The 57,303-nt window shown below is 64.7% G+C and carries 53 protein-coding genes and 1 pseudogene (1 of these 54 only partly in view); 18 read left to right on the plus strand and 36 right to left on the minus strand.

Annotated features, from left to right (window positions below; translation table 11 throughout):
- The 5 genes and pseudogenes from QTH97_RS29990 to QTH97_RS30015 all read right to left on the minus strand — a co-directional run.
- A partial coding sequence (locus QTH97_RS29990) for a sodium:solute symporter family transporter (RefSeq protein ID WP_444813492.1) occupies positions 1-543 on the minus strand: 543 nt, incomplete at its 3' end.
- Positions 540-848, minus strand: a complete 309-nt coding sequence (locus QTH97_RS29995) for a DUF485 domain-containing protein (RefSeq protein WP_286572237.1) — start codon at positions 846-848, stop codon at positions 540-542. The genes QTH97_RS29990 and QTH97_RS29995, both read right to left, overlap by 4 nt.
- A gap of 2 nt (positions 849-850) precedes the next feature.
- The gene (gene acs, locus QTH97_RS30000) at positions 851-2,815 is read right to left on the minus strand and encodes an acetate--CoA ligase (RefSeq protein WP_286572238.1); all 1,965 of its coding nucleotides are present in this window, start codon (positions 2,813-2,815) and stop codon (positions 851-853) included.
- A gap of 337 nt (positions 2,816-3,152) precedes the next feature.
- Positions 3,153-5,305: pseudogene (locus QTH97_RS30005) on the minus strand (amylo-alpha-1,6-glucosidase).
- Positions 5,302-6,360, minus strand: a complete 1,059-nt coding sequence (locus QTH97_RS30015; protein ID WP_286572240.1) for a glycosyltransferase family 4 protein — start codon at positions 6,358-6,360, stop codon at positions 5,302-5,304. Before QTH97_RS30015 ends, QTH97_RS30005 begins: the two are co-directional and overlap by 4 nt.
- A 777-nt stretch (positions 6,361-7,137) precedes the next feature.
- Between QTH97_RS30015 and QTH97_RS30020 the strand changes: the two genes are divergently transcribed.
- A complete protein-coding gene (locus QTH97_RS30020; protein ID WP_286572241.1) occupies positions 7,138-7,452 on the plus strand; it encodes a hypothetical protein in 315 nt (104 codons plus the stop codon).
- A gap of 187 nt (positions 7,453-7,639) precedes the next feature.
- Here the strand turns inward: QTH97_RS30020 and QTH97_RS30025 are convergent, their stop codons facing one another.
- Complete coding sequence (locus QTH97_RS30025) at positions 7,640-8,056, minus strand: hypothetical protein (RefSeq protein ID WP_286572243.1); 417 nt, start codon at positions 8,054-8,056, stop codon at positions 7,640-7,642.
- Between the two features lie 472 nt (positions 8,057-8,528).
- Here QTH97_RS30025 and QTH97_RS30030 point away from each other — a divergent pair, with 472 nt between their 5' ends.
- Positions 8,529-8,813 (plus strand): hypothetical protein, encoded by a 285-nt coding sequence (locus tag QTH97_RS30030; RefSeq protein WP_286572244.1) that lies wholly within the window; start codon positions 8,529-8,531, stop codon positions 8,811-8,813.
- Between the two features lie 577 nt (positions 8,814-9,390).
- Here the strand turns inward: QTH97_RS30030 and QTH97_RS30035 are convergent.
- The 6 genes from QTH97_RS30035 to QTH97_RS30060 form a co-directional block, all read right to left on the minus strand.
- Positions 9,391-11,331, minus strand: coding sequence for an acyl CoA:acetate/3-ketoacid CoA transferase (locus QTH97_RS30035; RefSeq protein ID WP_286572245.1), 1,941 nt, complete (start codon positions 11,329-11,331; stop codon positions 9,391-9,393).
- Positions 11,332-11,340: 9 nt separating this feature from the next.
- Positions 11,341-12,468: a zinc-dependent alcohol dehydrogenase family protein gene (locus QTH97_RS30040; protein ID WP_286572246.1), complete on the minus strand. Its 1,128-nt coding sequence runs from the start codon at positions 12,466-12,468 to the stop codon at positions 11,341-11,343.
- Positions 12,465-14,150, minus strand: a complete 1,686-nt coding sequence (locus QTH97_RS30045; protein WP_286572247.1) for an acetolactate synthase large subunit — start codon at positions 14,148-14,150, stop codon at positions 12,465-12,467. The genes QTH97_RS30040 and QTH97_RS30045 overlap by 4 nt, the downstream gene beginning before the upstream one ends.
- Before the next feature lie 64 nt (positions 14,151-14,214).
- Positions 14,215-14,799, minus strand: a complete 585-nt coding sequence (gene phaP / locus QTH97_RS30050; protein WP_286572248.1) for a TIGR01841 family phasin — start codon at positions 14,797-14,799, stop codon at positions 14,215-14,217.
- A gap of 176 nt (positions 14,800-14,975) precedes the next feature.
- Positions 14,976-15,308: a DUF892 family protein gene (locus tag QTH97_RS30055; protein WP_286572249.1), complete on the minus strand. Its 333-nt coding sequence runs from the start codon at positions 15,306-15,308 to the stop codon at positions 14,976-14,978.
- Between the two features lie 734 nt (positions 15,309-16,042).
- Positions 16,043-16,354 carry a polyhydroxyalkanoic acid system family protein gene (locus QTH97_RS30060; protein ID WP_286572250.1) on the minus strand — a complete coding sequence of 104 codons (312 nt, stop codon included), beginning with the start codon at positions 16,352-16,354 and terminating at the stop codon, positions 16,043-16,045.
- Positions 16,355-17,031: 677 nt separating this feature from the next.
- Here QTH97_RS30060 and QTH97_RS30065 point away from each other — a divergent pair.
- Positions 17,032-18,030 (plus strand): serine hydrolase domain-containing protein, encoded by a 999-nt coding sequence (locus QTH97_RS30065; protein WP_286572251.1) that lies wholly within the window; start codon positions 17,032-17,034, stop codon positions 18,028-18,030.
- 248 nt (positions 18,031-18,278) lie between these two features.
- Here QTH97_RS30065 and QTH97_RS30070 read toward each other — a convergent pair whose 3' ends face one another.
- From QTH97_RS30070 to QTH97_RS30090, 5 genes are all read right to left on the minus strand, one after another.
- Complete coding sequence (locus QTH97_RS30070; RefSeq protein WP_286572252.1) at positions 18,279-18,743, minus strand: hypothetical protein; 465 nt, start codon at positions 18,741-18,743, stop codon at positions 18,279-18,281.
- 338 nt (positions 18,744-19,081) lie between these two features.
- Positions 19,082-19,534, minus strand: a complete 453-nt coding sequence (locus QTH97_RS30075; protein WP_286572253.1) for a hypothetical protein — start codon at positions 19,532-19,534, stop codon at positions 19,082-19,084.
- Entirely contained in the window at positions 19,534-19,755 is a 222-nt protein-coding gene (locus QTH97_RS30080) for a hypothetical protein (RefSeq protein ID WP_286572255.1), read from the minus strand. Before QTH97_RS30080 ends, QTH97_RS30075 begins: the two co-directional genes overlap by 1 nt.
- Before the next feature lie 22 nt (positions 19,756-19,777).
- Positions 19,778-20,350, minus strand: coding sequence for a chemotaxis protein CheB (locus tag QTH97_RS30085; protein WP_286572257.1), 573 nt, complete (start codon positions 20,348-20,350; stop codon positions 19,778-19,780).
- A gap of 371 nt (positions 20,351-20,721) precedes the next feature.
- A complete protein-coding gene (locus tag QTH97_RS30090) occupies positions 20,722-21,021 on the minus strand; it encodes a LexA family protein (protein ID WP_353655675.1) in 300 nt (99 codons plus the stop codon).
- Positions 21,022-21,107: 86 nt separating this feature from the next.
- On the opposite strand from QTH97_RS30090, the gene QTH97_RS30095 reads away from it, so the two are divergent.
- A complete protein-coding gene (locus tag QTH97_RS30095) occupies positions 21,108-21,707 on the plus strand; it encodes a LexA family protein (RefSeq protein WP_286572258.1) in 600 nt (199 codons plus the stop codon).
- A 548-nt stretch (positions 21,708-22,255) separates the two neighbouring features.
- Complete coding sequence (locus tag QTH97_RS30100) at positions 22,256-23,410, plus strand: epoxide hydrolase family protein (protein ID WP_286572259.1); 1,155 nt, start codon at positions 22,256-22,258, stop codon at positions 23,408-23,410.
- Positions 23,411-23,871: 461 nt separating this feature from the next.
- Here the strand turns inward: QTH97_RS30100 and QTH97_RS30105 are convergent, their stop codons facing one another.
- Both QTH97_RS30105 and QTH97_RS30110 read right to left on the minus strand, forming a co-directional pair.
- Positions 23,872-24,219, minus strand: coding sequence for a hypothetical protein (locus tag QTH97_RS30105; RefSeq protein ID WP_286572260.1), 348 nt, complete (start codon positions 24,217-24,219; stop codon positions 23,872-23,874).
- 339 nt (positions 24,220-24,558) lie between these two features.
- The gene (locus tag QTH97_RS30110) at positions 24,559-24,729 is read right to left on the minus strand and encodes a hypothetical protein (RefSeq protein ID WP_286572262.1); all 171 of its coding nucleotides are present in this window, start codon (positions 24,727-24,729) and stop codon (positions 24,559-24,561) included.
- A gap of 746 nt (positions 24,730-25,475) precedes the next feature.
- On the opposite strand from QTH97_RS30110, the gene QTH97_RS30115 reads away from it, so the two are divergent.
- Complete coding sequence (locus QTH97_RS30115; RefSeq protein WP_286572263.1) at positions 25,476-25,676, plus strand: hypothetical protein; 201 nt, start codon at positions 25,476-25,478, stop codon at positions 25,674-25,676.
- Positions 25,677-26,891: 1,215 nt separating this feature from the next.
- Here QTH97_RS30115 and QTH97_RS30120 read toward each other — a convergent pair.
- Together QTH97_RS30120 and QTH97_RS30125 are read right to left on the minus strand one after the other, a co-directional pair.
- Positions 26,892-28,535, minus strand: a complete 1,644-nt coding sequence (locus tag QTH97_RS30120; protein ID WP_286572264.1) for a hybrid sensor histidine kinase/response regulator — start codon at positions 28,533-28,535, stop codon at positions 26,892-26,894.
- Between the two features lie 6 nt (positions 28,536-28,541).
- The gene (locus QTH97_RS30125; RefSeq protein WP_286572265.1) at positions 28,542-29,090 is read right to left on the minus strand and encodes a carboxymuconolactone decarboxylase family protein; all 549 of its coding nucleotides are present in this window, start codon (positions 29,088-29,090) and stop codon (positions 28,542-28,544) included.
- A 642-nt stretch (positions 29,091-29,732) separates the two neighbouring features.
- Between QTH97_RS30125 and QTH97_RS30130 the strand changes: the two genes are divergently transcribed.
- Complete coding sequence (locus tag QTH97_RS30130; protein WP_286572266.1) at positions 29,733-30,230, plus strand: PHB depolymerase family esterase; 498 nt, start codon at positions 29,733-29,735, stop codon at positions 30,228-30,230.
- Positions 30,231-30,468: 238 nt separating this feature from the next.
- Positions 30,469-31,569: a YihY/virulence factor BrkB family protein gene (locus QTH97_RS30135; protein WP_286572267.1), complete on the plus strand. Its 1,101-nt coding sequence runs from the start codon at positions 30,469-30,471 to the stop codon at positions 31,567-31,569.
- Between the two features lie 240 nt (positions 31,570-31,809).
- On the opposite strand, the gene QTH97_RS30140 is transcribed toward QTH97_RS30135, so the two are convergent.
- Entirely contained in the window at positions 31,810-32,124 is a 315-nt protein-coding gene (locus tag QTH97_RS30140) for a hypothetical protein (protein WP_286572268.1), read from the minus strand.
- Positions 32,125-33,528: 1,404 nt separating this feature from the next.
- Positions 33,529-34,770: a D-alanyl-D-alanine carboxypeptidase family protein gene (locus tag QTH97_RS30145; RefSeq protein WP_286572269.1), complete on the minus strand. Its 1,242-nt coding sequence runs from the start codon at positions 34,768-34,770 to the stop codon at positions 33,529-33,531.
- Positions 34,771-35,362: 592 nt separating this feature from the next.
- On the opposite strand from QTH97_RS30145, the gene QTH97_RS30150 reads away from it, so the two are divergent.
- The 4 genes from QTH97_RS30150 to QTH97_RS30165 all read left to right on the plus strand — a co-directional run bounded on the left by QTH97_RS30150 (position 35,363) and on the right by QTH97_RS30165 (position 37,968).
- Positions 35,363-35,779 carry a type II toxin-antitoxin system HicB family antitoxin gene (locus QTH97_RS30150; protein ID WP_286572270.1) on the plus strand — a complete coding sequence of 139 codons (417 nt, stop codon included), beginning with the start codon at positions 35,363-35,365 and terminating at the stop codon, positions 35,777-35,779.
- Between the two features lie 26 nt (positions 35,780-35,805).
- Positions 35,806-36,477 carry an FxLYD domain-containing protein gene (locus tag QTH97_RS30155; protein WP_286572271.1) on the plus strand — a complete coding sequence of 224 codons (672 nt, stop codon included), beginning with the start codon at positions 35,806-35,808 and terminating at the stop codon, positions 36,475-36,477.
- 323 nt (positions 36,478-36,800) lie between these two features.
- On the plus strand, positions 36,801-37,370 hold the full coding sequence (locus tag QTH97_RS30160) for a DinB family protein (RefSeq protein ID WP_286572272.1): 570 nt from the start codon (positions 36,801-36,803) through the stop codon (positions 37,368-37,370).
- Positions 37,371-37,485: 115 nt separating this feature from the next.
- Positions 37,486-37,968, plus strand: a complete 483-nt coding sequence (locus QTH97_RS30165; RefSeq protein ID WP_444813493.1) for a nuclear transport factor 2 family protein — start codon at positions 37,486-37,488, stop codon at positions 37,966-37,968.
- A gap of 209 nt (positions 37,969-38,177) precedes the next feature.
- Here the strand turns inward: QTH97_RS30165 and QTH97_RS30170 are convergent, their stop codons facing one another.
- The 4 genes from QTH97_RS30170 to hmpA all read right to left on the minus strand — a co-directional run bounded on the left by QTH97_RS30170 (position 38,178) and on the right by hmpA (position 40,677).
- Positions 38,178-38,612, minus strand: a complete 435-nt coding sequence (locus QTH97_RS30170; protein WP_286572273.1) for a VOC family protein — start codon at positions 38,610-38,612, stop codon at positions 38,178-38,180.
- 162 nt (positions 38,613-38,774) lie between these two features.
- Positions 38,775-39,311, minus strand: coding sequence for a PAN domain-containing protein (locus tag QTH97_RS30175; RefSeq protein WP_286572274.1), 537 nt, complete (start codon positions 39,309-39,311; stop codon positions 38,775-38,777).
- 2 nt (positions 39,312-39,313) lie between these two features.
- Entirely contained in the window at positions 39,314-39,460 is a 147-nt protein-coding gene (locus QTH97_RS30180; RefSeq protein ID WP_286572275.1) for a hypothetical protein, read from the minus strand.
- A gap of 2 nt (positions 39,461-39,462) precedes the next feature.
- A complete protein-coding gene (gene hmpA / locus QTH97_RS30185; protein WP_286572276.1) occupies positions 39,463-40,677 on the minus strand; it encodes an NO-inducible flavohemoprotein in 1,215 nt (404 codons plus the stop codon).
- A 343-nt stretch (positions 40,678-41,020) separates the two neighbouring features.
- Between hmpA and QTH97_RS30190 the strand changes: the two genes are divergently transcribed.
- The 3 genes from QTH97_RS30190 to QTH97_RS30200 all read left to right on the plus strand — a co-directional run bounded on the left by QTH97_RS30190 (position 41,021) and on the right by QTH97_RS30200 (position 44,986).
- Entirely contained in the window at positions 41,021-41,986 is a 966-nt protein-coding gene (locus QTH97_RS30190; protein WP_286572277.1) for a tripartite tricarboxylate transporter substrate-binding protein, read from the plus strand.
- Between the two features lie 74 nt (positions 41,987-42,060).
- Positions 42,061-43,956 (plus strand): GAF domain-containing sensor histidine kinase, encoded by a 1,896-nt coding sequence (locus QTH97_RS30195; protein WP_286572278.1) that lies wholly within the window; start codon positions 42,061-42,063, stop codon positions 43,954-43,956.
- Positions 43,957-44,653: 697 nt separating this feature from the next.
- Positions 44,654-44,986, plus strand: coding sequence for a cell envelope biogenesis protein TolA (locus QTH97_RS30200; RefSeq protein ID WP_286572279.1), 333 nt, complete (start codon positions 44,654-44,656; stop codon positions 44,984-44,986).
- Between the two features lie 404 nt (positions 44,987-45,390).
- Here QTH97_RS30200 and QTH97_RS30205 read toward each other — a convergent pair whose 3' ends face one another.
- A complete protein-coding gene (locus QTH97_RS30205) occupies positions 45,391-45,930 on the minus strand; it encodes a cytochrome b/b6 domain-containing protein (protein WP_286572280.1) in 540 nt (179 codons plus the stop codon).
- Positions 45,931-45,932: 2 nt separating this feature from the next.
- Positions 45,933-46,208, minus strand: a complete 276-nt coding sequence (locus QTH97_RS30210) for a PepSY domain-containing protein (protein WP_286572281.1) — start codon at positions 46,206-46,208, stop codon at positions 45,933-45,935.
- Positions 46,209-47,066: 858 nt separating this feature from the next.
- On the opposite strand from QTH97_RS30210, the gene QTH97_RS30215 reads away from it, so the two are divergent.
- The 3 genes from QTH97_RS30215 to panD all read left to right on the plus strand — a co-directional run bounded on the left by QTH97_RS30215 (position 47,067) and on the right by panD (position 48,752).
- Positions 47,067-47,996, plus strand: a complete 930-nt coding sequence (locus QTH97_RS30215) for a LysR family transcriptional regulator (protein ID WP_286572308.1) — start codon at positions 47,067-47,069, stop codon at positions 47,994-47,996.
- Between the two features lie 156 nt (positions 47,997-48,152).
- On the plus strand, positions 48,153-48,290 hold the full coding sequence (locus QTH97_RS30220; RefSeq protein WP_286572282.1) for a hypothetical protein: 138 nt from the start codon (positions 48,153-48,155) through the stop codon (positions 48,288-48,290).
- Positions 48,291-48,335: 45 nt separating this feature from the next.
- Positions 48,336-48,752 carry an aspartate 1-decarboxylase gene (panD, locus tag QTH97_RS30225; protein ID WP_286572283.1) on the plus strand — a complete coding sequence of 139 codons (417 nt, stop codon included), beginning with the start codon at positions 48,336-48,338 and terminating at the stop codon, positions 48,750-48,752.
- Positions 48,753-48,880: 128 nt separating this feature from the next.
- On the opposite strand, the gene QTH97_RS30230 is transcribed toward panD, so the two are convergent.
- From QTH97_RS30230 to QTH97_RS30260, 7 genes are all read right to left on the minus strand, one after another.
- The gene (locus tag QTH97_RS30230; protein WP_286572284.1) at positions 48,881-50,581 is read right to left on the minus strand and encodes a tannase/feruloyl esterase family alpha/beta hydrolase; all 1,701 of its coding nucleotides are present in this window, start codon (positions 50,579-50,581) and stop codon (positions 48,881-48,883) included.
- 29 nt (positions 50,582-50,610) lie between these two features.
- On the minus strand, positions 50,611-51,798 hold the full coding sequence (locus QTH97_RS30235; protein ID WP_286572285.1) for a thiolase family protein: 1,188 nt from the start codon (positions 51,796-51,798) through the stop codon (positions 50,611-50,613).
- A gap of 15 nt (positions 51,799-51,813) precedes the next feature.
- On the minus strand, positions 51,814-52,683 hold the full coding sequence (locus QTH97_RS30240) for a Bug family tripartite tricarboxylate transporter substrate binding protein (RefSeq protein ID WP_286572286.1): 870 nt from the start codon (positions 52,681-52,683) through the stop codon (positions 51,814-51,816).
- A 157-nt stretch (positions 52,684-52,840) separates the two neighbouring features.
- Complete coding sequence (locus QTH97_RS30245; RefSeq protein ID WP_286572287.1) at positions 52,841-53,740, minus strand: SDR family NAD(P)-dependent oxidoreductase; 900 nt, start codon at positions 53,738-53,740, stop codon at positions 52,841-52,843.
- Between the two features lie 12 nt (positions 53,741-53,752).
- Complete coding sequence (locus tag QTH97_RS30250) at positions 53,753-54,526, minus strand: enoyl-CoA hydratase-related protein (RefSeq protein WP_286572288.1); 774 nt, start codon at positions 54,524-54,526, stop codon at positions 53,753-53,755.
- Between the two features lie 32 nt (positions 54,527-54,558).
- The gene (locus QTH97_RS30255; protein ID WP_286572289.1) at positions 54,559-56,400 is read right to left on the minus strand and encodes an AMP-binding protein; all 1,842 of its coding nucleotides are present in this window, start codon (positions 56,398-56,400) and stop codon (positions 54,559-54,561) included.
- A gap of 115 nt (positions 56,401-56,515) precedes the next feature.
- A protein-coding gene (locus QTH97_RS30260; protein WP_286572290.1) for a helix-turn-helix transcriptional regulator crosses the window boundary here: on the minus strand, positions 56,516-57,303 show its 3' portion. It continues 40 nt past the right edge of the window; the window shows 788 of its 828 coding nt (coding positions 41-828); its start codon lies off the right edge, out of view; the stop codon is at positions 56,516-56,518.

Consider the following 57,303-nt stretch of genomic DNA (forward strand, 5'->3'; position numbering starts at 1 on the left):
CTGCCCTGCGCCCACCATCTGCGCGATCAGGTAGAAGGCCACGACCACCAGCGTGCCCGACGCCGCGAACACGCGCACCGGTGTCTGCTCGAAGCGGAAGGCCGCGACATCGGCAAAAGTGAACTTGCCCAGATTGCGCAGCCGCTCCGCCAGCAAGAAGGTCACCACCGGCCAGCCGACCAGGAAGCCGATCGAGTAGATCAGCCCGTCGAAGCCGCCCACCATCACTGCGGCAGAAATGCCGAGAAACGAGGCGGCGGACATGTAGTCGCCCGCGATCGCCATGCCGTTCTGGAAGCCGGTGATGCCGCCGCCGGCGGTGTAGAAGTCGGCCGCGCTCTTGGTCTTGGCAGCGGCCCACTTGGTGATGAAGAGCGTGCCGACGACAAAGGCGGCGAACATGCCGATGGCCGTCCAGTTGGTGGCCTGCTTTTCCAGCTGGCCGAGATCGGCACCGGCAGCCTGCACGCCGCCGGCTGCCGCCAGCAGGACCATCAGGCCCAGCGCCTTTGCAGAGAGTGAGCAAGAGAGAGAGCGGTTCATTTCAGCGCCGCCTTCGCGACCTCGTCGGTCAGCCGGTCGTACTCGCCGTTGGCCCGGTGGACGTAGATGCCGGTGATGACGATGGTGAACACGATGACCGCGAGCCCGATCGGCATGCCGATCGTCGTGACGCCGCTGCCCAGCCGCGTGGCAAGGAATGGCTTGTCGAAGGCAACCAGCAGGATGAAGCCGTAGTACACGACCATCATCGCCGCGGCCAGCCACCAGCCGAAGCGCGAGCGCTTCGACTTCAAGGCCTGGTAGTTCGGGTCGCGCAGGATCCTGGACGTCAGATCGTTGTCCATCGTCAGTTCCTTTCCATGAGCTGCTCGAGCACGGCTGGGTTCTCCAGCGTCGAGGTGTCCTGCGTGATCGCCTCGTCCTTGGCGATCGAGCGCAGCAGGCGCCGCATGATCTTTCCGCTGCGCGTCTTGGGCAGGTTGTCGCCGAAGCGGATGTCCTTCGGCTTGGCGATGGGGCCGATTTCCTTGGCCACCCAGTTGCGCAACTCCGTCGCGATCTTCCTGGCTTCGTCGCCGGTCGGCCGCGGGCCTTTCAGCACGATGAAGGCGCAGATCGTCTCGCCCGTCGTTTCGTCCGGCCGCCCCACGACAGCGGCCTCGGCCACCAGCGCCGTGCAGGACACGAGCGCCGATTCGATTTCCATCGTGCCCATGCGGTGGCCCGAGACGTTCAGCACGTCGTCGATGCGGCCGGTGATGGTGAAGTAGCCGGTCTTGGCGTCACGAATCGATCCGTCGCCCGCCAGGTAGTAGCCCTTGAGTTCCGGCGGGAAGTAGCTGACCTTGAACCGCTCGGGATCGCCCCAGATGTTGCGGATCATGCCCGGCCACGGCTTCTTCACCACCAGGAGTCCGCCTTGACCGTGGGGCACGTCGTTGCCGGTCTCGTCGACGACGGCCGCCGCGATGCCCGGGAAAGGCAGCGTGCATGATCCGGGCACCAGCGGTGTCGCGCCGGGCAAGGGCGTGATCATGTGGCCGCCGGTCTCGGTCTGCCAGAAGGTATCGACGATCGGGCAGCGGCCACCGCCGACGTGCTGGTGGTACCACTCCCAGGCTGCCGGATTGATCGGCTCGCCGACCGAGCCGAGGATGCGCAGGCTGGTCAGGTCGTAGCTCCTGGGATGCACCGCCTCGCTGGCCTCGGCCGCCTTGATCAGCGAGCGGATGGCGGTAGGCGCGGTGTAGAACACGCTGACCTTGTGGTCCTGGATCATCTTCCAGAATCGGCCCGCGTCCGGGTAGGTGGGCACGCCTTCGAACACCACCTGCGTCGCGCCGATCGCCAGCGGGCCATAGGTGATGTAGGTGTGGCCCGTGACCCAGCCGATGTCGGCGGTGCACCAGAACACATCCTCGTCCCTCAGGTCGAAGGTCCAGGTCGTGCTCACTGCCGCCTGCACCAGGTAACCACCGGTCGAATGCTGAACGCCCTTGGGCTTGCCGGTCGACCCGGAGGTGTACAACAGGAACAGCGGGTGTTCCGCACCCACCCATTCGGGCTCGCAGGTGTCGCCCTGCTTTTCCGTCTCCTCGTGCATCCAGCGGTCGCGCGAAGCGTCCCACGCGATCTGGCCGCCGGTGCGCCGGTAGACGATCACGTCCTTGATCGACTCGCAGCCACCGAGCGTCATCGCTTCCTCGACGATGGCTTTAAGTGGCAGCTGCTTGCCCCCCCGCAATTGCTCGTCGGCCGTGATCACCATCACCGCGCCGGCGCCTGCGATGCGATCGCGAAGGCTTTGCGCCGAGAAGCCGCCGAAGACCACCGAGTGCGTGGCACCGATGCGCGCGCAGGCCTGCATGGCGACCACGCCCTCGACGCTCATCGACATGTAGATGACGACACGGTCGCCCTTCTTCACGCCCCGGGCCTTCAGCGCATTGGCCAGGCGGCAGGTGCGCGCCAGCAGGTCGCTGTAGGTGACGCGGCTGACCTGGCCGTCGTCGGCCTCGAAGAGGATCGCCACCTTGTCGCCCCGACCGCGCTCGACATGGCGGTCCAGGCAGTTGTAGGACGCATTCAGCGTGCCGTCCTCGAACCATTTGAAGAATGGCGCGCCGCTTTCATCGAGCGACTGCGTGAACGGCGTCTTCCAGCTCACGAACTCGCGAGCCAGACGTGCCCAGTAAGCACCGAGATCGACGTCTGCCTCGGCCACCAGTTTCAGGTAGGCCGGCATGCCGGATACGTGCGCGCCCTTCATGGCGGCGTCTGGTACCGGATAGTTAATCGCTTCTTCGCTCATTGCATCTCCTTGCGCGGGACCGGCGTGGGTCAATCAGTCAAACGCTGAAGGCCGCACGCCGACAGTCCTACCCTGCGCTCACCCTGTGCTCGAGTCTGTGCGCTAGCACACCAACGGGGGCGCCTGCCGAGAGCTGCTTGCGATTGGTTCTGTGCTCAAGGGCGTCGGTCTCATCGCTTTCTGTATCGTCGCAATCGCCTTGGATTCGAAGCCGACCCTTCGGAGCGCGACAGAACCTCGGCGCCGCTGCACGCTTGGCAGATTCGCAGTTGAACCGGTTCGGCAGCGCCCGGTGCCAACTGGTGGCGACGATGGGGGAACGTAGCGGTACGTCGTTTCACAAGCGCAAATCAATCTGCAGGAGATCCGCCCCTGACTGCCGCGAGACCGCCGCCTGCACATTGCCGCCCCTGCGGGACAAAGTGAGGTCGACAGCGCCTTGAGGCAAGCGCAGGTCGCGCAGCACGAGCGCATCGATCTCGCCGGGCAGAACCGGTTGCTCCACCACAATGCGTCCGTGCATGGCGTCAATGTCGATGCCCAGGCAGCCCTGCAGCAGCATGAACACCGAGCCGGCGGCCCAAGCATGGGGCAGGCATGCCGCCGGATAGGAGACCGGCGCCTCACTAGTCACCCTTGCGAAACCGCAAAACAGTTCGGGCAGGCGCATGCCCACCTGGCTGGCACATTCGAACATCTCGCTCGTCAATCGCGCCGTGCTGTCCCGCTCGCCGTAGCGCGCCATGCCGGCAGCGCACAATGCCACGTCGTGGGGCCAGACGGACCCGTTGTGGTACGACATGGGGTTGTAGCGAATGGCCTTGGACGACAGCGTGCGCAGGCCCCAGCCCGACTCGAGGCCGGCAGCGAGCAGTTGGCGCGCTACGGCTCGGCCGCGCTCGGCGCCTGGCAGTCCCATGTACAGCAAATGCCCTGGGTTGGAGGCATAGACGCGACACGGCGCACCGGCACCGTCCAGCGCCAGGGCGTAGAACTGCATGTCTTCCTGCCAGAAGCGTGCCTCTACCCGCTCCCGCCAGGCCTCGGCCGCCTCCGCGTACGGTGCAACTGCCGTGTCGTGCCCCAGCCACTCCGCCAGCAGCGCCATTCCCTGCAATGCAGCGACCGCGTAGCCTTGAACTTCGACCAGCGCAATTGGCCCTTCGGGCGTGCGCCCATCCTCGTGGAAGATGGCGTCGTGGCTGTCCTTCCACCCCTGGTTGGCCAGACCGGAAGCCTGCGCACGTGCGTAAGTCAGAAATCCGCCATGCCGATTCGCATTGCCCAGAATCCAGGCGGTCGCTGCCACCAAGGCAGGCCACAGCTCCACGATGAAGGAACGATCCGCCGTGCGCCGGGCATAGGCAGCCGCCAGCGCAACGAACAGCGGCGTTGTGTCCACGCCGCCGTAGTAGCGGCCGAAGGGCAGTTCACCCATCGCCGTCATTTCGCCCTTGCGCAGTTCATGCATGATCTTGCCGGGCTCCGCATCGTGAAAGGCCGACGACTCGCGAGCCTGATGACTGGCCAGGTAGGCCAGCACGCCACGCGCCAGGGATGGCTTGAGCCACAGGGTCTGTAGCGCGGTAATGATTGCGTCGCGTCCGAAGGGGGTGGAGAACCACGGAATGCCAGCATAGGGATAGGGCCCGGTCGGAAGTGCAGTGGTCAGCAACGCAAGGTCGGCTTCCGAGCGATCCAGCCAGGCCTGGAACTGGCGGGCGGAAGTCCGCACGCGCGCACCGGCGCGCTGACGAGTGCGCATGCTGCGCCGTGCAGCAGCGCTCGCGGCCCGAAACTGCGCGCGCGTCGGTGCCAGCGCAGCCGGGCCGATGTCGACATACAGGACAACATCCTCGCGACTGTTCAGGACAAGGTCGAAGCGGCAGCACTTCTCGTCGATGGCTGTGGGCTGGATCGAGAACACCACGCGCGTTCGCCGCTCGACGCCATCCAGCCCTCGGTATCCCAATTCGACCTCCTTGCTCTGCACCTTGGCGGGCAGAAATTCGCCCCGCGCTCCCCGCGCACCTCGAAGGTGTCGCTGAAATCGGCACCGTAGCCCACGGTGAGCTGCAACCGTGTGACCGCTATGCCGTAGTTCCTCAAGGTGATGCTCTCGCGTAACAGCCCGTCCCACTGGAGGCGTCGCCGCTCGATGTGCACCACCCCCTGCGGCAGGGATTCGTCCCCCAGCGGGGGCAGCGGTCGGTTGGTGGCATGCGCGGTGAAGAACACGTTGTCACGGCTGACCGCGCTGGACAGCAGGGTCGGCCGTTCGCCTCCCAGCACCAGGTAGAAGCACGACAGCAGGCGCGTATCCTCCAGAAAGAAGCCATCGCCCGAACCCGCAATGTCGCCATAGGTGTCAGCAACCACGAAACTGTCGCCGTCCTTGAGGACGTGGAGATGATCGGGCGTGCGCGGTACCGATGCGTTCGACATTGCGCTCTGAGGGTGCGGCACTCCATGCGGATGGGGCGAGTTCATGCCACCTCGCTCTCGTGCAGTCGGCGGTTGCCAACGAGTTGCCAATACAGGCGAGCGTAGCGATTCGCCATCGCCTGCGCAGTGAAGCGCTCATCGAACGCTCGGCGCACGCGCGTGCGCGACAGCTCTCCGATACCGTGCACTGCCTTCACGGCCCCAGCGATGTCGTCGACGATGAGACCCGAGACGCCGTGCTCCACCACCTCTGGGACCGAACCGCAACGCCAGGCGATGACGGGTGTGCCGCACGCCATCGCCTCGATCATCACCAGGCCAAAAGGCTCGGGCCAGTCAATCGGAAACAGCAACGCCCGCGCGCCACCCAGGAAGGCACTCTTCTCGGAGTCGCCGATCTCGCCGACGAAGTCGATCAGCGGGTGGCCCAGAAGGGGCCGGATGCACTCGTCGAAGTAGGCGCGATCTACAGCGTCCACCTTGGCCGCAATCTTCAGGGGTACACCGGCCGCCTTCGCGATTTCGATCGCCCGATCGGGTCGCTTCTCCGGCGAAATTCGCCCCAAGAAGGCGAGGTAGCCCCCTAGAGTCCGTGGACTGAACTGGTAGTGATCAGGCAGCATGCCGTGTTGCACCGTGGCGTACCAGTTGGCATCCGGCAGCGGGGCGCGCTGGCTGCTGGAAATGGAGACCAATGGATACGAATGCCACCGTGCATAGACGCCGCGCAGGTCATCGATATCGAGCCGACCATGCAGGGTCGTGAGCGTGCGTTCCGACATGTCCTCGAAGAAGGGAAAGTGGATCAGGTCGACGTGAAAGTGAATGACGTCAAATGCATCCGCACGCCGTCGCACCTCGTGAATCATGGTGAGGTGGCTGGCCAGATCCGAGTTCAGGCGCCCGCTGTCCAGGCGAAGCGGCCGGGCACGTGTAGCGACCAGCGTGGCCTTGGTCTGTGTCTCGCCGGCGGCGAACAGCGTGACCTCGTGACCCTGATCGACCAGAGCATCCGTGAGATGGGCCACCACCCGCTCCGTGCCGCCATACATTTTCGGCGGCACCGCCTCGTACAACGGGGCCACCTGTGCAATCCTCATGTCGTGGCTCCGATCCAGTCGTCGTGGGTGATGGTGACGTGGGTCGGGCCCAGGGTGGCCAGCACATGGCCCCACCAGGGCAGATCGAGCAGACTGAGTTGCATCAAGGTCCAATCAAGGTTGCGCGACCACTCCAGATGGACGGCAATGTCCTATCCACGATGCTGGTCTGCCACGAGGGCAAGCGTCTGTGCGCCACCGCACGGTGAATCCATTTGCCGCCGCCTTCAGTCCTTTGGCGTGCTACCGTACAGACCCGGTGGGCGCTTGAGCGCAAGCTGTGCGCTTGCCGGGCGACTCGCGCGCCTCGCCGGACGCCATGCTTGCATCTTCTGAGTTGTTGCCCGTCGTTGTCTAGGAGTCACAAGACGCGTAGCTGAACCGAATCACACGTAGAAGTACGGACTGAGGAAATCATGGTCAAGAAGATTCAGCTAAATGACGAGCAGTGGACGAAGCTGGTCACTCTGGCCAGCCTTTCGGGCAGGGAGGCCAAAGTCGAATCGAGTCATTTTTCGGGTCGCCTGAGCTCACATGGGTTGGTATCTCGAGACCACAGAGGCCGCGAGTGCCTAACCGAACAGGGAAAGCATCGCCTGAGTCAAGGACGATAGCCTTGGTTCGACGGACGCCGTTGAGAACGCGTCTGGTCCAATTCAGTCGTTCCAATGTACGTTCGCGTACAGACCGGCTCCCGCAGGTTGCGGATGCTTAACGCTCACGGCCGTTGCAGCAGCCTTCGGTCGGTGCAAACCAAGCTCAGGAGTGGCGATGCCGATGCAACTACTCGAGCGCCTCAACTGCGCTCAACTTCCGATGGACATCGACGAGGATGACGACATTGAAAAATGCCGGGTGCTTCGTGCTGCCAGGCTCATAGAGGCGGATATCCCACCCGTCCTGCATCTGCGAGGCCGAACCAGCTATGCTGGGCATGCCACTGTGATGTGCGTGACTGCGAGCGGCAAGGCAGCGGCGGGAACGCGCAGCCGCGCGCTGGCGGGTTTGGCGGGTTTGGCGGGTTTGGCGGACAACTTTCCTCGAACCGTCAAATCGGTGGAACCGTCGCGCAAACCGGCCCCGGGCGACTAACGCTGAACATGAGGGGCAGAGGTCGGAAGATGACCATCCAAGTGAAGCCGGACCGCCGCGTCCGACTGGTCGGGCGGCGCCGAAATCACGATGGGAAGATCGTTCGGAGGGGTCGCACGGTGGCCGGGGCGTCCCCCTGGTGATCGAAAAAGCGCCAGGCGCTTTTTCGACCAAGTACCGACAACGATCAATTGGTGGCGCCGGCTTGCTTCTTCGCGGCCGCCTTGGCATCGCGCGCACCAACCCTGGCCTGACCCGCATTCGCGGCCTTGCCCCCGCTGGCCTCAGGATTGAGTTCGGGAGTGTTGGCCAGGTCGCCCACCGGCTTCTTCGCCATGCCCTGGGGTTTGGCGTTGGCCCGATTCTGGCCCGCAGTGGCCGCCTTGCCCCCGCTGGCTTCAGGATTGAGTTCGGGGGTGTTGGCCAGGTCGCCAGTGGGCTTCTTCACATTGCCTTGGGGTCGCGCCTCCACCCTGGCTTGAGCGCGATTTTGGGCTTTGCTGTTCGTTACAGGTTGTTGCTCCGACGATGTTCCCGCCGGATTTTGAGCATAGGCGCCTGCCGCGAACAGGCCGGTGAGCATGACTGCGAGAATTTTGGTCATTGCATGTCCTTGGGAGTTGGAGGTCGATTCGCCTCGCCATCGGCAGATGGCTAGAGCCAAACGATGACCTTGGGCCTTTGGTTGACATTGATTCACGACGGCCGCCACCTACCTGATGATCGCCGGCACCGACACACGCTTCTGGCTCGTTTCTTCCAAGAGCGAGGAACGGTCCTGGTGGCGGCGACGAGGACGATTGCATCGTCATGCGAACGGAGCGTGGCACGTGTTCGTACGTGCCGGCTCAGCAGGCCACCCCTCTGTCGATCCGTTCGGTTATTCGGTGAACGCGAGGCGTTGCAGCGGCAAGACAACCGTTGGGCGAGTCCGTGCCTCGAGGGCCAATGTCAACGCGTCGATCGCGCACCACGACGAACGTCCGCGACTCGCATATTCTTGGACGATCTGCCGTTGCGAAGAGAGGGCGCGCGCAATAAACTCCACGCCCGGTCGCTGGGAGCAGGAAACTTCTATGGGCAGCACCTTCGTGTTTGTGTGGAGGCGGATCAACCGTAACAACTGGCACAAGAAAAGGGTGCTGGCGGACGACTTGAACGCGGCCATGGCCGGTCTGCACGTCCACCTTTCGCATCGCTCCGACTACCCGAGGGAGGTTGTCGTCGATCATCCTGTCCAGGAGATTCTGGCGGACCATCTGGTGCATCGCCATAGCCTTACCCAGGTGCAGTCACCGTTTCGTATCGAGCATGACAACCAGGCATATCCGGTCGGGCACTTCCCTCAGACTACCTGGTAGGCCATTCCGTCAAGCACTCCCCCCGTTTGGTAACGGCCGCTTGACCAAGGAACTGTCACCTCGCTCTCGCAGGGTGATCGCGGTTACTCCCGGTCCCGACGGTTGCACGTCTCAGTCGCGAAGTCGCGGCGGGAAGATGAAGTCGGCAGGCCCGCGGCGGCGCTTTAGATGTCGGCGCAGGACGTCAGGTCAGCCGCCGCCGCAACCGCTTCTCTACGGGCTGAATGTCAAGGCCCTTCATGGCGGCCGATTGCCAAGACTGAGCGATCAATGGTCGGGAACCGGGGTGGTGCGAGTTCGTTGCGGACGCGCTTCGGTCTGTGCGGGTCGCGGACCCGGCACCTCATGCTCTATGCGCACGGCGCTCGTCTTTGTCTCGTGGGATGCGATCCCGCAAACAGGCTTGAAGCGACCGGCATCGCCGGGGGACGACTCCGAAGGCAAGACAGCTTTTGATGGACCGCTCTTGCCCGTCACGACAGATCGACCGATCAGAGCGAGACGTTCCTTGCAGGTGCTGGCGGGTGAACTGGCGAACGTTCGATGACAAGGACGAAAGCGCCATGGACTTGCCAGGCTATGTGTGCGCTTGCTGCCGCAGGAACTCGATCGCTTCTGATTGCGTCTCGAACAGATGCGCGGCCCCCTGACGCGAGGACAGCGACGAGCCGAGCTTCATGCGCATGAATGCACTCGTCGTATAGCGCGTCGCGGTGCTGTAGTACTGCGCGTGCAACTCTTCGACCATCGCGAAGTACGAGTCGCTCAGCGATTCGTCGATCACAAACCCGTCGTAGTTGGCGACCAGCGCCATCTTGCGGCCGGCTCTGCGGTAAAGCTCGGCGAAAACCCGGCGCACGCTCTCGACATCATCCGAATCATGGATGGAGAACCCCTGAAAGTTGACGAACAGGATATTCCGCTCACCGTCGTAGCTCAGGCGCTCGGCCAGTTGCAGGTCGAGCAGCACGGCCCCCAGCCCCATCGGGCCGGCGCGGTACAGGCGGGCGTCCATGCGATTGACCTGCCCGATCAACGGCCTGAATCCCATGTGCGCCAGGATGTCCCGCTCGATGTCGATGCCCGGTGCCACCTCGGTCAGGCGCAGGCCACCCGGCTCCAGCCTGAAGACGCAGCGCTCCGTCACGTAGTGCACCGACTGCCGCTGGTTCACGGCTTGTGGCCCGCTGAATGTGATCTGCTCGACCGCCGCGACGAACTTCGGTGCATGGCCTTCGGTAACGATGCGCACCTTTCCATCCTCGATGACCACTTCGAGGCCGCCGGCCGTGAAAGTGCCGGCAAAGACGACGCGGCGCGCGTTCTGGCTGATGTTGATGAAGCCTCCGGCGCCCGCCAGCCGCGTTCCGAAGCGGCTGACGTTGACGTTGCCGGCGCCATCGATCTGCGCCATGCCGAGGCAAGCCAGGTCGAGGCCGCCCCCGTCATAGAAGTCGAACTGCTGGTTCTGGTGCAGCAGGGCCTGCGTGTTGATGGCAGCGCCGAAATCCAGCCCGCCTTTGGGCATGCCGCCGATGACGCCGGGCTCTGCGGTCAGCGTCAAGTGCTCGAGCACGCGCTCCTCGGCGGCCACAGCGCCGAGTACCTCCGGCATGCCGATGCCAAGGTTGATGACGCCTCCCAGCGGCAGCTCGAAGGCGCAACGGCGTGCGATCAGCTTGCGCTCGTCCAGCGTCGCAACGGCGATCCTGTTGGCCGGCACCCGCATCTCGCCGGAAAAGGCCGCGTTGTAGGCGGTGCCGTAGGTCTGCTGGTGAAGCTCCGGCGACGCCACCACGACGCAGTCGACCAGGACACCCGGCACCACCACGCTGCGCGGGTCGAGCGTTCCTGCGGCGGCGACACGCTCGACCTGGGCGATCACCAGGCCGTTGGCGTTGCGTGCCGCCATGGCAGCCGCCTGTGCATCGAGCAACAGTGCCTCGTGCTCCATCGTGATGTTGCCGAGCGGATCTGCGGTGGTGCCGCGGATCAGTGCCACGTCGACCGGGAAGGCTTTGTAGAAAAGCCACTCCTCGCCGTCGATATCCATGACCCGCACCAGTTCTTCCTGTGTACGCTCGTTGATGCGCCCGCCGCTCTGCCGCGGGTCCACGAAGGTGCCGAGCCCCACCTTGCTCAGGGTTCCGGCGCGGTGCGCGGCGGCGTCGCGGTACAGGTGAGAGATGGTGCCCAGCGGCAGGTTGTAGGCCTCGATCCGGTTGTCGGTCGCCAGTCGGGCCAACTGCGGCACCAACGCCCAATGGCCGCCGATGGCGCGCCGGATCAGTCCCTCGTACGCCAGGCGGTTGACGCCGCGCGCCTTGCCATCGCCCGGTGCGGCCGCGAAGATGAGCGTCAGGTCGCGCGGGCTCTGCGTCGACACGAAGCGCCTTTCCAACGCGACGATCAGTTCCTCGGGCGTTCCGATGCCGACGAAGCCGGAGCAGCTCACGCTGTCGCCATCGCGGATGAGCGCGATGGCCTCGTCGGCGGCGACGACCTTGTTCCGGTTCATGACGTTTCTTCAGTCGAACACGACGACCTGCCGTATCGCCTTTCCTTCGTGCAGAAGGTCGAAGCCATGGTTGATGTCTTCGAGCGCGAGGCGGCCGGTCAGGAGCTTGTCGACCGGCAGGCGCCCCTGCCGGTACAGCGCGATGTAGCGAGGGACGTCACGCGAAGGAACACAGGTTCCGATGTAGCTGCCCTTGAGCGTTCGCTCTTCCGCCACGAGATTGACAGCAGCCAATGGCAAGGTCGCAGTCGAGGGCGGCAGTCCCGCCGTGACGGTGGTGCCGCCGCGTCGCGTGATCCGGTAGGCCAGATCGAGCGCGGGGATCGAACCGGCGAATTCGAAGGCGTACTCGACGCCGCCCGCGCTGAGCTCTCGGATCTGCTCGAGCGCGTGGGGTTGGCCGGCGTTCACTGTGTGCGTAGCGCCCAGGCCGCGCGCCTGCACCAGCTTGTCGTGCGACAGGTCGACGGCGATGATCTGCCGCGCGCCGGCGGCCTGTGCACCGATCAGCGCGGCGAGGCCGACGCCCCCCAGGCCAACCACCGCGACCGATGCGCCCATCGGCACCTTCGCCGTGTTGACGACCGCGCCGACACCCGTCAATACCGCGCAGCCGAACAGCGCGGCCTCGTCCAGGGGAACCGCACCGTCGATCTTCACGAGCGAATGACGCGAGACGGTGGCGTACTCGGCAAACACGGAGCAGCCGAGATGATGGTGGAGGGTCTGCCCGACCAGCGAAATGCGCCGTGCGCCGGACAGCAGCGTGCCCGCGCCGTTGGCAGCGGCGCCGGGCTCGCACAAGGCCGGTCGGCCTTCGGCGCAGGGCGCGCAATGGCCGCAACTGGGCACGAACACGACGACCACATGGTCGCCGGCCTGCAGATCGGTCACGCCCTCTCCCAGCGCTTCGACGATGCCTGCCGCTTCATGCCCCAGCGCCATCGGCATCGGCCGCGGACGATCGCCATTGATGACCGAGAGGTCCGAATGGCACAGGCCCGCGGCGCTCACCTTGATCAGCACCTCACCGGGCCCCGGCGGCGCCAGGTCGACCGTCTCGATCGACAGCGGGCTGGACGATGCATAGGGCGGCGCGGCGCCCATCTGCCGAAGGACGGCGGCCTTGATCTTCATGTGAAGGCTCCGGGTTGGGCGGCTGTGGCGGCGACGCGATTGCGCAATTCGTCGACCAGCACCCGGGTGTTTTCGGAATAATCGATCGGCACGGCGATGACCTGCACGCCGCCTTCGCAGAAGGCCGCTTCGATCGCCGGCGCCAGTCCCTCCGCACTTTCGACGCGGCGCCCCTTCGCGCCGTATGCATCGGCATACTTCACGAAATCGGGATTCCCGAAGGTCATGCCCCAGTCGGTGAACCGGTCGACGGACTGCTTCCAACGGATCATTCCGTAGGCGTTGTCCTCGATGATCAACACCACGAGATCGAGCTTGAGCCGGATGGCCGTCTCGAGCTCCTGCGAATTCATCATGAACCCGCCGTCGCCGCACACTGCCAACACCCGGCGCTGCGGGTACAGCAGCGCGGCCATCATGGCCGACGGCAGGCCGGCCCCCATCGTCGCCAATGCGTTGTCGAGCAGCAGCGCATTGGCTGTTCGCGTGGGGTAGCAGCGCGCGAACCAGATCTTGTACATGCCGTTGTCGAGCGCGACGATGCCGTCGTCGGGCATGACCTGGCGCACGTCGTGGACGATGCGCTGTGGCGTCAGCGGAAAGCGCGACTCGGTGGAACGGTTCATGGTGCGCGCCAGGATGCCCTCGCGCTGCGGCAGCAAGGCGCCGGCATTCGGGAGGCGGCCTTCGACGCGATCGGCCAACAGTGTGAGGGTCGGGCCGACGTCGCCCAGGACTTCGGCATGCGGGAAGTACACCTGCTCCACGGTGGCCGGCATGTAGCCGACGTGGATCACCAGCGGGCCCTCCGGACCCATGATGAACGGCGGCTTCTCGATGGTGTCGTGGCCGATGGCGAGAATCAGATCGGCACGGTCGATCGCTTCGTGCACATAGTCGCGCTCCGTGAGCGCGGCCGTCCCCATCCAGAACCCGGTCCGGCCTTCGGCGATGCCACCGCCGGCCACCGTTCCCTTGCCCATCTGCGTGTTGAAGAAGGGAACGCCGACTCGGCGCACGAAATCGGCCAGTTGGCCCTGCAGCCGGGGGCGATTGCTCGCGGCGCCGAACATGACGAGCGGTCGCTCCGCCCGCATCAGCAACTCGGCGGCGCGCGCGATCGCCGACTCATGCGCCACCGGCAGATCGATCGGGTGAACGGGCAGGACATCCACCTCGTCGGCGACCTGTTCGGCGGCGACGTCTTCCGGCAATTCGAGATGCACCGGACCCGGACGCTCTTCGGCGGCGACCCTGAAAGCGTCGCGCACCGCGGTGGGGATGCTCGCCGCGCTGACGATCTGCCGCGAGGCCTTCGTCAACGGCTTCATCGTGGCGACGATGTCCACAATCTGAAAGCGTGCCTGCCGAGCCGTCATGATGGCCTTCTGGCCAGTGATCAGCACCATCGGCATGGCACCCAGATGTGCATAGGCTGCGCCCGTGACCAGGTTGAGCGCCCCGGGTCCCAGCGTGGCCATGCACACGCCAGGCTGTCCGGTCAGGCGCCCATGGGTCGCAGCCATGAAGGCGGCAGATTGCTCGTGCCGGGTGAGCACGAGTTCGATGCGGGACCGTCGCAAGGATTCGACGAGGTCGAGGTTTTCTTCGCCGGGTACGGCGAAGATGCGCTGCACGCCCTCGTTCTCCAGCGCCTTGACGAAGAGGTCGGATGCTTTCATTCCCATCTCCGGATGCAGCGACAGGTCTTCGCAGCGTAGGCCATTGGCAATGCCTGCTTCGCCATCAGACTTCAATCTTCGCCCGTGCGCTCGAAGACGCCTCCGTGACGGTCTCGCCGACTTTCGCGGCGTTGGTGGCCATGGTGTCGGACAGTTGCTTCGACGCCGTGTTCATTCCTTTGTAGGCGCTGCTCGAAGCCTCCATGGCGGATTGCATCAGTGCCATGATCTTCTCGGAGCCAGGGGTGTTCTTGAAAAAGCCACTCATGGCCTCGAGGAGCGTGGCCTGAGCGCTGGCAATGCGTTGTTCGTAGACGGCGCGCCGCGCGGCGCCGAAGGTGGAAAAGACCTCCTGCACCTGCCGGCCATACGCCACCGCCTTCAACGGCGCGGCTTGCAGCGTGGCCGCCTGAAGCTGGATCAACTCTGCCGGGCTTCGTGTCGAACTGGCGATCCGGCTGATTTCCTCGGTTTCAGCCATCAATGTCTTGAGCGTCTGCAGGTTGAGGGCGGCGAGCGTTTCCGCCCCTTCGACAGCCTGTCCGACCAGGCCGAACATTGTTTCAACGGAAGCGTTGTTGCCGGCGGCGTGTGGAATCATGGTGGGCTTTCTGTGAGGTTGGGAATCAAGCAACGATGCTTGTTGCACTGCAGCATGACCAGTGTCGACGCGTGTCGGGGACGACACAAGCAAAAACGCATCGGCCACGCGCCATTAGAGGAGCGCGCTCAAAGAGCGTATTGGCCCCCACTGCCTGCAGGGCCCCTCGCATCAGCTCGCAGCGTTCGGCAACGGCGTGCGCGAAGAGGAACCCGCCGCGAACATTAAGCCCATCCCTGCCGCCACACGGCCGGGTGAGGGGTCAGCGCGCACGAAATGCGGCTTGAGAACAACCGCGCCGGCGAAGCGACGCTGATCGGTCGAATGCCTTTGCAATGCGCCTTGATCACCTTCTCGTCCAGGCCCTTGATCAACGCTTTGAGCACATCGGTGTGCTTGGCGATGCCCACCTGCGAGCCAGAAAGCATCTTCTTGAGTTTCGCGTTGGTGGCTTTGGGCGCAATTTTCTTCAACGCCTTGGCCATCTGGTCGTTGGCTGACCAGAGATCTTTCAGCTCATCTGCGTAGAGTTCTTCCAGGCTGGAGTTTTCGGACATGAGCTTTCCTTGAGATTGGTTGGGAAATCCAGTGTGCGGCCCCTCCTTTCAAGCGATGTAGGCTGTGGCGCCGCGCTTCAGACGTCTTGCGCGGAGGTGACAGGCGCTCGCCAAGCGTGGCCGACGATCACAACGCTGCCGGTACTTTCGCAACTTCCGCGCCTCCGCTCCTTCCGCACGATCGCCTCGGCGCAGGCGCTCACCCCGCGCGGGATGCCTCGTGCAACTCAACGGCACGTCGTCGATGGTTCCGGCGTGTTGTGAGCGATCCTTCGACGGGAGTTGGAGGGTAAGTTCCCATCGGAGCAGTTGGGGCACATGCCAATCGAGGCTGTGGTCGGTCGCCGCGATGTTGGTCGCGCGGGCGAATCTCCACGAGCATCAACTTGTTCATGACCTTGCCATCGCTCATGCGAGCGCCCTGCTCGATCACGCTAGAGCGCCCATTGCCCAAGCTCACCACGGCACCGAGCTTGGCCTTGCCCGTGCGGTCCTTGTCGTACTGGCTGCCGTCGCTGAAAGGCCCGTACTCGTCACTACTCCACAGCACGTCGCGCGCTTTGTCGCCGGATTTGCCTCGAAGACGACTACGACCCGGTGTTCGATTGCCACGATCTCCAACTGGGCCAAACACGACGTGCTACCAGATCATTCGAACCCAGACCTGAGCGGTTCGGCGCCGGCACTCATCCCGACAACGGCACGCCTCGCCAACCTGATTCGCAGGACCTGCGCTACCGCTTTGTCAGCAGCAGCTGTCCCATCTTCTGCAACCTTCCTTTGAGGCTCCGCGCGATCACGCCGAAGACACCAGGCATTTCAATTTCCATGGTTACTGCGGTATCGAGCACGTGGATGACGCCGGCGACGGTCTGGCCCATCGCCGCGACGCTGAAAATGAGCCGGTCACCGTCCCATCGCTCGCTGGGAGCCCCGCTGCTGCCGGGCAACAGGTCAATGATCTTCGCGAATCCGGCCTCGATGCGGCGGCGCGCTTCAGCGCGGCCGAGTTGATGTGGAATGCTGATGGAGATCGGGGTCGCCATGCGCACAGGGTGCCGCGAATCGGACCGCCGGGCAAGTGGCCTGCGATAGAAGCCTACATTCGCGGTGTATCCACACGGGGTGCTGGCGAACCGGAGGCGCCCGTGGTTTTGCAAAGTCGGTCAGCAAGTCGTCCAGGGTGTCATGGCGCGAGCGCCATGTGGCTGCCTGAGAGCGTCCCAACCACCACTCCTGCATCGCTTGCGCCTTGGTGGCGCGCGCTTCCACGCGCATCAAATTGTCCAACTCACTTTGCAAAACGACGTTGGAGCGATGCGAACAGAGAACTCGCTGACCACCGCCGACATGCTGAGGCTGACTTGAGCTTGATCGCACACCGTGCCGGCAAGACGCTCCGAGCTCCGAGAGGTGGAACTGCGTTCCGTGTAGGCACCGAGCTTCAGCGTTGCGGCTTCGCAGCATGGAGCCCTGCCTACGCCTCGCATGAGGCCGCCAGTACGCGCCAGGATGCAGCGCCCCTCTTGGGCCCCTCAAGCTGCGGCCAGCGCCTGTGACGGTGGGGTCGCTCCCGGCGATGCGCTGGGCTACGCGGCGACTGGAACTCGGCGCTTGCACCTGTTGAAGGTGTCTCTGACGCTGTGGCCAACGCGCAGGCACAATGCAGCCGAGGCGCCGGTGCTGGTTTGTCGCCGTCTCAACGAACACCACGGAGACCGAGATGCGGAAAGTCATCGTCTGGCTTTGTCTGATGGTTGCGGGCGCCGCGTTGGCGGAGGCGATGCCTGCTTGGCGAACGTCCACACCCGAAGAGCAGCGCCTGGATGTCGCCGCTTTCAAGAGCGTCGACGAAGGGATCGCCGAGCTGGGCGATGTCCAAAGCGTGGTGGTGGTCCTCCAAGGCCGCACCGTCTACGAGTACTACCGCGATGGCAACCCGGAGGCCTTGCGAAACACCCAGTCGGTGACCAAGAGTGGCTTGGCCCTTCTGGTGGGTACCGCCTTGCAACGACAGCAGCTCGCCTCTTTGGATTCGCCCGTCGTCGACCTGATGCCCGAGTGGCGATCGCTGAATCCGGACCCCCGTGCCCGTGCCATCACGCTGACGCACCTGCTCGCGATGACCACGGGGTTCGAGGTGGACGACCGCAGCGGAACCGCTGCGCCTCTCGCACCGGTCGTAGCATGGGCCAGGCCCATTCGGGCAGAGCCAGGCCAACGGTTCGCCTATGACAACAGCGGTCCGGCGATGGTCCAGGCCATTCTGGAACGAGTCACGGGGCGACCCATCGCTGACCTGGTGCGCGACCAGCTCGTGACGCCTCTTGCCATGCGGGAACCTGCCTACGCGCGTGGCATGGCGTCGATGCGGACCGTGGACATGGCGAAGTTGGGACATCTGCTCCTGCAGGAGGGCCGGTGGGCGGACCAGCCGGTGCTGCCGGCCGGCTTCGTCGCGCAAGTGGTCAAGCCTCACAGTGCCGGGGGGCCGCCCGTTGGCTTGCCTTATGGGCTGTTCTGGTGGACCGCTTCCAGCGCCACCTACTTCGCGAGTGGCTACGGTGGCCAGCTCATCTGGGTTCACTTGCCGCTTGGCTTGGTCGTCGCCGTGACCTCCACGGTATCGTCGGACAGTGCGCAGCGCGGCCAGGCCTTGAAGCTCGTGCGAGGGACCATTTTCCAGGCCGCCCAGAGGCGCCTGGCCATGGAAGGAAAGTAGTGCCGTCAGCAGGCGCGAGCGTCGACGCGCCCGCTTGACGTGCCGAGTCGGATGCTCTGCGCGCCGGGCCCTCCGACCGCTGCTCGCGCTGCAGGATCCGCACCGGACAGGTTGGCCGCGGTGTGCACCTTGTAGATGCCACGGGTGCTTGGACTGCTCGGAAGCACGTGCACGCCCGCAGCCCCATCGCGACGGACCCGTCCACCTCGATCGCATCGTGAGATGTCACTGCTTCAGAGATCAGTCTGCTACTTGGGTCGCAGCGCGGCCACACCGGCGGCATCGACAACGAAGAGCACCAACCCGGTCACCAGTGTGACGACGTGAGGGAACGCCACCAATGGCATTCGCATGTTGCGCCAGACCCTGAGTCCTTTGGCCTGGTACTCGTCGTGCCAGGCCGTGTAGACCTGAAGCGGCGCGATGCCGTCGAAATCGTCGGCCAGGAACGCTGCCTCCAGCAGTCGGATTCTGGGTTCGTACATGTACTGGAAGCCCTTCCACAGCGCCTCCAGGCACCAGAAGACCATCGCGGCGCCGGCCGCGAAGAGCCACAGGTACCTGGACTGATAAAAGCCGACACCGATGGCCGCCAGGCCTACCGTCGCACTCCAGCCCTTGATGGTGATGGCACGCGCGTCGTAATCCTCATAGAGCTTTTGCAGCAGGAGGTACTCGTCCTTGAGGTACCCCAGCTTGATGTCAATGTTCACGTGCGCTCCTGCATCGGCAATCGACGCATGGTAAGGAGCCGTCGAGATGCTCACAAGCTCCGAGGCAAGGGGCCGCGCCGAGCGACCGACGACCGCTGGCCACCACGGCCGAAGAGGAGCCGGCTTGTGGCCCATGCCATCCGAGAAGCCATCGTGGGTGCGCCCGTTGGTCACGGCGGGCACGCTTCAATGTCTCAATGTGCATGTCTTCCATTGAAGCGACCCCCCCTCCGCAACGCGTCGCTGGCCTGCATGAGCGTTGCCTTCTGGCGGCGCATCGCAAGCTGTGCTGGCAGATGCGGGCGGCGCTGCGGAAGAAGCCGCCTGCGTTCTGCAGGTCAGTCCACGTAGTCCACCAGCAGCAGCGAAGCCGCACGCAGGAACGCGAGCTCGCACGGCTTGACTTCGCAGCGGTCCATGTCGAAGTGGGACAGGATGCCGCACGCGGGCCCACCGCCCGCCGGCCGCAGGACCAGCCCGCAGTACGAGAGGATCGGGCTGTCGAAGGGCTTGAAGCGACGATCCTGGCTGCAGTCCGAGGAGACGAAGTCGCCGCGAGCCAGGGTGAGCCGGCCCAGCTCATTCAGAAGCAGGGCGCTGTGCAGGTAGGCGCGGTTCTCGCCGCAGCGATCAAAGACACACACGGGGTGCAAGGCGCCGTCGCGGACCCTGTGCAGCGCCGTGTAGCGGAAGCTCGTTCGATCGTTCAGCAGTTCCAGCGCCGAGGCCAGGCCGTGCTGCAGACGCGCCTTGAAGGCCAGCAGCTGGTCCTCGAAGGGAATGTCGATCATCAGGCTCGCCGCGACCAGTCGCCGAAGGCTTCCCGGATCGAGTCGCCCGCATCGCGCTCGTCGACGTGCCTGAATCCCCTGACGACCTCGGCGCACTCGTCGGCGACGAGCAAGCCGAAGTCCCGCAACCGCAGGGGCAGCGCGTCCCCGGGCTGGATCAGCATCGCCGCCGTGGCGCAGCGCACGAAGATCTCGTCTGCCGTTTCGATGGGGATGGCCATGGCTGCCTCCGATCTGTTGCTTTCACCCTTCGACCAATGCCGCGAGCAGCGGCGCGATGGCATCCAGTGGCGCGACGTACGGCAGGGGGTGGTGATGCGGCGCGTGCCGCGGCGGCGCCGCGACGTCAGCCTCGTCCGGGGCCTGGACCACCGCCACGCCGGCGGCCTCCTCGATCGCGCTCATGCCGAGCCTTCCTTCGCCCGCACAGCCGGAGAGCAGCACACCGATGACGCGCTGGCCGCACACGGCCGCCGCGGAACTGAACAGCCGGTCAACCGGGCCGTCCCCGGTCGATGTCGCCTCCGGATCGTCTACGCCCATGACGCCTTCCGGCCGGATCACGAGAGCCAGGCCCGCCGGCGGCAGGTATGCATGGCCCGCGCGCCCGAACCGCCCTTCGCACGCATAGCTCACCGGCATGGACGCGCAGCTGTCCATGATGCGAACGAGCGTTTGCACGCTTTGGGCATGGGTGCGCTGCGCCACCAGGATGGGGGCCTGGAAGGTCACGGGCAGTGCCTTCAGGATCGTCGACAGCGCGGCCAGGTCGCCCTCGGCGGCGCCGACCACCACGAGGTCGCGGCGCGGGCTCATAGGCCGCTGCCACCTCGGCGAGGTGCGCCGTATCGCCAATCGGAGTGAGGGGTCGCAACGTCGATGTCGTAGGTCTCGCGAACGGCCTCGAGCGCGTCAACCACCAGCCGATAGGCGTCGCGCCGTTGCGCTGGTCCGGCGGGAGGCTTGCCGTGCCCTCCCGGAGTGCTCAACGAATCGTGGAGGCGCTCGCAGGCCGCCGCGAACGCGAGCGCCGCGCGCACCTGCGAAGGCGAAGCCTGGGCCATAACCTCTGAACCGTTGGGGATCCACGTCTTGAAATCCCGGTTTCGGTCGCCGCTTCAAGGGGAGATAGAAAATATAGCACCGCACCCCCAATCTATCCACCGCCACGGCGGCTTCGAGGGTACTTATCGGAACCGCTTGCTGAACTCGCGCACCACCCCCACCACCCTGGCGCCATCCAGCGGCTTGATCGGGTAGCGCGCATTGAGCGGCTTCAGGTACAGGTCGCCGCCATCCTTGACGAGTTGTTTGAAGGTGGTCGCTCCATCGCCGCTGAGCGCGATGACATAGTCGCCCGGCACGGCGGCCAGTTCGGGTTCCACAACGATGATCGAACCAGGTGGAAACGAATCGCCCGCTTCGCTCACCATGCTGTCGCCCCGGACGGCGAGCGCGTAGGTATGGCGCTTCACCGGCACCGACACGGGCACCGTGTCGAACCTCCCCTTGGGCTTGAAGTTGTCGATGACGGTGTAGTCGCCGGCCTCGCCGGCGAAAGAGCGTTCGCGAGTTGATCACCGAGGGTCGCCAGACGCTCGCCATGAGTGTCGGCACGTTTGCACGGGCGGCGGGCGTGACGCGGGCCGCAGTGCAGCACTGGGAGCGGCCCGGTGGCACCTCTCCCAACCGCAGCCACCGCCCGGCCGTCGCGCGGCTGCTCGGCATGTCGGTCGAGGAGTTTCTCTCGGGCGGTCCTCAACCCATGGACAGATGGCGGCGGCGTGGCGTTTGGCTGTTGTCAGCAGTAGAGGCCGGCGGCTTTGCCCACATCGACAACTTCGGCCCTCACAGCGAATTGGAGACCGTGCTCGTCACCGTCGACGTTCAGCGGCGGACCTTCGCGTTGCGCGTTCACGGTGAGAGCATGCGAAGCAAGGGCGTGAATTCGTTTCCGCCAGGGACCATCGTCGTGATCGAGCCAGACATGAAAGCCCGCCCAGGCGATTTCGTGATCGCCCAGAACAGGGAGAAGCAGGCCACGTTCAAGCAACTGGTAGTGATCAAAGAGGTGTTCTGCCTGAGGCCGCTCAACAAGCGATTCAAGACTCGGCCGCTGGGCGACGGCGTCATCATTGGCGTTGTGCGGGAAGCGATCTGGCACCTTCGGTAGACAGATCGACCGGCCGGCCGGCGCTCAACGGCTCTTGCTTTCGTTGGAGCTTTGTCACCCCGTCGTAGCTGCCACATCGCTGATGGACCGCCAAGCCCGTACGGCCCGTTCGGACGCGGCCTTTTCGCTCCTGGGCTCAGGGACGCACTGGTGCTCGGCCTGCGACTTCTTAGGAACGTTGCCGATGACGGATTCTGTCAGCCGCGGTGATTCGCAGGAAATGAAGGGCGCCAAGCACGAGGCGTAAGGAATGACGGAGACGGCCGTCATGATCCGCCTCAATCGCCGGGAGCGCCTCAGGCTGCACCCTGATACGAGCGCAGACGCGGAGGTAGTTTCCATCAGACCCTGTTTGTCTTCACCTTCGCTGCTCGATGAAGGATCCCGCGCATTGACAGGCGGCGTGTCATTGGCGCGGTCGAGGGTCGCGTCGAAAATGCTTGTCAGGGTCGCCCCCGAGTTCACATACTGGACGATGCGCGACTTCGCGAACGCTGGTGACGCAGGCCCGACAGAGGCGCTGTCCTTGGAACAACCGCGGAGATGAGATGACCCCCACCGCCTTCCAACTTCATGTCCCCGAAAGTGCGATCACCGACCTGCGCGAACGCCTGGTGCGCACGCGCTTTCCCGACCAGGCGCCCGGAGACCCCTGGGCCTACGGCACAGACCTCGCGTGGATGCGCGAGCTCACGGCCTATTGGCTGCATCAATTCGACTGGCGCGCACAGGAAGCCCGTCTGAACGCCTGGCCGCAGTTCAAGGTGCAGCTGGCCGGCATCGATCTGCATTTTCTGCACGCGTTGGGCGTCGGCCCGCGTCCGATGCCCCTGCTGCTGTCGCATGGTTGGCCGGGCTCGGTGTTCGAGTTCGTGGAGCTGATCCCGCGCCTGACGGACCCGGCGCGCTTCGGCGGCGACCCGGTCGATGCCTTCACGGTCGTGGCTCCCAGCCTGCCCGGCTACGGCCTGTCTTTCGCTCCCGGACAGGCGCGCTTCTCGGTCGAGCAGATCGCCGAGGCGCTCGCGTCGCTGATGAGCGAGGTGCTTGGCCACCGTCGTTTTGCCACGCAGGGCGGGGACTGGGGGGCCTCCGTGTCGGCACGGTTGGGCCTGGTGCATCCGGAAAAGACGATCGGCGTGCATCTGAATTTGCTGCCGCTGCGGCGTGATCCAGCCGCATTGACTGGCGACGACCCTGCCGAGCGTCAGTATCGGACCGATCTCAAGCGCTGGCTCAGCGAGGAGACCGGCTACAGCATGCAGCAGGGAACCCGGCCCCAGACGCTGGCGTTCGCGTTGACCGATTCACCCGTGGGGCTCGCTGCATGGATCGCCGAGAAGATGCGCGCCTGGTCGGACTGCAAGGGCGACATCGAATCGGCATTCTCGAAGGACGAGATCCTTGCCAACGTCTCGTTGTACTGGTTCACGGGCGCCATTGGCTCATCGTTCTGGCCGTACTACGCGCGGCAGCATGGGTCGTGGCCGATTCCGGACGGCGCAACCGTGAACGTGCCGATGGGCTATTGCGAATTCCCGAAGGAGATCGTCCGGCCGCCGCGCTCGCTCGCCGCGCGCACGTTCACTGACATCCGCCGCTGGAGCGTGATGCCGGCGGGCGGCCATTTCGCGGCGATGGAGGAACCGGACGCACTGGCGACGGAGATCCGCGCCTTCTACCGTCCGCTGCGCGCCGGTTGAACGCCGCGCGCGCGGTTGCACCCTTGGGATCAGGCACGCAAACGGTGTGACTTCATCTTCGACAACGTCGCAAGATTCCGGCGCCAGTTGCTCGCACGCTGACACTTCAAGCGGACGATCGGATCCCGGAAATCTCCGTAGACAACTCCTGGATTCGCGAGCATGTCGATGAGCGATTGCCCGTCGCGTTCTTGGCCTTGTGCGAGCGAGCCGGAGGCTCAGGCTCATCGGTCGCGAAGCTCCAACCGCGCTTCTTCGACGCCACACACGATCGGGTCCGGGGCCCGTCGAGACAAGCGAGTCGGCGCTTCCAGTTCACGCAAGCTTTCAGTGCCCTCGGCGTGCGCAGGCTGCATCGCGCAAGCTTCACGCGCGGAGGTGAAAGCACTGCACGTCCAAACTTGAGCCTTCCCCGCGTCCCAATCTTTCAAGACCGAGGCCCCATGCTTGGTTGCGGTGACTCAATGGTGACTGCGGTCGCCGTCATGTTCGAGCAGCGTCATGACGATCGATTTCCACTTCTCGCCCGCCAGGTGCGCGTTGACGACAAGCCGATGCGCGAGAACGAATTCCACATTCTGAAGAAGCCACCCCGCACGTCCGACAGGATGAAGGGCGGCGGCCAAGACATCATTGACCTCGCTGGGCGCGAGCGGTTCGCCTCCACAGGCCGCAAGTTCCAGCGCGTCGGCCACCGCGGTGTTCCAGGCAGTGGACAAGGGGCCCGCCATCGGCAGCATCACGGATGCCATCCTCGCTGCGCGAGGCGTCAGCCCGCGGGCTTCAGCGCAAAGCTCGTCCAGCGTCATACGCAGATTGTGAACCTGCATACGCTTGTCGGTTGAAACCCAACGGAAGTGCCGCAGCTTCCGTCCACTCCCGGTGCCAGCATGTTCGCATTCGCGATCGGAAGCAGAGTGTCGCCGCTGTCCTCGCACAGTTGGTGGAGGCGGCAGGTGCGGCGATCGGCGACGCAATGGTGGTGGCCTCGTCCCATGCCAAGCGGCGCAAGGCACCTGGCCAAGTGGTCGTGTTCATGCCGAACCCGGTCCTCGCAGAGGGCCGGCAGTATGCATCGCCGTGTAGCGGCTTCCTATTCGATCAGAAGAGCGAAGTCGAAGGTCGCTGACGCCTGATTGCCCGGGCGCTCAATAGCGATAAGGATTGTTGGGTCGGCGATCGTAGCGGTTGGGCACGCCGTCGCCGTCGCGGTCCGAATACGCGCCGCCACGCGGCGGCGGTGGACGATAGTTGTCGTAAGGCGCAACGATGCAGCCCGACAGGGCCAGCGCGGCGAGAACGAGTGCGAGCCTTTTCATCTGGGTCTCCTTGGGTCGGAAATCCCATGGTCGTGTGTTCGGGTGTCTGTCCCGTGTCGTCAGCGCGCAGAAGCATGAAGCTGCGTTACCGGATGTGCGCTTCGGCCTCGGACCCGTCGGTGTACTTGGCATGATGGTCGGTGTGCGACTTGCCACCGCGTGGCCCCGTTCTCGCACCGCCGAAGCGCACTTCCTGGGGCGACGTCAGATTCGAGGTGCCGGCCACAACCCGACGTTCGCTGATCTGGCCCGGTTCGGTCTGAAGCGGACCTTCGCGGCGCATCCGACATGAAGTCCGTTGAGGCCCGCCTTGAAGTGCATGCGCGTTAACTGACCTCCCGTGGACAATCGGGCTCGCACCGTGCAGATAGACAAGCGCTTCGTGCGTTCACGGCACACTGCCCGGACCCCATTCGAGCGCGATTTCGACAAGGCGGAGCAGAACGGCAGCACCAACGAAGTAGGCCGGGCTCGAGCGCGAAATCCCGAACGACCAAAGTCTCTGCAAGCGGTCAATCGGAGGTTGAGCCAAGCATGATGCGGTGCTCCTCCAAACGCCAGCAGCTCAAGGGAGTGCAAAGCCGAGAGTTGGTGCGTGCTCTGACCCCGTCGCCGTCGGGCGCCGGCGGCGCCACGACGAATCTTCGCGACGGCGGTCAACGCCCTCTGTCGCCTTCCGGCAGTTTCTATGGCGTGTGTCCACTTCTTCACGATACGAACCGGCCTCAGCGAGGCAAACTGCTGACATGCTCAGACCCCTCTTTCTTCTCCTTGCTGTTCTGCTGCCGATCGGGCTGGTCTACGCTTTCGGCGTGTGGATACTGTTCGCGTTGTTCGCGCTGACGGCCGCAACCTTGCTCATCTCGACCCGGAAGGCTCGCGGCGCCGAGGAAACGCAGGGCGGCATGCTCACCCGATACGACAGCACCAGGTCGGCAAGCCTTTAGTCCCCGCCCCATCGGAACAGCGAGTGAACCGCGACTCGAGCTCGCAAAACGACGAGGCAGCTTCCAGCCGGCAGCGGCGTTTGCCGTGATCCCCGCCGGTCCTGCTATGCGCGCGAACCTTGTTTTTTGCCATCGCGCTCGCTTTGGCACCTCCCATACACGCTCGCCCCACGGGCCTGGCGGACAACGACGAATGCAAAGCCGAAGCAACGCAAACGAGCGGACAAGACGTCGCGCGCTCCAGTCATGCTGCCCCGACGACAGTGCCGAGGCGCTGGCCGCGGTGCCGTCTCGCGCGCAGACCACGGGCGTGTGACAGCCGCTCGAAAGCCTGCCGGAAGCTGGTGCTGGTGACAGCCCTTCTCCGGCAGATGGAATTCACCGCCGCAGGGGCGAAGCCATAATCCTTTGGCAGGACGCGGCGGGCTGGCTTGCACTGGTTCTTCCGCCCACTACGAGGATCGCCACATGCCCCTTGACATCGCATGGCTGACCCACCGCATCGCGAGGAATGGCGCGATTCGAGTGCAGCGGACAGGCGAGGTCCGAATCGACTGCTTTGGTGTGCCGCATCCGCTTTGACGAAGGCATTCACCTAGCGAGGCGAATCGGGTCTGCTTGAGCCACTGCAAGCCGGTGTCGCGGTCCTCCGGCGCCCAACTGAACGACAGACCGCAAGCGCAAAATCAATGCGCCCCGCGTCTCCGCTCGTGGACAAAAGGAGGCACCCGAAACGACACAATCCAACAGCATCGGACTTCGAGTCCCGCGCTGGGTCCGTTCATGGCGAAGCCACTGGCTCGAGCAGCATCCCGGCGCATGCCGCGCTGTATTACGTGGCATGCGCCGGCTGCATCACGATCTCAAGCAATGGGCGCTGGATTCAACTGACTGCACCTTCATCGACGAATGGGCGAGCAAATCGTGCCGCGACGAAGCGCTCAAAAGTCGTAGGATGACCACTTGGCGACACGACGCGTTAAATGCTCGGTATGCCGCGAGTCCTCCGCCTCCTCGGCTGTCTTCTCTGCCTCCCCTGCCGATCTGGGCGATCGACGTAATGCCAATCGCCTGCGGCGTGTACTTACGACATCGGTCAACTGCAGACAGCTCACCGCCATTTCGTCCAGTGTCTGCTTCGATAGCCGACCTCGGTCGCGCCACCCAGCGCAAATGAATCGGGACGGTGGTAAGAGGTGGGCAACTGGATGCTACTCAAAAGGCGGGGTGCGCACGCGCGCCCTGAATGGTCGAAAGCAATTCGGACAGGCTGACGGGCTTCACCAAGTGGGCCGCGAAGCCGCTCTCGGCGGATCGCTTTCGATCGCGCTCCTGGCCGTAGCCCGAGAGTGCGATCATCGCCGGCGCGCCAGAGCCTAGGCGCTTGTGCAGCTCGTGGGCGAGTTCATAGCCATCCATGACCTGCAAGCCGATGTCCAGCACCGCGACCTCTGGAGCGAAGGCGATTGCAGAGGCGAGCGCCTCGACCGGCCCGTAGACGACGAGCACGTCGTGACCGAAGTCCCTCAGTAGCTCGCCCGTCGCGTCAGCCGCGTCCCTGTTGTCATCCACCAGCAGGATTCTTCGCGGGATGCGCAGCGCTTCCACCGGCACCGGCTCACGAATCTCGGAAGTTGCCGGCGCAGGCTCCGGAACTCGGGCGGGCAAGCGCGGCAACGTGACCCGGAACGCACTGCCGAGACCTTCGCCGTCGCTCGATGCCCGGATGGTGCCTCCGTGCAAGTTGACGAGCGCGCGAGACACCCCGAGTCCCAGCCCAAGGCCGCCGGGTGCCACTTCCTTGCTGCGACCACCCTGAACGAACAGCTCGAAGATGCTGCCAAGGAGTTCGGGGGCGATGCCGATGCCCTCGTCCCGCACTTCCAGCAGGACCTCCCCGTCGCCGTTCCGGAGCAACATCTCGACGTGTGCGCCATTCGGGCTGTAGGCCGATGCGTTGTTGAGGAGGTTGCAGGCAACCTGCGTCAAGCGCGCCTCGTCACCGTCGACCATCACGGGGAAATCCGGCATATCCATCGTCAAATCTTGGCCCTTGCCCAACATCCGAGGCCGAGCCATCTCAGCCGCTTTCCCCGCCACGTCACGCAGATCGACCGCAGAGCGGCGCAAGTTGATCTTGCCTGACGTCACGCGTGACACATCGAGCAAGTCGCCGACGAGGCGATCGAGATGACGCGCTTGCCGTTCGACGATCTCGACACGCGCGAGCGTCGGGCCCGAGGGGTCGCGACGCAGCAGTTCGACGGCAGCAAGGATCGGCGCCAGAGGGTTGCGCAACTCGTGCCCCAGCATGGCCAAGAAGGTGTCCTTCGCGTTATTAGCGGCCCGCGCCTCATCGCTCACTGCCCGGTCTCGCTCGGCGGCGCGTGCACGGACGGAAGTCAAGTGGTCGGACTGCTCGATGCGCAAGAGGGCCGCTCCCAATCCGGAGCACACGTGGTGCAAAAAGCGCAGGTCGCGATTCGAATAGGCGCTTGAGCCTTCGATGCACAGCGCGCCCAGTGGCTGCGCCACATGTCCCAGCGGATAGGCGAGAGCAAACATGGGCTGGCCGGATGCGGCCGGGGAACCCGACGCGATGGCCCTTTCAGCCAGCCCACGAGTTCGGCAAATGTGATCACCCGCCATGACAGCCAGTCCCTCATCACCAGAGCCCATCGAAAGCCAACGATCCGCGCCACCAATGCGAAGGGCAAGGACGCAAGTGTCGAAGTCGAAGAGCCAGCGCAGCCGTTCGCCAACGACGCGCGCAACAGCGTCGACGTCGACCAGACCCGCGCACTCTGAAACCAGCTCCAGCGCAAGATTCAGCCGGGTGATCTCGCGCAGCTTGTCCACGGGCTTTCAGAGTTGACCGAACATCTCGTCAGGCGGAACAGCAGTCGCGTCGGCGACGATGTTCGCGTAGACGGCCAGGGCGGACATCGAGACGAGTTCCATGATCTCCGACTCTCGCAAGCCGTGGGATCGGAGATGGTCGAAGTCAAGCTTGGTCAGCGCCTGCGGTTCACGCGCGCACTTGATACCAAACTTGATGATGTCACGGGCCTTGACGGGATCGAGGTCTTCGACGTTGGTTGACAGTTTCTCGAGCGTCTCCTCGTCGACTCCGAGCATCCGGCAGCACGCAAGATGGGCGGCTTCGCAATACTGGCACTTGCGATCGGCGGAGATTGCAGCGAAGACCATCTCCTTGAGTGTGCGTGGAAGCGACCCGCCGACGAGCGTGTTCTGAACAAGCCCCCATGTCCCGCTCGCGGCGGCCAGGGAGTGGCCCTGGACCATGATGAAGTTGGGCGCAGACGGAAATCCCATGCGGCGTTGGAAGTCTAGGTAGAGTGCGGACACCTCTTCGCTGGCATCTTGGGGTTCAACGATTTCGAGGTGGGACATGAGGAAGAGGCGAGATGCGAGATGCGAGATGCGAGCGGGATCCAAGCGAACAGACTGTCGCGCCCTTTCGACCCTCCTGCGGCGGCGCTGACCACAGCAACTCTTCGCTCTCCGTTGGCAGCATGTCAGCTTCGACCGAAGTCCTTGTCGTCCGAGGCGCCTTCAATTTGTAGGCCAACGCTTGCGGGACAGAGACGCCTCATGCGACACCCAGTCTGAGTGTCTGTCCGGTCACGAAGTAAACGCATTTGACTCCTAGGCATCTTCTTCGCCCTCCCCGAGCGCTTCTGTCATGGGTCCCAGATCTTCGTCGTCGAGGTAGGCAGGCAATGCGTCGTTTTCGCGACAACGCCTTCATCTTCTCGAGTGCGGACGGGCCCGATGCCGCGAATCCGGGCAGTTTGCCCCGCGCACCCGATACAGAGCATCGCGGTGGCGCGATTGCTTGGTCCGCACCGTTCACAAACGCTAGACAAGGATGCTCGCCTTGGGTGCTTTGCAAATGTTGCATCAGTCAGGGCATGAATATCGGCGCCTTCCTATATCGTGTGTTCGCGGGAACTGCGGCTGCGCATGGCATTGATGGAGGAATGCGGCCGACGCCGGCGAGCGAGCCGGTCTCCATACCCAAGCCAACCCAGCATGCCAACGCACGGGAGTGCTGGAACTGGTTCAAGCCGAGCATCAACAGCGCGGACGAGTCGAGCCGCCGATGCTGGCGGCCTGACGCAATCGATCACGTTTGAGCATCACGTCGGTGCGGCGCACGTCCACGTAGCGGGGCTGTCTGCCGAAGGGCCCATGGCAGCGGCCCGCTATCCGGACGTGTTCGCTGCCGTCGGGGTCCACGCGGGCTTGCCCGGCAGCATCGTGCCTCCCACCATCCAAGATGCGGATGCCGCCGTGCACGTGAGCGGAAGGATGCCGTCCGCACGTAGCGCACAGGAGCACTCCGGCAAAGCGGCAAAGCGGCAAAGCGGCAAAGCGGCAAAGCGGCAAAGCGGCAACGCTACACCCGCACAGGTCTACGCCGCCGGAGCGCCGGGCGAAGCACTGCCGAACATTGGCAGTCGCCCAACGCAGGAAACACCTGATCGGGCGGAACTCGCGAGGCAGCTACACCGACCCCGCCGGTGCTGACACAAGCGCCGAGATGCCGCGGGGTTCTTCCTGGCTCATCCTCTGCGGGGCTGAACAAATCAGGCGGCCGCTGGAACCTCCGCGGCTCGGTCGGCGTGCAGTCCCACAGCCGATGGGTTCGAGCGGGCGCATTTTCACTCGGAGAGCGGTCGATCGCCGGTGCTTTGGATCACTCCTGCCAGGGACGCCAGGTGCAGCGCGCCGTCCGCTCACCGACCAGTCACCTCGAAAGTTCAAAATGAAGCTATCTCAGTGGGCCGGTATCTGCAAGAAGGCGGTGGTAGCGTGGTCCGACGACTTCGCACCGAGCATGGGCGCGGCCATCTCGTACTACACGATATTTTCGCTTGCGCCATTGTTGGTGCTGGTGATTGCAGTGGCTGGCCTGGCCTTCGGGGCCGAAGCCGTTCAGGGGCAGATCGCGACTCAACTGTCCGGCATGGTTGGCGAAGAATCCGCCAAGGCGGTGCAGGGTATGGTCAAGAGCGCCGCCATCAGTGGCGATGGAATTCTGGCCGCCGCGATAAGCATTGCCGTATTGGTCATCGGGGCAACGAGTGTCTTCGGTGAACTGCAAAGTGCCCTGGACCGCATTTGGCAGGTGCCTGAATCGCAGAAGCCCAGTGGCATCTGGGGCACCCTGAGGGCGCGCGTCTTCTCGTTCGGGCTCATTCTCGGCCTCGCCTTCCTACTGATGGTGTCCTTGTTGGTCAGCACGGGCCTTGCGGCCTTCGGCAAGTTCATCGGGGGATTGGTGCCGGGTCAGGAGATCCTCCTGCAGGCGCTGAACACGGTCGTCTCGATTGGGGTGATCACCGTCCTGTTCGCGATGATTTTCAAGTTCATGCCCACGACGAGCGTCGAATGGCGCGACGTGTGGATGGGCGCGATCGTCACCGCTGTGCTGTTTGAAATCGGCAAGGCCCTGATCGCCCTGTATCTGGGTAAGAGCGGCATGGCAAATTCCTTCGCCGGCGCCGGCTCGCTGGTGTTGCTGCTGGCCTGGGTCTACTACGCAGCGCAGATATTTCTCCTTGGCGCAGAGTTCACCAAGGTCTATGCGCAGGCGCATGGATCGGCCGCGCCCGAATCGACTGCGACGAAATCGCCAAAGCAAACGAAGCAACTTCAATCGGCACCGCTGCCCGATTTCGCGGGCTTGGCACGCTCCGCTGAAATGCAACAGGAAGTCGACCGCCGCGTGTCGAAGGCCTTCTCGGCTCTTATCCCCAAGCTCGCCGCCCTGGGCGTCATGACGGCCCTTGGCGTTTACGCGGACAAGCGGATGACGGTCATGAAAAGGCAACGCCGAGCGACCCCCAGCGCGTCGAAGTCCTGAAGCGGAGTGCAACTGCGGCGGCACAAGGCGCGCGTGACACGACGCGGCCAATCCAATCGATCAACCGCAGCGTGCGCCCTGAGCGTTGCAACCTTTCGAACCGACTGGCGACGTCCGCGCATCAACAACAGCAACACCACCGTGACAACCGCGCCGCCTGCTGCGGCGTATGCCACCGCCTTCCGCCGGTTCATCGGCGGCAAACTGCATGCCCCGCTGCCTGAGAGTGCCGGCCTGGCCTTACATGCCAACAATCTTGTTGCCTGCCGCGTTGACAGCATCGCGGACATAGCTTTTGCCCGTTTGGGCCGCCGCACGCGCCTCGGTTTTCGCAATGTGCAGATAGCCTTCGGTCGAATCTGTTGCCTTACGCCCGAAGCTGTCGGCATCCTCCGTAGCCCTGCGTATCGATGCCCCAGTGCCATCGCCTGTCTGACTGGTCTGGCTGTGCTGGCCGGGCTCCCGGGGTTCGCTCCACGCGGAGTCCGACCATCGACCGGAAATCTCTTGGGCGTCGGCGAGTTCGGTCTGTGAATTCGTTGTATTGCTTTCCATGGCGCCGTCCTTTGATGTGATTAGGCTCAACGGATGCTCGATTGCCGAGTCGTCAAGGCGGACACTCGCTACGCATGCGCCGCCGATTGATCGGCCATAGGGCCGAAGCGTTGTTGGCGCCGGCGCGCCACACGGCCTTCGGCTGGATCTCGCCGGCCTTCTGGTTCGCGGCTCCCGCCCCAAAGCTCGAAGCTTGCCAGTGCGTCGTTCCGGGCAGGGGCAGGTCTGGCAGAAGGCGAGCGCCGCGCAGGCCGCCAAGACGAGGCAGCACGACACGAAGATCACCCGGACCAGATCTTTGCTAGCCGACCGGCGCCGTCTTCTTCTTCGCCGACAGTACCAGGACCGACGCGCTCATCGTCGATGAGGTGGTACAGCTCGGCTACCCCCCACCTCAAACGCAGCATTCCATGTCGGATACGGCTCAGGACTGGATTCGCTGTCCGCCCAAACGGCGGCGTCCTCGGTGCTCTCGTGCAGCACCACGTACAAACCCCGGTTCTGGCTCATCGACAAAAAGGGAAAAGGCGGCGCAGCGCAGCCATGATCCAAACATTGTGTTTCCACGCGGATGCAATCGCTAGCGCGACTTCCGGAGGCATCGAGGCAATGGGATGGAAAGGCAATCGGCATCCGAAGCGCCGCTCGCCTGCCCGCAGTCAAACGCCTACGGTGCAGTTCAGGGGTCGATGGCCAGTTCCTAGGGGGCGGTACAAACGGCCGGAGCTCGGCAAGCGCGTGTCCATGGTAGCGATGTACGCGTCGACGAGATCGAGGTTCTGGTTCCCTGCAAGGTCCGAGGCGCGTTTGGCATACTTGCGAGCCGCATGGAAACTTTTACCTCCGAAGAGCGCTTCCGCAATGCAGCCCTCGGCGCTGATGTAATCTTTCACCATCGATCGATCGTGGACCCTTTGTGTCGAATCGCGCGCGCTGCGAGTCCATAGCCTTCGACCACGCGCGCCGGCACCCGGTCTACTGCAAGCACCACACGCCCCCCATCTACAGGGTTGAGAGCTACATCTCTGTGCCGATCATTAAGAGCGACGGGACGTACTTCGGCAGTTTGTGCGCGATCGATCCAACCCGCATGAGGTGTCGAACCTCAAGACAGTCTCGCGTTCACGGGCTTTGCTGGTCTGACCGCACACTTGCTCGAGCTGGAGGACAGCAAAGCGCCGCAGAGCAATTCCTCGATGCCGCAGCGACTGGGCTTTCAACGGTCACCGTCGTTCGGTGCAGAAATTCGATCGACAGCAACCAATCTTGACCCGATGCACGTTGGATGGATCCATGGACCGTTCTTGGCCGGAATCGGCATCCAAGGCCGCTCGGCTGGGCGAGCAATTGCACCCCGGGTGCGATTGCCGCTACCTACGTCCATGGCCTTGCGCCTTGCGTGCTTCACTTGCCAAACAGCTTGGCCACGTGCTGCCACGTGCGCAGCATGAAGCCCGAGCGCTCGACGTCGGCTTGCGCGATCAGCGGCGTTTCTCCCACCGGCTTGCCATTCGACTCCGCGATCACCTTGCCGATCACCGCACCCTTGGTCACCGGCGCCTCCAGGTCTGACTTGACCTGCACGGTCGTGCGCACTTGCTGGCCCCGCGGCACGGTCACCGTCCATGGCGACCCTAGACCCGCGGCAACGGTATCAACCTTGCCAAAGCTGACCTTGGCCGTCGTGACGACCGTGTTGGGCTGAATGGGGGTGGCCTTTTCGAAGTTACCGAAGCCCCATCCGAGCAACGTGCGCGTCTGGTCGGCACGAGCCTGCGCGCTGTTGGTGTTGAGCATCACCGTGATGAGGCGCATCCCGTTGCGTTGGGACGAAGTGACGAGACAGTAGCCGGCCTCCTGGGTGTGGCCGGTCTTCAGTCCGTCAACCGTTGGATCGGTGTAGAGCAGGGCATTGCGATTTCCCTGCTTGATGCCGTTGTACTTGAACTCGCGCTCGGCGTAGATCGGGTAGTAGGCGGAGCTGTCTCGGATGATCGCTCGCGCCAGGATCGCGAGATCCCGCGCGGACGACTTGTGCGCGGGATCAGGCAGGCCCGTCGCGTTCACAAAATTCGTGTGCGTCATCCCGAGGCGCTTGGCTTCGGCATTCATGAGCTTGGCGAAGCCCTCTTCGGAGCCGGCCAGATGCTCCGCGATGGCCTTGGACGCGTCGTTGCCGGACTGGACGATGATGCCGCGCAGGATGTCGATGACTGTGGCCTGGCTGTTAAGCGGCAGGTACATGCACGACTCCGTGCTCGAGCCACGGCACCAGGCGTTCTGACTGACCGACACAAGGTCGTCCTTCTTGAGCTTGCCTGAGCGAAGGGCCTGTTCGACCAGGAAGCTGGTCATCATCTTGGTCAGCGACGCCGGCGGCAGCGGTTCGTCGGGATTGGCCGAGGCAAGGACCTCGCCAGAGTCGAAGTCCATCAGCAGCCATGCCTTGGCGGCGATCGCCGGCGTCCCGCCAGCAACGGCGCTCTGTCCAGCGACTGGCGCCGGGGCGGGCGCGTCGGCTGCGGGCTTCTTGGGGGTTGCATGCTTGGCCGCGGGGGAGGCAGCGAAGGATACCGAAGGGGGAACCAGGGCGCCCGCGGCAATTGCGAAGACGACAGGAAGGATGGAGAAGGTGTTGAGTTGCATGGGCTTCAGGGACAGAACGGCAATTGTGGCGGATCAGGCGCCGATTTTGAGCGTGCATAGAAGATAGAAAATCGCAATGCAAGTTCGGCCAACCGGGTGAACATCGCGGAAGAATCTGGTCCGCACGAGGCTGGCGATGGCTTTTCCCGCTCCACCACACGCGTCTAGCACAGGGAACAGGGCCCGTCTGCCTGCGGCCGAACCGACGATCAGCAGATCCGAAGCAGTTGGTCGTTCGGGCGCCTGTGACGACGCAATGCGACCTCGCCGAGTCGATTGGCGCCGGGACGACTCGTTCGATCGCCGCAGACGGCGTTTTCCCCGCGGCGATCGCCCCTGGCGGGTCCCGACCCTGCCCCGACCGTGAGCGCGTCCAGTAGCGGCCGGCGCCCCAGGGGTCCTTGCGACGCATCTGCCAGGGCCGTCCATCGGGAAAATCTACATTTTTGTTTATACTCCCTGAGGTCGCGCAGCACATGAAGGCCTATCTCGGCGGCCAGCAGTCGACGCTGCCGCGACGCAGCGCCTAGGAACTGGGCGAAGGCTGACGCAAGGAAATCTTGCGCCCGGTTTCAAAGGCCAGAGGTGATTCATGTTCAGCTACCCCGCAAGCGTGATCCGCGATGGCGAAGGGTTCGTGGTGTCATTTCCTGATATCCCCGAAGCCCTGGCCGGCGCAACGGAGCGGGACGAGGCGATCTCGCTCGCGGCCAACGCGCTGAGGGCCGTCATGGACGTCTACTTCGAGGACCGCAGGCCGGTGCCGCCGCCGTCCGAGCCGAAGCGCGGGCAGATCACGATCGACCTGCCGCCGAGCGTGGCCGCGAAAGTGCTGCTGCTCAACGAGATGATTGCCCAGGGCAAGCGACCGGCCGAACTCGCGCGACTGATGTCCGCGCGTCCACAGGAGGTAACACGCCTGATCGACCTGCACCACCCGACGAAGATCGACACGGTCGCTGCGGCGCTTCGCGCACTGGGTCGACGTCTGGACCTGAGCCTCGCCTGAGTCTCCTTCTGGGGAGGGGCACCCCGATGAACTTCGTCCATGCCGGCTTACGCATTGTCGCGTCGAGCCTGATCGCCGCCGCCGCACTCGCGCCTGCCAGCGTCAGTGCGCAGAATGTCACCGCATCGAACTGCGAGGCCGTCGCTCAGGTCAGCCGGTCGATCTACCGGGCTCGGCAGAGCGGTGCGACGAAGGAGCAGTCGGACGCACTCGTGAAAACCAAGGACAAGGCCGCCTCCGCCCTGCTCTACAGCGTGATCGACATGATTTACGACGGCGCCTCGATCTCCTCCGATGAAGAAGCGCAGCGCGTCGTACTGGCCGCGTGCAGCGGCTACATAGGCCGCCCCATCGAAATACTCCCCGTGCGCGCGCGTTCGGCGCCGGGATGCGTCACCAATCGCTTCACGGTCGTCGAGAAGAACACGCGCACCGACGGCTCGCGGCTCTATGTCACTGCAGTGGTCCGCAACGACAACCCCGTCGCATGCGCCGTGAAGATGCAGGTCTCGGTGCTGGACAGGGCGGGAAAGATCGTCGGCACCGAGAAAGACTGGGTGGCCGGCGAAAACATCGCGCCGGGCGCGACGCGGAACTTTTCAATCCCCCTGCACGGCGGTTTCACCAAGGCCGGCGCGGGCGGCTCGTACGTGATCGAGCCGATCGAGTCGCGCGTTCTGCCGAGCGGCCCACGCTAAGGCCTGCAGCCGTACAACCGATCTCACCGCGCCGTCCAGCCACGATCTGCCATGAAGCGTTTCGCCACCGGTCGATGGACCAACGCCGGGTGGGACACCTCAGTTGGGTCCAGCAAGAGTGCACGGAGGACGCCTCGCGCGCTGGTCCATGGCCGCCGAGGCTGAGAACCGCGACTCGGACCTGCAACCGTGTCATGGCCGCGGAAGCGGCACTTTGAGGCGGTTTTCATTCCGGCATATCGCCAACCCGGAATCGGCAAAGTGGCGCTCGGCGTCGATGGTTGCCAGGCGTTGCCTGGGGAGGCTCGAGCAGGAAGGGGAACATGATGTGCTTGATGCTGCAACACGCGCGCGCGGCGACGCGCGCGAACCGATTGGCCAACGAACGCCTGCACACGGCGATCGGACGCTTGCCCGCGGAGGCCTTCCACGCGCCGCGTGTCGGGTTCTTCCCCAGCCTTGCGAAGACGCTCAATCACATCCTCGCGGTCGACCGTTACTACCTCGATTCGCTCCAGGGCATGGGTGCCCTGGCCCGCGAGCGCCACGACGCTTTCGTGGCGGCTGAAGATCTCGTCTCGTTGCGCCGCCGACAGCGCGGGGTCGACGACGAATTGATCGCGTTCTGCGACAACCTCGACGAAGACGACCTCGTTCAGCCAGTCGACACGGACCGCGCGGGTCGCTTCGACCGCGACGTGGCGCACCGCGTGCTCGCACACCTGACGATGCACCAAACCCACCACCGCCGGCAAGCGCATGCGATGTTGTCATCGACGGACGTGAAGCCGCCGCAGCTCGACGAGTTCCTGCTGGCGAGCGATGCGCGATTTCGAATCGACGACCTGGAAGCAGCCGGCTGGAGCGAGCAGGTGCTGCTCGCACTGCGATAGCCGCGCATGCAGTGTTGAAGGGGGCGAGGAGGATGGCTACGAACGCTCGTCAGGCAGCTTGCTGAGTGCGGCAGGTGAGTTGCCGGGTGCAGCCCACCGGGGGCACAACAGCGCCTTGGCCAGGCCGATTGCCAGACCCAAGCCAAAGTGCAATGCTCCGGACCAGCGGCCCAACCTCGATCAGCCCGATAAGGAGTGCCCCATGCTGGATTCTCGCGCCGAGGTGTCGATAGAGTTCCTCCAAGCATTCGCGGATGCCTGGAACGCCCATGATGCGGATGCCTTGATGGCCTTCATGACTGACGATTGCGTCTTCGAAGCGTCCGCAGGCACCCAAGTGTGCGGCGAGCGAGCGCAGGGCGCAGGGGCTGTGCGCGCGGCCTTCATGGACGTCTGGATGAATTTTCCCGATGCGAGTTGGAGCGATGCAACCCACTTCGTGTGTGGCGACCGCGGGGTGTCGCATTGGACATTCACCGGTACAAGGCGCGACGGCTCCCGGGTCGAAGTGCACGGCTGCGACCTTTTCACCTTTCGGGGCCACAAGATTGCCGTGAAGGATTCCTATCGAAAGAACCGTTCGCCGGTTGCTTCATAAAAGAGGGGCTGCGCGGTCCCCGCTCGCTCGACGGCGCGAACCGAGCGCGCGATCTCGCCCCGGTCCTGAGACCTCGGGCGTTTGATCGAAGCGTCACCCAAGCTGTCGTTCGCGCGACCGAGTGGCGGCCGAACGCACAGAGGCTCATCAATGCACCGCCGTACTTGCCTGCGCGGTGATTGGCGTGCTCGCGAGCGAACCGCCCGGCCTTAGCCGAGTGGCTCGGCAAGCCCGACGATGATGCCCTCAGGCCCACGAATGTAGGCGAGCCGGTACGATGTCTCGTACTGCATCTGGCCAATGAGTTCTGCACCATGGGTCTGCATCCGCACAACGACGGCATCGATGTTCTCGACGGCAAACATGATGCGACGCAGACCCAAAGCATTCATTGGCGCGTCCGCGGGCCCGAACCTGACGGCATCGGGCGTGTGGAATTTGTCCAGTTCAATTCCCTGCCCATCGGGCGTCCGCAGCATCGCGAGGGTGGCTCGGACGTCTCCAAGGCCGATGAGGCTGCCGACTGAAGGCCCTTCAACCGTGGTTTGGCCCTCCAGTTCGAGGCCCAACTCGATGAAGAACGCCTTCACCGCTTCAAGATCGTCGACCACGATCAAGACGTTGTCCATTCGCTTGACTGTCATGTCCTTCGGTCGTTTCCGCGGTGTCGCATATTTGGGGTTGGCGTCCCGATCGAGGCGGGCGGACGATCTTATCGAGGAGTCCAGCCTCCAGCTCGGACCCGTTGCCAAGAAGCCCTGGGCGCGCGCTGCCCGTGGAGCGGACCACCCGCTTTCGAGACACGGTCAGTCGATGCGCACCGACGCGGGTCGGTACTTGACCCCGGAGACCGCCCCATTGCTGCTCACCGGATGGGCCACGCGATTCTTCAGCCAGCAGCGTCCGCTGGATCCCTGGGCGGCCGGCCGCACATAGGTCCACGACGAACACAATGAGTCGTTGGAGCATGCCGCTTCGCAACTCGCCCAGCCATGGACATCAAAGTTCGTGTAGTCGGAGCCGGGGCGGTCGATGTGGTCCTCGGCCCGAAGATCACGCTTGGCGATGAACCTCCGCGGCGCCGAGTCGCAGCACGGGCTCTTGACGATCTTCGGCTCCGTGTGCTTCAGCCAGCAGCGACCATTCGCTCCTTGGATGCCCGGCTTGACGAAGGTGTAGGCCTGGCAGCGCGATTCACCGCCGCATGATGTCCTGCAGACGAACGCCGACGGTGCCTCGAAGTTCGTGTAATCACTGCCTGGCAAGTTGGTGCCGTCCACCGCCAGCGCCGAAGTCGCCACACCGCACGCTGCGAGCGCCGTCGTCTTGATGTGCCGCCACATGATCAGGCTCGTTGCACCCGGAAATGGTCGGTAACGGGGGCAACTTCAACCCACCCCTCGCCTTCCACATCGACAGTTCGGATGACGCGGCCGAGCGTGTCGTGGCCGAACGAGATCGGCTGGACGCCCGCAGACGCGATGCGCGCCATCCCTACTCCTCGAAGACGTCGGTCCCGAAAACCTCGTAATGCACGCGGGCGTCCGGGACACCCAGCGCCCTGAGCGCTTCCACCTGCGCGCGCATGAAGGGCATTGGTCCGCAGACGTAGTAGTCCGCATCCGCCTTGACCGCGGACGCCGCGATGCGCCGCAGGTCGACCAGACCCTCGTGGTCGTAGTCATAGCCGAGGACGTCGCTGGGCAGCGGCGCGTCGTAGAACACGATACTGGTCAGGCGCCGGTTCGTTTCGGCGGCCGCTTCAATGCGGTCCTTCATTGCGTGGACGGCGCCGTTGCGGGCGCCGTGTACGAACACGACGTCCCGGTCAGTGTTCTTCAGGACTGCCTTGAGCATGCTGACCAATGGGGTCAGGCCGACGCCTCCACTGACCAGCACCACCGGCGAGGTGGCCTCCATGTCGATATGGAACGGCCCGAACGGCGGCGTGATGCGGACCACGTCGCCCCGGTTGACGTAGTCGTGCAGAAGGTTTGATACATAGCCGGCGGTTTCGGGCTCGCCCTCGCGCTCGCGCTTGACCGAGATCCGGTAGTTCCTGCCGTTCGGCGCATCCGACAGGCTGTACTGGCGCACCTGCTGCAGGCCCAGGCGCGGCACGTCGACCACGATGCTGATGTACTGACCGGGCTTGAAGTCGGCGATCGGCCGGCCGTCTTCGGGTTCGAGAAAGAAGGAGGTGATGACCTCGCTCTCCATCCGCTTGTGCCGCACCACGAAGTTGCGCCAGCCGCGCCAGCCGCCGGGGCGCCGCTGCGCTTCGTCGTAGAGCGACGCCTCGGCGCCGATCATGATGTCCGCAAGCGCCTGATAGGCCTCGGCCCAGGCCGCCACGATGTCGCCGGTGGCCGCATCCCCGAGAACCTCCTTGATCGCGGCCAGCAGGTGTTCGCCCACCACGGCGTACTGCGCGGGCTGTACGTTCAGACTTGCATGCTTGTGTGTGATCCGATCCACCGCCGGACCCAGCACCGACAGGTTGTCGATATGGGTGGCATAGGCCAGCACCGCCGCGGCGAGCGCACGCTGCTGCTCGCCCCGTTCCTGGTGCCGCATGTTGAAAATGTTCTTCAACTCCGGCTGGGCTTCGAACAGGCGCTGGTAGAAGCGCTGGATGATGGCGTAGCCGTGCACGGCAAGAACGGGCGCGGTGGCCTTGACGGTAGCGATGGTGGATGGCTGGAGCATCTGTGATCCTCGGCTGACCCCGCTGAGACACTGATGGTATTGCTTTCAATCCGAACGTCAACCTTGAACCGGTGGCCGTGCTGCGGGCCCACCCACCCTTCGTGCCAGCGAATGGACAGTGGCGCTTGAACTGGCGCCACGGATCGTGCCGGAGAGTTCCAAGGGGCGGCGGTGTGAAGCCGCGCCGACGCTGGACCAGACGCCCATCGATGACCGCTCTCGCCCACGCTGCATGCGGTTCAGCGTGCGTGGCGAGTGCCATACTCCGCCCTCGGTGGACACCGAAGCAGACTGCGCGTATCGGATTCATCCATCGGGCAAGCGCACTTTTGAAGGGGCAGCCATGCGTCTGACCAATGTCCTGAAGGTCCTCACTCTTGTATCGGGCATCTGGCTTGCTGCCCTTTCACGGGCAGAAGAGGGCGGGCCGATCAGATTGCTGGTGCCTTTCGAAGGCGGCTCTGCGACAGGGCTCGCGCTGTACCTTGCCGAACGCGCGAATGCTGACTACGGCGACCACGTCTACGTCGAAGAAAAACCGGGCGCCAGCGGTCGCATTGGAGCCATGGTCCTCAAGAAAGCGGCGCCCGACGGCAAGACCCTCGCGCTGCTGCCCTTCGTGGTGCCCGTCCTGGCGCCGCTGATTTTCAAGGACGTGCGTTACGACCCGGTGCGCGACTTCACGCCGATCTCGCAGATCGCGGCATACCCCTTGGCGCTCGCGGTGTCGAAAGACCATCCTGCGACCTCGGTTGCCGGGTTCGGCGCTTGGGCGAAGGACCATCCGACGCAAGCGTTTTACGGAATGGGCTCCACTGGAAGCCTGGCTCAGTTTCTCGGCGTCATGATCGCGCGGGAAATGCGGATCAAGTTGCAGCCCATCTCTTACAAAGGCGCTGGGCCGATGACGATCGATCTCGCCGCGGGGCACATTCCTGCCGGTATTTCGTCGATCTCCGACCTGATCGAGATGCATCGCGCGCAAAGGATTCGAGTCATCGCGGTGTCGGGTACCCGTCGTTTGGCGCAGCTGCCGGATGTGCCGACGTTTGCCGAGCAAGGCTACCCGTCAATCCAGGCTGCCGGGTGGATCGGCATCTTCGCCCCAGCGGGAACGCCGAGGCATGTGGTCGATCGATGGTCCACGGTGTTCGGCACGATCGTGCGTTCGCCGCAGTCAACCGCCAAACTCGCCGAGATGGGATTTGAATCGACCGGCACCACGTCGGATGAATTCGCAGCGACTTTGGCAGCGGATATCGCGCGCTGGGCGCCCATCGTGAAGGCGTCGGGCTACCACGCTGACTAGAGTCGCCCAGTACCGGATCGCGGCACGCCTGGGATGCGATAGCATCGACGGCTGACAGCAACTGGATGTCGTCAATGGCTCCGCGTCGATCAGATGCCCCGGCGCTTTGGACCGCCGCGCCACTCGCTCCCAAGGCGCTCGAGGCGCAGGTGCATGGACAGCCGCCGCCGGTCTCGGTACACGACCTGCTGCGCTTCGAGCGGCTGCTGTCGGATTTGTCAGCAAGTTTCATCGCCCTGCCTTCCCAGGAAATCGACAGCGCCATTGATGACGGCCTGGCGCGCATCGTCTCGACGCTCGGCATCGATCGATCCACACTCAGTCGGGTCTTTTCCTTGAGCGGGCGACTGCAGGTGACCCATTCGTTCTCGGCGGAAGGCGTCGGGCCGGCGCTGACGAACGTTTCGGCGCGCGAATTCGCCCCGTGGTCGCTCAGGATGATGATGGCCGACAGGCCGGTCGTGTTCGAGCGCCTGGACGACCTCCCGCCCGATGCCAGGGTTGACAAGGAAACCTGGCGCAGTATCGGCCTCAAGTCGCATGTGACGATGCCGATCATCGTGGCGGGCGAACTGCACGGCGCCTTGAGTTTCGGTTGTGTGCGTGCCGAGCGAAGCTGGCCGGATGACCTCCTGAGCCGCATGCGGCTGCTGGCGAACGTCTTCGGGAGCGCCCTGGCGCGCAAGCACACGCAGGAGCAACTCGACCACGCGATTGGCTTCGAACGGTTGGCCAGTGGCATCCTGGCATCGCTGGTTCTCGTCGAGCCGGACCAGGCGGAACTCGCGATTGGCGTCGGGCTGCGCCAGATCGGCCAGTTCATGGAAGCGGAACGCGTCGACATTTGGGATCGCACGGCCGCCGACACCCTGTTTCACCCGGTCCAACGCTGGCATGCCGACGGCATCGCGCCGCCCTTGGTCCTGGACGACGCCGCCGACCTCCCCTGGATCATGCGACGGCTGGCGGCGGGCAACTCCGTGCGCTTGCCTCGACTGAGTGAACTGCCGTCGGAAGCCGAGAGCGACCGCCTTGAGCTGCAGGCCGCCGGGGTGCGCTCGATGCTCATGGTGCCGATTTCCGTGTCGGGCACGGTGACGGGAGCCTTGTCGATGGCCAGCACACGGCAAGAACACGAATGGCCGGACGCCCTGATGCCCGGGGTCAGCTTGCTTGCCGAAGTGTTCGGCAGCCTTCATGCGCGAACGACGGCCGAACGCCGCAAGCTCGCGGCGGAAGTGGAGGCGGCGCATTGGCGCGAACGGTTGGCCCACCTCGTCCGGGTGCACACGGCGGGCGAGATGTCGGTCGCGCTCGCCCACGAGATGACCCAGCCGCTCGGCGCGATCGAGAACTATGCGCTGGCAGCACGCCGGCGAGCCAGCGCATTCGAGCCTGACCTGGCGCGTGTGCTGGAACTCCTGGACAAGGTCATCGGACAGGCCACACGCGCGGGTCAAGTAGTGACACGCATGCGCGGCATGGTGCAGCGGCACGAACTGGAGGCGAAGCCGGTCCACATTGAACGAGCCATTGGCGAATGCGTCGGCATGGTGAAGATGGACTGCGATCTGCGCGAGATCGATATTCGGCTCTCGGCCGACAGTGGGCTGCCGCCGGTCACCGCCGATGAAATCCACCTGCAGCAGGTCGTGCTCAATCTGCTGCGCAATGCGATGGAGGCGATCGAGCATGGCGACGGCGCGCGCGTGATCAGCATCTCCGTCATGCCCACTCAGCGCGACGAGATTCAGGTGGAAGTCGCTGACACCGGCAGTGGCATCGCGGAAGGCGATCTGGAGCGGATCTTCGAGTCCTTCTACTCGACGAAGGCGAGCGGCCTGGGCGTTGGCTTGGCGATCTGCCGCAAGCTGATCGAGGCGCACGGCGGCAGGCTTTGGGCTTCGCATCGTCCCGGCGGCGGCGCTCGGTTCCAATTCACGATCCCGACCGGCGCGCAAGGCGACTGAAAGCTCGCGTTCAGGCCTGCTCGTCCCCCTTGCAGGTCGGCGCCCGCCCTCGCCTGACAGTCCGAGCAACAGGAGCGATCAACACGCGCCTGTGGTCGACAGGTCGGCCTTTGCCGTGGGCGCGGTCGCCTCGCGCATGCCTCGCCCGGCATCAGGTTGCGTAGGGAAAGGTCGTGCGCCGGCAGCGCACCGCGCACAAAAAAAGCCCGCGCGAGGCGGGCGTAAGAACGTCACCCCTTCTCGGAGGGCTCCGTTGAGCAACCTTGATGCCTTCCGGCATCGGAACAGGGCAACCCGCCGCTTGTTGACCAGTGACCTTTTCGAGCCAACGCCTGAGCTCCCTCTTGCGCGCCATGATGCGCCCGCGACCGCGCACGGTCGATCCCGGCGAGCACGTACGTGTTTGACGTGGGGGCATTCACCGTTCGCGTTCGCACGTCTCGCACCTGACTCCATCCGTGGGCGCCGGCAGCCGAATCCCGCCTCGCGTTCACGCAGCGAGGCGACGACACTTCACGGGCTACCACCAGGGGCCCGGGCAGGCACCACGTACGTGGGAAGTACGTGGCTGCCGGGGTAGATTTGTTGTGCCAGCACTCACACAATGAAATCGTCGGACGGCCGCGCACTGAATGAGCCGGCAACACATCTTCGTGGTCACAAGGCGGCCAAATCAAACTCTGTTGAGGAGCCCGCAATGAGCAAGATTCTTGCAACCCTGATCGCCGGCCTGTTTGTGTCAGCCGCATACGCGCAGAACCCCCCAGGTGCGTCGTCGCAACAGCAGGTCATCACCAACACCAAGCCGCAGGAGCGCGCACAGGCCATCGACAACTCGCGTCCACAGGACAAGGTCAAGGCAGTTGGCGGTGACGAGGTGAACTCTCCCTTGAACGACAAGATCGGTACGGGCAAGGCAGCGGCAGCCGGCCAGGAGCGCGCCAACGCGCGTGAAGCCAACGACCCGAGCAAGAAGCCTGGCCAGTACCCAACGCCGCCGAACACTCCCGGCATGCCGGCCTCCAAGTAAACGACGCACCATTTGGACACGCTGGAAGCGCACGCTCCGGAATCGAGCGCGCGCGCTGGCTGTACGCACGCCAGGCGACCGAGGCCGCGGCATGAAACTGGGCGGCGGCGCTGGCCCTTTGAGTTCTAGGCGAGCAGTCGAAGAGCCGTGCTCAATGACCCATCCCATGGCGAACGAATCAAGGACGTTGACGCCGTGACGGATCCTGGCGCTTGCCGATTGCGGACACAACGCCTCGTCAGCGATTCACACTGCTTCGCTGGGCTTCGGAGCTGGACGCGTGTCGCCAGCGCGATCCGCAGACGATGTCGGTCGAGGCGTCCCCAAGGATCGGCGATGCCCGTCGATCACCCGTCGTCGCCGTTCGTACGACGCGACGCCACGCCTGGCGTCCGGTTTGTTGGCTATGCAGTGGGCCCGCGCTTGCGGCCGTTGAGCATTGATGCCGAAAGATTCTCGCGCCACCACCAGCTCATGAGGCAGATGCCGAGAAGATGGACTGCCAGGGCGACCAGCAACGCATCGGCGAGCCATGCATGGACTTCTTGCAAGCGCTCGTCGCCCCAGAAAACGTCGAAGCGGCTCATCCACCCGGTGAGCCCAAGCAGCAATACGAGCGACCACAACAGCCACACCATCCACAGCCCGAGCGGATCGTGGCCCATGCAACGCGGCGCGCCGGCGCGAACATAGGCGAACGCCGCAGCCGCGGACGGCTTGAGGGCTGCCAAGCTACCATGGCCTTTCGCACACGCCGCCCACCACAGGCGTGCGACGACGACGCCGGCCGCCGCATACCCTGCGGCGCGATGCACCTGACCGCCGTCGTCCTGCATCGTGCAGAAGATGACCAATGCGGCCAACGCCCAATGAAAGAAGCGGACAGCGACATCCCAGACAAGAGCTCCGCTTCGCACTGGATCCTCGTCGCTCGGGGTCGACATTGCTACTTTTCGACCTCGCTCTTCACCGGCTCCAGGGTCTTGGCGTCATAGTAGATCTCGACCTTCTTGCCGGCCTTGTTTCTGCCATAGATCTCATAGCAGTTGCCGTCGACCTTGAACTTGGCGATCGTGTAGCCCTGTGCCTCGATCTTGGCCTTGGCCTCGGCTTCCGACATCCATTCGGATTTCGGATGGGCCTTGCAGTTCGCCTTGGCGAAGGCGGGAGCCGCTGCGAAGGTGAGAAGGCCGACAGCGACGGCGAAGATAAATTGCTTCATCGGTTTGTCCTGGCTCAGTGAAGGAGCGCAAAAGCTTAGCATTGGTTCGTCCTCGCCGATGGAAGGCCGCCTCACGCAACGCCTGGCCTTCCTCGAGCACTGCGTCGCGGCTCTCAAGTCGAAAGCTGAGCGTGTGCGAACTCGCCAAGACGCTGAACGCCCTGGTCGAGTCGCTCGCTCCAGGTGCTGCCAGCGCACAGGCGCAGGCACTTCCGAAATCGCCGACTTGCGGAGAAGACGCCCCCGGGCGCGAAGCAGATGCCATGTTCAAGCGCTTTGTCAAACAAGGCTCGGGAGTCGAAACCTCTGGGCAGTTCGACCACAGTGCAAATGCGCCAGCGCGCCGGCTGACGCGCGTCTGCGCCGGAAAACTCGCCTCGACGACGCGGGTCAAGCGCAGCAGGTTCTCTTCGAGTAGGCGGCGTAGCCGACGCATGTGGCGATCGACTGCAGCGCGTTCTCGAAAGGCCTCGCACCCGGATAGCGCATCGGCTGCATTGCGCCCGGCGCTTTTGCGCAGCAAGTGATCGCGTGTTGGCGCCGCCGTCGAGCGCGATGAATGGCCCGGGACGCTCTCGCGTGAAGTGGATCTCGCCGTAGACGCCATCCTCGATCAGGGGTACGGCATGCCGTGCGAGCAGCGCAAGGAGTTCGCGCTTTTGTGCTGCGGGCATCAGGAGCCCATGGGCTGCTGAAGGCGCCGCGGCCCGGATCGGTCGGAAGCTCCAGGGCCTTCAGGCCGGGCACCTCCAGCGTGGGAAGAAGCCGAAATAGGTGGGCGATTGGAACGCGATCGTGCGCGTAGTGTTATCGGTAAGATTGAACGTTCCAATCAGTTCATCCAGTTTTCAGATAGCCATGCCAACCACCGATCTATCGACACGACAGCTCCGTGCGTTCGCAGCGCTGGCCGACCAGTGCAACTTCACGCGCGCTGCGCAGCGCTGCCATCTGTCGCAGCCGGCCTTCAGCACGTTGATCCGCACGCTGGAGGAAACCGTGGGCGCCCGGTTGTTCGATCGCGACACCCGCAGCGTGCAACTGACGCCGGAAGGGCGTCAGTTCGAAAGCTCGGCGAGGCGCCTGCTGGACGACATGCAGGAATTGATCGGCGACCTTGCCGACCGCGTCGAGCGGCGGAAGGGACGCGTGAGCGTTGCGGCGCTGCCTTCGCTCGCGGCCGGCTGGCTCCCACAGATCCTTGCAGAGTTCATGCGGACCTGGCCGGGGATCGCGGTCGAGCTTCACGACGCGCTCTCGGATGCGTGCATCGCGCGGGTTCGCAATCACGAAGCCGACTTCGCACTCTCCGCGAGCGAGGCGCGGTCGACCTCGGCGGTGGACCTGCGCAGCACAAAACTGTGCAGCGACCGCTTTCACCTGGTCTGCCGGACCGATCACCCCCTGGCGAAGATGGATCGGCTGTCGCCCAAGCACCTCGCGCCATACCCATTCATCCAGATGACCCGCAACAGCAGCGTGCGCCAGGCGCTGGACGCTGCGCTGCATCCACTGCAGCTCAATACCGCCTTTGAAGTGGAACACCTGGCGACGGTCACCGGGTTGGTCGAAGCGGGCGTCGGGATCAGCGTGGTGCCGACGCTGACGCTGTTTCATTTCCAACGCGCGACCCTGTTGACCCGCCCGCTGTCGGCGCGAGGTCTGAGCCGCACGATTCACCTGGTTCAACGGCGGGAAGGAAGTCTCTCCGTCGCGGCCCAAACCTTGCACGATTTGATCTTTGAACGGATGGGATCGCTGAAGGTTGAGGACATGGTCGCCCATTGAGTGGGATGCGGCGCGGTTCGTCTTGCCCGACCCGCGGTGGTCCCCGCACGTCACTGCCTTTCGGATGGCCCCGGGCGGCACTAAATGCACGCAGCCGTAGCGCAAGAGTCGGTTATGGTTCCCCCGGTCTTGTGATCCAGACCAAGGGCGACACCTGTGATTTCTCATGAGTTCGACGCGCCCATGGTCGGCAGCGGCCTGGCTGGATCGAGCATCGCGCTACACCTCGTAGCCGTGCACCGGGTGGCGATCCGCATCGCGGCACAGACCATCTTCGTGCCGCCCGCGGGCTGACACGACCGCTCAACCTTTTGCATTCAGAGAAAGAGCTATCTCCCCATGTTGCGCACCCTGCTCAAGTCCAAGATCCACCGTGTGGCGGTCACCGATTGCGAACTGCACTACGAAGGCTCTTGCGCCATCGACGAAGACCTGCTCGACGCGGCCGGCATGGCCGAGAACGAGCAGATCCATATCTGGAACATCAACAATGGCGAACGCTTCGTGACCTATGCGATCCGCGGCGAGCGCGGCAGCGGCATCATTTCGGTCAACGGCTCCGCCGCGCGACGGGCCTCGGTGGGCGACCTCATCATCATCGCGGCCTTCGGCCTGGTGTCCGAGGAACACGTCGCGGCGCATCGACCGAAGCTGGTCTTCGTCGACGACGCCAACCGCATCAAGGAAGAGCGCGCCCATGTTCCCGTGCAGGCGTCTCAAGCCGACGCTGTCTTCGGGCACCGATCTCGCCCCTGAGCAAAACGGCCCTTGTGAGCCCTAACCTCGAGCGTCCGGTGTCGAGCGGGAAGTAGCCGTGCGAATCTCACGTCGAGAGGCCGATGGCCTCGTACCGTTCACCCGCGAAGCACGGCGCCAACCGATGGCTAGGGGATGCAGGTGAAGCTTGATGCAACGGCTGGGTCTCCAGCCCCGTTGTACCTGGGCCATGTCGGAAAGTCGCACAACGGCCGCGTTCGTCCATTGGCACCCGGGTTGATGTCCGCGCCGACATGGCTCGCGGGCGCTGTGCCATTCTCGACCCACTGCTCCAAAGCCGTCACGGAGTCCCAGCTCAAGTTGAATTGGGGTCCGTTTCCGTGATCGAAGCCCGGCACATAGTAGAAGCGCATGAAGTTCGCCAGCGAGCCCGCGCCCATCGAAGTGGCCAGCCTGTTGTAGAAATCGACGGAGGTCGCGCCCGGGATGATGGCGTCGGCCTGCCCGGTGACCATGATCAGCTTGCCGCCCTTCTTCGCGAAGGGGGTCAGGTCGGTTCGCACGTCCAGCCTCGAGGAGATGTAGTTCAGCCGCTGCGGCACGAACGCCGGTGCGCCGACGTCGAAGGTAGAGGGATCGAGGTTGGAGTCACGCATGACCCAGAAGCGGGCCAGTGAGTCGAAGATGTAGGTGGCGAACGGCATCGCAAACGTGGAAGGTGCTGCAGGCGCGCTGGTCCCCATGGCAAAGCCCTCCAGATGGACGCCCGCCTTGAGCACGTTGAATCCTGGATACGAGTTCGCGCCACTGGCCAGGATATAGGGCAGCGTCAAGCCGGCGTCGTAGCTCCTGATCCCCGCAATCTGCGCATCCGAAAGACAAGTGGCCGCGGTGTCCGCGCCGCCGGGGCAACGCAGGGTCTGGATGTCGAACTGGCACGCGGCGGGACGGCTGACGATGCCGTCGCTCACACCGTCCAGCGCATCGCATGCGGCGATGACCGCAGGCGCGATCAGGGCTTGCTTGGCCGGGGATGGGTAGGCGCCGGGCGCAGCCAGATCCTTGGAGATGCGCCCATAGTTCAACAGCATCGAAGTGAGCGACCAGGCGGGGTAGTAGGCGATGACACCGTCGTACAGGTCGGGCCACCGGTCGGCGACGTACAGCGCTTCACGCCCGCCGCCGGATCCGCCGGCTGCGTAGGTCTTGGCGGGTCCCGAGCCGTATCGCTGATTCATCAGGACAACGGCGACGTCGCGTGTCTTTCGTAGCTGGTCTCCGAAGTAGTTTTCCAGCGCCTCGTCATTCACGCCGAAACTGCCGTCAAGCGCACTGCCGGCATGGCCCGAGTCGCTTCCGAAGGTGACATAGCCGCGCGACAACGGCGTCTGGAAGCCCGTCGTGCTCGGCGCACCGCCGGTGCCGGTGACCACCGAGCCGTCGTAGCCGCCTCCCATCAATTGAAACGCCTTCTTGTTCCATGCCGACGGCAGGTTGACCTGGAACGATATGGGCGGCGCGGTACGGTCGACCGAAGCAATGACGCCCTTCACTTCGCAATACTCCCCCGTGGACCCCGCGGCGCTGGCGACCGGCGGCTTGAGCACTGCATCGGTCACCGTGGCCCCATTGGTCGGCAGGGAGAGGGATGAAGGGGGAAGAGCAACCGACTGGAGTGCAGAGCACGCATCGGCGGCGCTGAGGGCGGCGGGTGCAGGTGCAGCAGGCGCAGGCGCAGGCGCCGGGGCCGGCGCTGCCGCGCTTGGAAGGCCACCTCCACCACCCCCGCCGCAACCCGCCAGCACCAGCGCGGCCAGTGACAGGTGCAGTGCGGCCTGCAACGAAGTGCCGATCTCCGGTTTGTTCATCGTTCGTCTCCTATTGAATGTCGATGCGTTCAATCCACGCGAATCACGATGGCGGCGCCGGTGTCTCCAGCGGCGCAGCCCGTGAAAAGTCCCAGTCCGCCGCCCGCCTCCTTGAGCGACCAGGCCAATTCGATGATTCCGCGCATGCCGGTGGGCCCCTGCGGATGGCCGTAGATGAGGCTGCAACCCTTGACGTTCATGCGCTCGAGCGGAAAGTCCATCTGCTGGCTGAGCCAGACGTCGTTCACCGCGAACGGGTTGTGCGAGCCGATCAGCGCGATCTGGGACACCTGCAGGCCCGCGTCGGCAAGGGCTTGCCGAGCCGCCAGGGTGGCGGCCTTGGGCATCTGGGCCTTGCCGGCGCGGGCGAAGCCGACCGACACGAGGCTGACGACCGGATCGCCTCCGCTGCGTTCGCGGACGCAGGACACATCGCCCAATACGACACCTGCGCATCCGTCGGCCGGGTGCGTCTGTCCACCGTGCGTCACGACCGAGCCGAGAAGCGCGGGCTTGAGGGCCGCCAGGCCTTCCTGGCTGTACGCGTGTACGCCTTCGTCGGCATCGACCGTGGCGGTCGACCTGCCCTTTGCGATGCGAACCGGCTGCATGTACTGCCGCTGGAACGCCCTGTCTTGCGCCAGCGAGGATTGGTACTGCGACCACCGGAGGAGCGTCAGTGCGTCGAGCCCCTCGCGGGTCATCCGTCCCTCTCGCGCGACATTGTCGGCAGTCACGACCATCGATTGGCCCGTTGCCGGGTCTGCGGCGAAGCTGTCCAGTACCCAGTGCTCGCTCAGCGGACTGCCGCCCATCGACTGCGTTCGCGGGTAGACCAGCAAGGGGCCATTGCTCGTGCGATCGGTAGTCAGCACCAGCGTCGTTCGCCCGCTCCCCGGTGCATGAGCGAACGCGGCGCTTGCGAGGCACGCGACGGATGTTGCACAGGCCTGGGACACCATCGGCCCGCTGACTTCGGGCAGGCCCAGTTGCGCGGCGACCCACGGTGCCGCGTAGAAACTGGACATCTGCGGAATCGTGGCGCCGATGACAAGGCTACCGATCCGTGATGCATCCACTTCGCGCGCGGCCATGGCATCGCGTGTCACCGTCACAGCCAGATCGAGGCTCGAAAGGTCCGCAAGGCTTCCCTGCCAGCGCACGAATGGCGAAGACCACGCATCGGCGAGCGAGAAGGCGATGTTGTCGAACTTCATGGGCCATGCACTCGCTCAGTCGCCCTTGAAGCCTGTGGCCTGGACGACCTTGCTCCACCGCACGGTCTCGGCCGCGACCATCTTCCCGGCATCGGCAGTGCTCGTGCCCAGGATGCTGAAGCCCGCCTCCTCCAGTTGCCGGCGTACCTCCGGAGCGTTGACGGCCGCCACGACCTTGGCGTTCAACGCGGACACCACTGCGTCGGGCGTGCCAGCGGGGACGAACAGGCAGAACCACGCGGAGAAGTCCGCCTTCGGAAAGCCTGATTCGGTGAAGGTCGGGACATCCGGCAGGAGCGGCGAACGCTGCGGAGCGGTCGTGGCAAGCGCGCGCATCTTGCCGCCCTTCACCTGTGCCGTGGCGAGCGCGGTCGATACGAATGCGGCCTGCACATCGCCCGCGATGATTCCGGTCACCGCATCGCCCGTCGCGCGGAAATGCACGGGCTCGACCTTGAAGCCGCCCTGCTCCGCAAACATCTCGGCGCCAAAGTGCCCCGGCGTGCCGGCACCAAAGGTTGCGAAGTTGATCTTGTCCTTGCTGGCCCGTGCCGCCTTGACGAAGTCGGCGACAGACTTCGCGGGAGACGAGTTGGGGACCACCAGGATGAAGTCGGTGCGAACCACCTCGGAGACCGGCACGAGCTCTCGCGCCGGGTCGTAGGCGAGCTTCGAGAAGGCGGCCGGTGCGATGCTGATGGCACTGACGTCCGCGATCAGCAGCGTGTAGCCATCCGCCGGGCTCTTGGCCACGAACTGCGCGGCGATCTGGCCACCCGCTCCTGCGCGGTTCTCCACGACGACGGGCTGGCCCAGGGTCTCGCTGAGTTTCAGGCCCAGTGTCCGGGCGACCACATCGGGCCCGGTGCCCGGCGCGAAGCCCACGGCCAGGCGGATCGATCGACTCGGATAGGCCTACGCCCACGCCAGGGACGGAAAGCCTTGGGCCGTTGCCGCAGCAAGTCCGGCTGCGAGCCAGTGGCGGCGCGAAATGTTCGAAGTCATGGTGTCTCCTGGAGAAAGGTTGTGTGGATCCGGTGGGTCATGCGGGACGCAGAAGTCCGACGGTTTCGGGCTCACGGCCGAGCGTGGTGGGCCAGACAGCAGCAATGTCCTCGGCGGACCAGCCGCCGTCGCTGAAGGCAGTGCAGATCTCCTGGGGGTGGGACCACAGGCTGAGCTTGTCGCCGCCGATGCCGATGCATTGGCCGGTGACACCGGCCGCCTGCCCGGAGGCCAGGTACACGAGCAAAGGAGCGACGTCCTCGGGGAGGCCCAATCCGGCGCCCTTTCGCAGTTCGTCGGGAAGACGCTCGCCCTTGGCGACGGCTCCGGCATGGTTCGAGAACGCAGGCATGGTGGCGACCATGCGGGTGAACGCAACCGGGACGATGGCATTCACCGTGATGTTGGAGCGGGCGCACTCCATCGACCATGTGCGTGCGAACGAAGCGATGCCGGCCTTTGCGGCGGCATAGGCGGTTTGACCCGCGTTCCCGCGCTGGCCCGCCGGCGATGCGATCAGGACGATGCGGCCGGCACTCCCCTGGCTGCGCATCTGCCGAACCGCCGCCCGTGCGCACGTGAAACTGCCCCTCAGGTGGGTCTCCACGACGCTGTCGAAGTCCTCGTCGCTCAGATTCCACAAGACCCGATCGCGCAGGTTGCCGGCATTCGCGCAGAGGATGTCGAGCCGGCCGAAGGCTTCAACGGCGCTTGCGACCAATTGGTCTGCGGCTTCGGAACTGCCGACGGCGCAGGCCTGCGCCACTGCGCGGCCGCGTTCCGCGCGAATCTCCTCCACCGCCTGCACCGCGGCCTCTGCATCGATGTCGTTGAGCACCACCGACGCACCGGCTCGCGCCAGCGCCTTTGCGAATGCGAGGCCGAGTCCACGGCCGGCACCCGTGACGATTGCAACCTTTTCATCCAGTCTGATCATGGCTTCAATACCTCATCGGCCCGCATACAGGGGGGCACGCTTTTCCATGAAAGACCTCGGCCCTTCGCGCGCGTCATCGCTCGCGAAAACCTCGCGTTTTGCGCGGTCCTCCAACCGGTAGCCGACATCCAGTGGGAGACCACTGGCTTCCAGCACGGTCTGCTTCACCGCACGCACTGCCACCGGTCCATTGGCGGCGATGTGCGATGCGATCTCGTGCGCCTTGTCCATCACCTGACCCGCAGGCACGACGTGATTGACGAGCCCGCAACTCAGTGCGGTGGCAGCATTCATCGGACGGCCCGTCAGGAGCATCTCCATTGCGAGCGCATAGGGAATCTGCCTCGGCAATCGGACCATCGATCCCGCGAACGGAATCAGCGCCCGCTGCACTTCCGGCAAGCCGAACGAGGCGTGTTCCGCGGCCACCCGGATGTCGGTGCCCAGCACCATCTCGAACCCTGCGGCCAGGCAAGCACCGTTGATCGCCGCGATGACGGGCTTGTGCAGCGGGAAGTCACGCAATGACGACGCGGCCAGGACGGCGGGATCGGCCAGCATGCGACGCTCGAACGCGTCCTGCGCCTGCCGCGCTCCGGTCATCAATGGAAGCGTGCTCCCGAGGTCTCCGCCCGCGCAGAATGCGGCATGGCCAGTGCCGGCGAGGATCGCCACGCGGATGGCGTCGTCCGCCCGCACGAGCGTGAACGCGTCGGCGAGGAGACAGAGCATCTCCGGCGTCAGCGCGTTGCGGGCCTCGGGACGATTCAGCGTCACCACGGCCACGTGGCCGGTACGTTCGACCATGACCTTGCCGCTCATCGGCGCCCCCCTTCGAGTTCCTTCTCCAGCCGGTACTTCAAGGCGAAGGGCGCCATCAGGTTCCTGACCGACTCCGCGAGGTCTTCGACCTCAGGGGCCAAGAGCCTGACGACCTGGGTTTTTCCTTCGGTCTCAACCCGTACATGCACCGTCGCATGCAGGCCGATGCGCTGCAGGCGATCGTTGATGACCCACTCGATGGCGCGCGTCCGCAGCGCCGGCTTGAACAGCTTTCCGATCGCCGTGACCGGCAACGCATCGAGCACGAAGATGGCCTTGGGATAGGCGGGCCGCTCGGGAATGTGGTCCTGTGCGAAGGCCGACAGGACCTCGCTGCTGACCTCGGCGCCTGGACGCAGCGAGACGAAGGCGATCGGCACCTCGCCCGCATACTCGTCAGGCGCCCCCACGGCCGCGGCCATGAGCACATCGGGATGGCGAAGCAGTGCGTCCTCGATCACGACCGGATCGATGTTGTGGCTGCTTCGGATGATGAGATCCTTCGACCTGCCTGTGACGAACACACGGCCTGCAGCGTCCCGGTGCCCGACGTCGCCGGTCACGAGCCATCCGTCCGTGGTGAACACGCCGAGGTTGTTGTCGGCGTCGACATAGCCGGGGCCGACGTTGGGACCCCTGACGTGCAACACACCGTCCCTTCCAGGCGAAAGCGGTGCGCCCGCATCGTCGACGGCCTGAACGCTTGTGAAGGGCAATGGCAGCCCGACCGAGCCTGCCACCCGATCCGCGTTCACCGGCTCGATGGCGATGACGCCGCCGCACTCGGTCATTCCCAGGATGTTCCGCACAGGGATGGCGGTGCGGCTCTCGAAAGATTCCGCGAGTTCCGATGGCAAGGGCGAGCCGCCCGTGAGCAGGCACCGGACCGTCGACAGGTCTTCGCCTTGCCGCGGCACGCCCAGCAGCGCCGACATGACGGTCGGGACGGTCGCCAGCAGGGTCACGCGATGGCGCTCGACGTGGCGCCAATAGGCTTGCACGAGTTGCGCATTGCGCAGCCCGAGAAGACTGGGCAGGACGATCTGCCCGCCGGCCAGGAGGATCGACAGCCCGTACACGAAGGAGCCGGCCACATGGAACAACGGGAATCCGTTGAGGATGACGTCCTCGGCGGTCGCCCCGTACATGCAGGCAGCGCCCCAGGCCGCATGGAGCTGATTGCGGTGGGTGTGCTTCGCGAGCTTGGGGCGGCCCGTGGTGCCACCCGTGTGGAAAAGCGCCGCCAGTCGATCGCGTTGTTCCGTCGGCAGGTCCAAGAGCGGCGCGGACGACTGGGCCTCGAGCAACGTGCCGAAGCTCGGTGCGTCTTCGGCCGACCCGACTGCGACCACCTGCTTGAGCGAAGGGCATCGCCCCTTCAATCCCCTAGCGCGCGACCAGATGTCGAGTTCCGGCGTTGGGCCGAGGGCCACGAGAATGTTCACGCCTGCCGCGTCGATCAGCTCGGCGATGTGCTCCTCTCCCAGCAGGTAGTTGATCGGGCAGGCGACGCCGACGGCCTCGGCCCCGAAGAGCGTCAGGTAGGCCTGCGGAATGGCCGGCAGCAGGAAAGCGACTCTCGGCTGCTCGCCGCCTGCGAGATGCATGAAGGTCCGCGCCGCACGCCGGACGTCGGCGATGAATTCGGCATGGGTCCACGAGGCGCACGGTGCGGCCGGATCATGGGAGTCGATGTAGGTGATGGCCGGCCGGCCCGCATGCTCGGACGCGACGGCCTCCAAGGCCGCCAGGACGCTGCCGTGCGGCATGAAATCGTCATAGGGCCGCGACTCGATGTCCAGGACATCGGCGAGGCCGCGAATCGTTGGTGTCTGCACCCGCCCACTCCGCTTGCGAGATGCCTGCTCCTCGCCGATCGAGGGAGTGCATACGCAGGGCCAGAGACTAGGCCTGGGTCGCTCCCGCGTCTGTCTGCTGCGATGTGGACCGGGATTACCCTAAAGACCCGATCGCGAGGGCAAACAGTTCGTTGCGGTGGTGGATGCCCAATCGCTCGAACGCGCGATCACGGTAGGTCTTGACGGTGCCGCTCGAGATGGCGAGGTCGGCTGCCACGCCTTCGTACGTCCATCCTTTCAGCAGCCTCTCGCAGACCTCCCGCTCACGCTTGGGCAGTGCGCCGAGGATGCTGGACCCTCGCGCCGGTGCCACTGCCGTGTCTGCGTCGGGCCGCTGAGCGACGGGATGCTGCAGCCCCGTATTGCGCAAGTGCAGGCCCACGCACGCGGCGAGCGGCGTCCCCAGAAGACTCAGGAGTTCGAGTTCGGAGTCGTCGAACGAACGCTGTCGCTCATGGCGATACAGATTGATGGCGGTCAAGCAGCCGGCATCGTTCACCGTCACGACCGAGGCGCGCTCTTTCAACTCGTGCCGCGTGTAGATCTCGCCGCGATGCCGGCGCGGGATTTCCTCCGCACGCCAATGCGTCAGCACCGCCCCACCGGACACCGCGTATTCGCGCGCAGAGTCGAAGGTGCGATCGGCGAGATAGACGCCACGGCGGTAGAACTGAAATGCGTCCCGGGTTCGATCGGCCACCTCGTAGCTTCCGCCCACATACATTTCCGGCGGCCGGCCGTCGAACAAGGTGTATACGGACCACCAGCACAGCGGCAGTGCCGCATTCAACAGCTTGAGCGCTGCGGTGCCGAACTCGCGATCGCCGACGCAACCCACCACGCCGGCAATCGCCTGCGATGCTTGCCACGAGCGGTCCAGGG

The organism is Variovorax gracilis (assembly GCF_030317115.1).
GTDB lineage: Bacteria > Pseudomonadota > Gammaproteobacteria > Burkholderiales > Burkholderiaceae_C > Variovorax > Variovorax gracilis.

Coding starts and splice junctions, on each gene's coding strand:
- QTH97_RS29995 (WP_286572237.1), bottom strand. CDS start 848: ATGGACAACGATCTGACGTCCAGGATCCTGCGCGACCCGAACTACCAG.
- acs (WP_286572238.1), bottom strand. CDS start 2,815: ATGAGCGAAGAAGCGATTAACTATCCGGTACCAGACGCCGCCATGAAG.
- QTH97_RS30015 (WP_286572240.1), bottom strand. CDS start 6,360: ATGAGGATTGCACAGGTGGCCCCGTTGTACGAGGCGGTGCCGCCGAAA.
- QTH97_RS30020 (WP_286572241.1), top strand. CDS start 7,138: ATGCAACTACTCGAGCGCCTCAACTGCGCTCAACTTCCGATGGACATC.
- QTH97_RS30025 (WP_286572243.1), bottom strand. CDS start 8,056: ATGACCAAAATTCTCGCAGTCATGCTCACCGGCCTGTTCGCGGCAGGC.
- QTH97_RS30030 (WP_286572244.1), top strand. CDS start 8,529: ATGGGCAGCACCTTCGTGTTTGTGTGGAGGCGGATCAACCGTAACAAC.
- QTH97_RS30035 (WP_286572245.1), bottom strand. CDS start 11,331: ATGAACCGGAACAAGGTCGTCGCCGCCGACGAGGCCATCGCGCTCATC.
- QTH97_RS30040 (WP_286572246.1), bottom strand. CDS start 12,468: ATGAAGATCAAGGCCGCCGTCCTTCGGCAGATGGGCGCCGCGCCGCCC.
- QTH97_RS30045 (WP_286572247.1), bottom strand. CDS start 14,150: ATGAAAGCATCCGACCTCTTCGTCAAGGCGCTGGAGAACGAGGGCGTG.
- QTH97_RS30055 (WP_286572249.1), bottom strand. CDS start 15,308: ATGTCCGAAAACTCCAGCCTGGAAGAACTCTACGCAGATGAGCTGAAA.
- QTH97_RS30060 (WP_286572250.1), bottom strand. CDS start 16,354: ATGGCGACCCCGATCTCCATCAGCATTCCACATCAACTCGGCCGCGCT.
- QTH97_RS30065 (WP_286572251.1), top strand. CDS start 17,032: ATGCGGAAAGTCATCGTCTGGCTTTGTCTGATGGTTGCGGGCGCCGCG.
- QTH97_RS30075 (WP_286572253.1), bottom strand. CDS start 19,534: ATGATCGACATTCCCTTCGAGGACCAGCTGCTGGCCTTCAAGGCGCGT.
- QTH97_RS30080 (WP_286572255.1), bottom strand. CDS start 19,755: ATGGCCATCCCCATCGAAACGGCAGACGAGATCTTCGTGCGCTGCGCC.
- QTH97_RS30085 (WP_286572257.1), bottom strand. CDS start 20,350: ATGAGCCCGCGCCGCGACCTCGTGGTGGTCGGCGCCGCCGAGGGCGAC.
- QTH97_RS30100 (WP_286572259.1), top strand. CDS start 22,256: ATGACCCCCACCGCCTTCCAACTTCATGTCCCCGAAAGTGCGATCACC.
- QTH97_RS30105 (WP_286572260.1), bottom strand. CDS start 24,219: ATGACGCTGGACGAGCTTTGCGCTGAAGCCCGCGGGCTGACGCCTCGC.
- QTH97_RS30110 (WP_286572262.1), bottom strand. CDS start 24,729: ATGAAAAGGCTCGCACTCGTTCTCGCCGCGCTGGCCCTGTCGGGCTGC.
- QTH97_RS30115 (WP_286572263.1), top strand. CDS start 25,476: ATGCTCAGACCCCTCTTTCTTCTCCTTGCTGTTCTGCTGCCGATCGGG.
- QTH97_RS30125 (WP_286572265.1), bottom strand. CDS start 29,090: ATGTCCCACCTCGAAATCGTTGAACCCCAAGATGCCAGCGAAGAGGTG.
- QTH97_RS30130 (WP_286572266.1), top strand. CDS start 29,733: ATGCCAACGCACGGGAGTGCTGGAACTGGTTCAAGCCGAGCATCAACA.
- QTH97_RS30135 (WP_286572267.1), top strand. CDS start 30,469: ATGAAGCTATCTCAGTGGGCCGGTATCTGCAAGAAGGCGGTGGTAGCG.
- QTH97_RS30140 (WP_286572268.1), bottom strand. CDS start 32,124: ATGGAAAGCAATACAACGAATTCACAGACCGAACTCGCCGACGCCCAA.
- QTH97_RS30145 (WP_286572269.1), bottom strand. CDS start 34,770: ATGCAACTCAACACCTTCTCCATCCTTCCTGTCGTCTTCGCAATTGCC.
- QTH97_RS30150 (WP_286572270.1), top strand. CDS start 35,363: ATGTTCAGCTACCCCGCAAGCGTGATCCGCGATGGCGAAGGGTTCGTG.
- QTH97_RS30155 (WP_286572271.1), top strand. CDS start 35,806: ATGAACTTCGTCCATGCCGGCTTACGCATTGTCGCGTCGAGCCTGATC.
- QTH97_RS30160 (WP_286572272.1), top strand. CDS start 36,801: ATGATGTGCTTGATGCTGCAACACGCGCGCGCGGCGACGCGCGCGAAC.
- QTH97_RS30170 (WP_286572273.1), bottom strand. CDS start 38,612: ATGACAGTCAAGCGAATGGACAACGTCTTGATCGTGGTCGACGATCTT.
- QTH97_RS30175 (WP_286572274.1), bottom strand. CDS start 39,311: ATGTGGCGGCACATCAAGACGACGGCGCTCGCAGCGTGCGGTGTGGCG.
- QTH97_RS30180 (WP_286572275.1), bottom strand. CDS start 39,460: ATGGCGCGCATCGCGTCTGCGGGCGTCCAGCCGATCTCGTTCGGCCAC.
- hmpA (WP_286572276.1), bottom strand. CDS start 40,677: ATGCTCCAGCCATCCACCATCGCTACCGTCAAGGCCACCGCGCCCGTT.
- QTH97_RS30190 (WP_286572277.1), top strand. CDS start 41,021: ATGCGTCTGACCAATGTCCTGAAGGTCCTCACTCTTGTATCGGGCATC.
- QTH97_RS30195 (WP_286572278.1), top strand. CDS start 42,061: ATGGCTCCGCGTCGATCAGATGCCCCGGCGCTTTGGACCGCCGCGCCA.
- QTH97_RS30200 (WP_286572279.1), top strand. CDS start 44,654: ATGAGCAAGATTCTTGCAACCCTGATCGCCGGCCTGTTTGTGTCAGCC.
- QTH97_RS30205 (WP_286572280.1), bottom strand. CDS start 45,930: ATGTCGACCCCGAGCGACGAGGATCCAGTGCGAAGCGGAGCTCTTGTC.
- QTH97_RS30210 (WP_286572281.1), bottom strand. CDS start 46,208: ATGAAGCAATTTATCTTCGCCGTCGCTGTCGGCCTTCTCACCTTCGCA.
- QTH97_RS30215 (WP_286572308.1), top strand. CDS start 47,067: ATGCCAACCACCGATCTATCGACACGACAGCTCCGTGCGTTCGCAGCG.
- panD (WP_286572283.1), top strand. CDS start 48,336: ATGTTGCGCACCCTGCTCAAGTCCAAGATCCACCGTGTGGCGGTCACC.
- QTH97_RS30230 (WP_286572284.1), bottom strand. CDS start 50,581: ATGAACAAACCGGAGATCGGCACTTCGTTGCAGGCCGCACTGCACCTG.
- QTH97_RS30235 (WP_286572285.1), bottom strand. CDS start 51,798: ATGAAGTTCGACAACATCGCCTTCTCGCTCGCCGATGCGTGGTCTTCG.
- QTH97_RS30245 (WP_286572287.1), bottom strand. CDS start 53,740: ATGATCAGACTGGATGAAAAGGTTGCAATCGTCACGGGTGCCGGCCGT.